Annotated in this window: 43 protein-coding genes; 24 read left to right on the top strand and 19 right to left on the bottom strand. The window is 61.9% G+C overall.

Annotation, left to right across the window (positions count from 1 at the left end; genetic code table 11):
* The 5 genes from APH35_RS20765 to APH35_RS20745 all read right to left on the bottom strand — a co-directional run.
* A partial coding sequence (locus APH35_RS20765; protein WP_060515370.1) for a M20/M25/M40 family metallo-hydrolase occupies positions 1-968 on the bottom strand: 968 nt, incomplete at its 3' end.
* Positions 965-1900: a dihydroorotate dehydrogenase gene (locus APH35_RS20760; RefSeq protein ID WP_012271431.1), complete on the bottom strand. Its 936-nt coding sequence runs from the start codon at positions 1898-1900 to the stop codon at positions 965-967. The genes APH35_RS20765 and APH35_RS20760, both read right to left, overlap by 4 nt.
* Positions 1900-2730 carry a dihydroorotate dehydrogenase electron transfer subunit gene (locus tag APH35_RS20755; protein ID WP_012271432.1) on the bottom strand — a complete coding sequence of 277 codons (831 nt, stop codon included), beginning with the start codon at positions 2728-2730 and terminating at the stop codon, positions 1900-1902. The genes APH35_RS20760 and APH35_RS20755 overlap by 1 nt, the downstream gene beginning before the upstream one ends.
* 187 nt (positions 2731-2917) lie before the next feature.
* Complete coding sequence (locus APH35_RS20750) at positions 2918-4156, bottom strand: MFS transporter (RefSeq protein ID WP_012271433.1); 1239 nt, start codon at positions 4154-4156, stop codon at positions 2918-2920.
* A 161-nt stretch (positions 4157-4317) separates the two neighbouring features.
* Entirely contained in the window at positions 4318-5172 is an 855-nt protein-coding gene (locus APH35_RS20745; RefSeq protein ID WP_060515369.1) for a hypothetical protein, read from the bottom strand.
* 305 nt (positions 5173-5477) lie between these two features.
* On the opposite strand from APH35_RS20745, the gene APH35_RS20740 reads away from it, so the two are divergent.
* Entirely contained in the window at positions 5478-6353 is an 876-nt protein-coding gene (locus tag APH35_RS20740; protein ID WP_012271435.1) for a helix-turn-helix domain-containing protein, read from the top strand.
* A 258-nt stretch (positions 6354-6611) separates the two neighbouring features.
* Here APH35_RS20740 and APH35_RS20735 read toward each other — a convergent pair whose 3' ends face one another.
* The 3 genes from APH35_RS20735 to APH35_RS28495 form a co-directional block, all read right to left on the bottom strand.
* Positions 6612-7481, bottom strand: a complete 870-nt coding sequence (locus tag APH35_RS20735) for an AraC family transcriptional regulator (RefSeq protein ID WP_012271436.1) — start codon at positions 7479-7481, stop codon at positions 6612-6614.
* A 199-nt stretch (positions 7482-7680) separates the two neighbouring features.
* Positions 7681-8010 (bottom strand): hypothetical protein, encoded by a 330-nt coding sequence (locus APH35_RS20730; RefSeq protein ID WP_012271437.1) that lies wholly within the window; start codon positions 8008-8010, stop codon positions 7681-7683.
* Between the two features lie 196 nt (positions 8011-8206).
* A complete protein-coding gene (locus APH35_RS28495) occupies positions 8207-8596 on the bottom strand; it encodes a GFA family protein (RefSeq protein WP_071984316.1) in 390 nt (129 codons plus the stop codon).
* 155 nt (positions 8597-8751) lie between these two features.
* Here APH35_RS28495 and APH35_RS20725 point away from each other — a divergent pair, with 155 nt between their 5' ends.
* Positions 8752-9207 carry a methyltransferase family protein gene (locus APH35_RS20725; protein ID WP_060515368.1) on the top strand — a complete coding sequence of 152 codons (456 nt, stop codon included), beginning with the start codon at positions 8752-8754 and terminating at the stop codon, positions 9205-9207.
* 64 nt (positions 9208-9271) lie between these two features.
* On the opposite strand, the gene APH35_RS20720 is transcribed toward APH35_RS20725, so the two are convergent.
* The gene (locus APH35_RS20720; RefSeq protein WP_060515367.1) at positions 9272-10792 is read right to left on the bottom strand and encodes an NCS1 family nucleobase:cation symporter-1; all 1521 of its coding nucleotides are present in this window, start codon (positions 10790-10792) and stop codon (positions 9272-9274) included.
* A gap of 294 nt (positions 10793-11086) precedes the next feature.
* Here APH35_RS20720 and APH35_RS20715 point away from each other — a divergent pair, with 294 nt between their 5' ends.
* Both APH35_RS20715 and APH35_RS20710 read left to right on the top strand, forming a co-directional pair.
* On the top strand, positions 11087-12121 hold the full coding sequence (locus tag APH35_RS20715; protein ID WP_012271441.1) for a L,D-transpeptidase: 1035 nt from the start codon (positions 11087-11089) through the stop codon (positions 12119-12121).
* A gap of 84 nt (positions 12122-12205) precedes the next feature.
* Positions 12206-12922, top strand: a complete 717-nt coding sequence (locus tag APH35_RS20710; RefSeq protein WP_060515366.1) for a murein L,D-transpeptidase catalytic domain family protein — start codon at positions 12206-12208, stop codon at positions 12920-12922.
* Positions 12923-12938: 16 nt separating this feature from the next.
* On the opposite strand, the gene APH35_RS20705 is transcribed toward APH35_RS20710, so the two are convergent.
* The 3 genes from APH35_RS20705 to APH35_RS20695 form a co-directional block, all read right to left on the bottom strand.
* Positions 12939-13646: a tellurite resistance TerB family protein gene (locus tag APH35_RS20705; protein WP_060515365.1), complete on the bottom strand. Its 708-nt coding sequence runs from the start codon at positions 13644-13646 to the stop codon at positions 12939-12941.
* 149 nt (positions 13647-13795) lie between these two features.
* The gene (locus tag APH35_RS20700) at positions 13796-14929 is read right to left on the bottom strand and encodes an aminotransferase class V-fold PLP-dependent enzyme (protein WP_060515364.1); all 1134 of its coding nucleotides are present in this window, start codon (positions 14927-14929) and stop codon (positions 13796-13798) included.
* A gap of 152 nt (positions 14930-15081) precedes the next feature.
* Positions 15082-15975: a LysR substrate-binding domain-containing protein gene (locus tag APH35_RS20695; RefSeq protein ID WP_049773292.1), complete on the bottom strand. Its 894-nt coding sequence runs from the start codon at positions 15973-15975 to the stop codon at positions 15082-15084.
* A 214-nt stretch (positions 15976-16189) separates the two neighbouring features.
* Here APH35_RS20695 and APH35_RS20690 point away from each other — a divergent pair, with 214 nt between their 5' ends.
* The 7 genes from APH35_RS20690 (at position 16190) to APH35_RS20660 (ending at position 23132) form a co-directional block, all read left to right on the top strand.
* Complete coding sequence (locus APH35_RS20690; RefSeq protein WP_012271446.1) at positions 16190-16744, top strand: helix-turn-helix domain-containing protein; 555 nt, start codon at positions 16190-16192, stop codon at positions 16742-16744.
* A gap of 27 nt (positions 16745-16771) precedes the next feature.
* On the top strand, positions 16772-18118 hold the full coding sequence (locus APH35_RS20685) for a glutamine synthetase family protein (protein ID WP_060493927.1): 1347 nt from the start codon (positions 16772-16774) through the stop codon (positions 18116-18118).
* A 72-nt stretch (positions 18119-18190) separates the two neighbouring features.
* Positions 18191-18964, top strand: a complete 774-nt coding sequence (locus APH35_RS20680; RefSeq protein ID WP_060515363.1) for a gamma-glutamyl-gamma-aminobutyrate hydrolase family protein — start codon at positions 18191-18193, stop codon at positions 18962-18964.
* 68 nt (positions 18965-19032) lie between these two features.
* Positions 19033-20391, top strand: coding sequence for an aspartate aminotransferase family protein (locus APH35_RS20675; protein ID WP_012271449.1), 1359 nt, complete (start codon positions 19033-19035; stop codon positions 20389-20391).
* 180 nt (positions 20392-20571) lie between these two features.
* Complete coding sequence (locus tag APH35_RS20670) at positions 20572-21126, top strand: helix-turn-helix domain-containing protein (RefSeq protein WP_012271450.1); 555 nt, start codon at positions 20572-20574, stop codon at positions 21124-21126.
* Positions 21127-21237: 111 nt separating this feature from the next.
* On the top strand, positions 21238-21753 hold the full coding sequence (locus tag APH35_RS20665; RefSeq protein WP_060515362.1) for a ProQ/FinO family protein: 516 nt from the start codon (positions 21238-21240) through the stop codon (positions 21751-21753).
* 167 nt (positions 21754-21920) lie between these two features.
* Positions 21921-23132, top strand: a complete 1212-nt coding sequence (locus tag APH35_RS20660) for an MFS transporter (RefSeq protein WP_060492991.1) — start codon at positions 21921-21923, stop codon at positions 23130-23132.
* Between the two features lie 3 nt (positions 23133-23135).
* On the opposite strand, the gene APH35_RS20655 is transcribed toward APH35_RS20660, so the two are convergent.
* The 3 genes from APH35_RS20655 to APH35_RS20645 all read right to left on the bottom strand — a co-directional run bounded on the left by APH35_RS20655 (position 23136) and on the right by APH35_RS20645 (position 26082).
* Entirely contained in the window at positions 23136-23696 is a 561-nt protein-coding gene (locus tag APH35_RS20655; RefSeq protein ID WP_060492990.1) for a nucleotidyltransferase family protein, read from the bottom strand.
* A 100-nt stretch (positions 23697-23796) separates the two neighbouring features.
* A complete protein-coding gene (qhpR, locus tag APH35_RS20650; protein WP_060515361.1) occupies positions 23797-24876 on the bottom strand; it encodes an AraC-like transcriptional regulator QhpR in 1080 nt (359 codons plus the stop codon).
* A 195-nt stretch (positions 24877-25071) separates the two neighbouring features.
* Complete coding sequence (locus tag APH35_RS20645) at positions 25072-26082, bottom strand: phosphotransferase enzyme family protein (RefSeq protein WP_060492989.1); 1011 nt, start codon at positions 26080-26082, stop codon at positions 25072-25074.
* A gap of 229 nt (positions 26083-26311) precedes the next feature.
* On the opposite strand from APH35_RS20645, the gene fabG reads away from it, so the two are divergent.
* From fabG to APH35_RS20630, 3 genes are read left to right on the top strand one after another with little or no spacing between them, the layout of a single operon-like run.
* Positions 26312-27085 carry a 3-oxoacyl-ACP reductase FabG gene (fabG, locus tag APH35_RS20640; protein WP_012271456.1) on the top strand — a complete coding sequence of 258 codons (774 nt, stop codon included), beginning with the start codon at positions 26312-26314 and terminating at the stop codon, positions 27083-27085.
* A 41-nt stretch (positions 27086-27126) separates the two neighbouring features.
* Positions 27127-28677 (top strand): APC family permease, encoded by a 1551-nt coding sequence (locus APH35_RS20635; protein ID WP_060492987.1) that lies wholly within the window; start codon positions 27127-27129, stop codon positions 28675-28677.
* An 11-nt stretch (positions 28678-28688) separates the two neighbouring features.
* Complete coding sequence (locus APH35_RS20630; protein ID WP_060492986.1) at positions 28689-29999, top strand: aspartate aminotransferase family protein; 1311 nt, start codon at positions 28689-28691, stop codon at positions 29997-29999.
* A 69-nt stretch (positions 30000-30068) separates the two neighbouring features.
* On the opposite strand, the gene APH35_RS20625 is transcribed toward APH35_RS20630, so the two are convergent.
* Complete coding sequence (locus APH35_RS20625; protein ID WP_060515360.1) at positions 30069-31994, bottom strand: AMP-binding protein; 1926 nt, start codon at positions 31992-31994, stop codon at positions 30069-30071.
* A 294-nt stretch (positions 31995-32288) separates the two neighbouring features.
* On the opposite strand from APH35_RS20625, the gene sfnG reads away from it, so the two are divergent.
* Together sfnG and APH35_RS20615 are read left to right on the top strand one after the other, a co-directional pair.
* A complete protein-coding gene (gene sfnG, locus APH35_RS20620) occupies positions 32289-33383 on the top strand; it encodes a dimethylsulfone monooxygenase SfnG (RefSeq protein WP_012271460.1) in 1095 nt (364 codons plus the stop codon).
* A gap of 93 nt (positions 33384-33476) precedes the next feature.
* Entirely contained in the window at positions 33477-34058 is a 582-nt protein-coding gene (locus tag APH35_RS20615; RefSeq protein WP_041166440.1) for a hypothetical protein, read from the top strand.
* A 57-nt stretch (positions 34059-34115) separates the two neighbouring features.
* Here APH35_RS20615 and APH35_RS20610 read toward each other — a convergent pair whose 3' ends face one another.
* Positions 34116-35423 carry an NtaA/DmoA family FMN-dependent monooxygenase gene (locus tag APH35_RS20610; protein ID WP_012271462.1) on the bottom strand — a complete coding sequence of 436 codons (1308 nt, stop codon included), beginning with the start codon at positions 35421-35423 and terminating at the stop codon, positions 34116-34118.
* 57 nt (positions 35424-35480) lie between these two features.
* On the bottom strand, positions 35481-37565 hold the full coding sequence (locus tag APH35_RS20605; RefSeq protein ID WP_060515359.1) for a TonB-dependent receptor: 2085 nt from the start codon (positions 37563-37565) through the stop codon (positions 35481-35483).
* 220 nt (positions 37566-37785) lie between these two features.
* On the opposite strand from APH35_RS20605, the gene APH35_RS20600 reads away from it, so the two are divergent.
* Positions 37786-38604 (top strand): IclR family transcriptional regulator, encoded by an 819-nt coding sequence (locus APH35_RS20600; protein ID WP_041166441.1) that lies wholly within the window; start codon positions 37786-37788, stop codon positions 38602-38604.
* 9 nt (positions 38605-38613) lie between these two features.
* Here APH35_RS20600 and APH35_RS20595 read toward each other — a convergent pair whose 3' ends face one another.
* Positions 38614-39417: an ABC transporter ATP-binding protein gene (locus APH35_RS20595; RefSeq protein ID WP_012271465.1), complete on the bottom strand. Its 804-nt coding sequence runs from the start codon at positions 39415-39417 to the stop codon at positions 38614-38616.
* 110 nt (positions 39418-39527) lie between these two features.
* Between APH35_RS20595 and fepB the strand changes: the two genes are divergently transcribed.
* The 7 genes from fepB to APH35_RS20560 all read left to right on the top strand — a co-directional run bounded on the left by fepB (position 39528) and on the right by APH35_RS20560 (position 47841).
* Positions 39528-40427: a Fe2+-enterobactin ABC transporter substrate-binding protein gene (gene fepB, locus APH35_RS20590; RefSeq protein ID WP_060515358.1), complete on the top strand. Its 900-nt coding sequence runs from the start codon at positions 39528-39530 to the stop codon at positions 40425-40427.
* A 2-nt stretch (positions 40428-40429) separates the two neighbouring features.
* Positions 40430-41434 carry a FecCD family ABC transporter permease gene (locus APH35_RS20585; RefSeq protein ID WP_012271467.1) on the top strand — a complete coding sequence of 335 codons (1005 nt, stop codon included), beginning with the start codon at positions 40430-40432 and terminating at the stop codon, positions 41432-41434.
* On the top strand, positions 41431-42474 hold the full coding sequence (locus APH35_RS20580) for a FecCD family ABC transporter permease (protein WP_123108947.1): 1044 nt from the start codon (positions 41431-41433) through the stop codon (positions 42472-42474). Before APH35_RS20585 ends, APH35_RS20580 begins: the two co-directional genes overlap by 4 nt.
* Positions 42475-42726: 252 nt before the next feature.
* Complete coding sequence (locus APH35_RS20575; protein WP_012271469.1) at positions 42727-43209, top strand: formate dehydrogenase subunit gamma; 483 nt, start codon at positions 42727-42729, stop codon at positions 43207-43209.
* A complete protein-coding gene (locus APH35_RS20570; RefSeq protein ID WP_060515357.1) occupies positions 43203-44762 on the top strand; it encodes a formate dehydrogenase beta subunit in 1560 nt (519 codons plus the stop codon). The genes APH35_RS20575 and APH35_RS20570 overlap by 7 nt, the downstream gene beginning before the upstream one ends.
* Complete coding sequence (gene fdhF, locus APH35_RS20565) at positions 44759-47641, top strand: formate dehydrogenase subunit alpha (protein ID WP_012271471.1); 2883 nt, start codon at positions 44759-44761, stop codon at positions 47639-47641. The genes APH35_RS20570 and fdhF overlap by 4 nt, the downstream gene beginning before the upstream one ends.
* Positions 47638-47841 carry a formate dehydrogenase subunit delta gene (locus APH35_RS20560; protein WP_060515356.1) on the top strand — a complete coding sequence of 68 codons (204 nt, stop codon included), beginning with the start codon at positions 47638-47640 and terminating at the stop codon, positions 47839-47841. Before fdhF ends, APH35_RS20560 begins: the two co-directional genes overlap by 4 nt.
* The last annotated feature ends 1 nt before the right edge of the window (position 47842 follow it).

Here is a 47842-nt window from a genome sequence, read left to right as displayed (position 1 = left end):
TGGCGAGACGTCTCGATTGATTTGGCCTCGGCCAGCGCAGCCGAGTAAAACGCCTTGAGCGTGTCATGATGCAGGCTGCGCATTTCGAGGCTGAAGCTGACTTCGCCCGGGATACGCGAGACAGCGTGGTGGGCAGCATTTGTACCCAAGGTACCAACGGTAACCACCAGGTCGCGCTCCGCCGCGACGTATTCACTCCACAGCTCGTCAATTCGAGCAACGAGCTCACTCACGGCAAATACGGCGTCGTGGCGGTCTTCGCGCGCGACGGCCCCCGAGTGGCCGTCTTCACCTAGGCAACGGACTTGGTTATGACGGAAATTTCCGCGAATGCCGGGAACGATGCCCAGAGCTTGCCCCATACGTTCCAACGACTCGGCTTGCTCAATGTGGATTTCAAGGTAGCCGGCAAATTGCGAGCGATCGATAAGCCACTCTTGGCGACGAATTGCCTCAAGGTCTGCGCCCACCGCCTCCATGGCTTCAGCAAGCGTGCGCTTGCTAAAGCGGTTGGTAAGGCAAAGGTCCTGATCAGTCAGCCCACCAAACAGCGCTCGTGATCCGATGTACGACTTGCCGTACCAGGCGCTTTCCTCGCCTCGCAAGCCGATTACACGAATGGGTCGCGCCGTCTCTACTTTTTCCTGGTCCATTCGGCACAGGCAAAGCAGACCCGCCACAACGCCGGCCAGCCCATCGTAATTACCACCTTGCGGGACGGAATCAAGGTGCGAGCCATACCACAAAGCAGGCTCACCATTGTCGCTCTTGCGTTTGAAGATCACGTTGCCAGCGCGGTCAGGCACCACATCAAGACCATGCGTCAAAGCGAAATCGCTCAGGTAAGCGATGGTGTCGTTTTCGCCCGGGCCGTAGCTTTCACGAGTGATGCCTTCGTGGGGATCACGAGACAGTGATGCGACATCGTTGAACAGCTTTTCGGCCTGCTCACGCCATTGGGCAGTCATGGCAGGGCTCCGAAGGGTTCTGCAGGCGAGTCATCCAGAGCCCCGATCAGCGAACTAATAGAAGAAACACCTTTACGCTCACAGAAGGCCGCCAACTCACCCACCATCGTGTTCATGGTCTTGGGGTGAAGGAAGGTGGCCGTACCCACCTGAACAGCCGATGCACCGGCATAGATGAACTCCAGGGCATCATCGGCCGTGGAAATACCACCGCAACCAATGATTGGGATTTCCAGAGCCTGGGCGCACTGATAGGTCAGACGCACCATCAGCGGTCGAATAGCGGCACCTGAGATACCACCCATGAAATTCCCGAGCCTTGCACGACCACGCTCGATGTCGATGGAGAGCCCGAGCAGCGTGTTACCGACCACTACGGCATCAGCACCGGAGTCTTGCGCAGCCAGGGCAACCGGTACGACTTCACCAGCATTAGGGGTCAGTTTGACCCACAGGGGGAGGGAGGTGGCCTGCCGCATCAGTGCGACAACATTACGTGTACTTTCGGCCTGCATGCCAAACGACTGGCCGTGGGCTTCCAGGTTGGGGCAGGAAATGTTGGCTTCGATACCCGCCACACCCGGCACGTCACTCAGCCGGGCAGCCAGCTCGGCGAAGCCTTGAGCCGTTGGCGCCGAGATGCTCACGATCAGCGGTGAATCGAAATTCCGGTAGAAGGGAACGACCTTGTCGATGAACAGATCTGCACCCTTACTTGGGATACCGATCGCGTTCATCATCCCGTCCGCCAGCTCACAAACGCGTGGCATCGGGTTTCCGGTTCGCTTATCCGAAGTGATGGTCTTGGTGACCAAGGCGCCAAGCTGGTTGAAATCCAGCAGGTGGATCAGCTCCTCTGCGAAGGTACCCGAGGCTGGCATTACCGGGTTTTTCAGGCGCAGTCCGCCCACTTGTACGCTGAGATCGATCATCACACCACCTCCGCCAGGTCAAATACAGGGCCTTCAAGGCATACCCGCTTACCCACCCTGAGCCCGTCGACTTCGAATACTTCGACGCAGCACTGGCACATCCCTAGGCCACACACCATTTGCTGCTCAAGTGCCACTTGGCCTACCAGGCCAAGCTCTGCGCTGAGCTTTTTCAGCAGACGGGTCAGCCGCTTCGAGCCGCAGGTAAAGAGCGCGCTGGTCTTTTCACGAGCGATGATTTGTCTGAGCAGGTGCTCCAGTTGGTCTGGTGCACTGCTGCCGTCTTCGTCCAGGACTACCTGTACGTCGGCGCCGAGCGAGGCGAATCGCTCACGCGAAAGCAGGCTTTTTTCGCTGCGGGCACTCAGCACGGCGGTCAGTCGGATACCCAGCTGATGCGCAGCTTCCGCCAGTGGTGCGAGCGTTGCCAAGCCGACACCGCGAGCCACGATGATCATGTGATCCCAGGAAGAGTCCAGGTCAAATCCCTTACCCAGTGGGCCCAGAATCTCCAACGTTTGCGCTTCGCGGAGTGTTTCCAGGCCGTAGGTGCCTTTGCCGGTCACCTTGTACAAGAATTCGACCTGACCCTTGCTGGGGTCGGCCTTGTAGGTGCTCATTGGCCGGCGGAAGTACGGTTTGTTGTCGCCTTCGTTTGGGCACAGCAGGTTGAAGAACTGCCCCGGCAGCGACTGGCATGCAGCACCGTCGGCTTGAAGCACTAGGCGCTTGTACTCATCGTTGACCCATTCGTTGGAGATGACGACCGCCAACGTGTCGTTAGGGGGGGTGATGGCAGTGGCCTGGCAGCAACCGGAAATCACGTTCATTGTGGGTGGCCTCGCATTTGTCTAATTTTTTATACAGCATGGTCAAAAGAAATTGCCGCCTCAGTGTTGAGGCGGCGGGTAACTCGGTGTTTCAAGGATTGCGTGAGTTTAATCTACCGCAGTCGATTTATTCTGTCTAATTTTTGATACGAATCAGGCGAGGCAGGCTGATAGCCGGCTTCGATGATTAAGCCGGCTGAGCCTTTTTCAGCTGTTCGCTCTGACAGGCAGGAAGCAGAAAGACCGTAGCGGCCATCGCCACGACGTAAAGCGACGAGAGCAACATGATCGCGGCAGTGAAGGAGTAATGAAGTGCTACCGCCCCCACAACTAATGGACCGAACCCGCCCGCAGCACGGCCAATGTTGAACAGCACGTTCTGGGCCGTGGCGCGTATCTGCGCCGGGTAGAGATCAGAGATCAACGCCCCATAACCGCCGATCATACCGTTCACAAAAATCCCCATGATCGCGCCGGCGAACAGCATGACGGTCGGGTTATCAAGGTTGGCATAAGCAATGACCATGATCGCTGCGCCTGCTTGGTAGAGCAGGAACATCTTCTTGCGGCCAAAGCGATCCGCCAGTTGGCCGAACAGCCAAATCCCGAATGCCATGCCCAGCACAGTGACTGCAGTCCAAGTACCAGATGCCATGAGCGAAAAGCCGAATTTCTTGGACAAGTAGCTGGGCATCCAGATCATCAGGCCGTAGTACCCAAAGTTCTGCACAGAAGTCAGGACCATCACCCCAACACTGGCCTTGGTGGTCTGCCGGTCTTTGAAAAGGTCAGTGAATCGCCGAGCAAACGGAACAGGATCAGCTGCAGCCTTCACGAACTCAGCCGGCTCACTCATCGTGTGACGGACAATCAAAGAAACGAAAGCAGGCAGCAAGCCGACCAGGAACATGCCACGCCAGCCGATGTAAGGCAGAAGCAATGGTGTGAGAAGAGCCGCCGCAAGAACACCGGCTTGCCATCCCATACCCACATAAGAGGAGGCTCGGTTGCGCCGGTGTGCCGGCCAGGTCTCGGCGATCAGCGCCATGCCGATACCGAACTCACCACCCAAACCGAAACCGGCGAGGGTCCTGTAGATCAACAGATCCCAATAGCCCTGAGCGATTGCGCAGAGACCCGTGAAGATGGAGAAGGTCAGGATGCACAGGGTCAGCATTCGAACCCGGCCATAGCGATCGCTCAATTGGCCAAATATCAGCCCGCCTGCCACAGCTCCCAATAACGTCCAAGTCACCAGCGAGCCGGCCTCCGATGATGTCAGCGCAAGGCCGATCGTAATCGCAGGCAGCATAAACCCGAGAATCAGTAAGTCGAAGCCGTCCATTGCATAACCCGTCACACTGGCTATCAAAGCCTTGCGCGGTGACGCATCCTTTTTTTGAACCATGTCGGACGAAGCCATCATGCTTTACCTCTTGTTTTTGTATAGTTTTTTAGACGACCTGACAGAGGGACTCGCCAGACCCGCCACCTGCTGGCACCTCAAGGGCTGACCACAGGTTACTGCTAGCGCCGGCTTTTGTCTAAATATTTAGATTTCACGAAAAGCCCGAAACAGCGAATGCACTAAAGGTGCCATTCGAGGTTGATGGAAAGTGCATCGACATCAATCCCATCGCCCGTGCGGTTGCCGAATTTGTTCCGCCAATACTCGTATCCGGGCCCAACCCAGAACACGTTCTTCTTGGCCCCGACGAGCTGACCTGCGTCGACCATCAAAGAGGTACGCATCAGTTGCTCATCTGCGGTGGGGTTGTTGCGGTAGTCATCACCCTTTTCAGTGTTGTAGCTGTAGAAGCCCTGGAATTTCATCGGCACACTGCCAACCGTGAACGGGACACCCCATGTCAGGTTCAGTTGGTAGAAGGGGTCGAACAGCATCGATGAGTGGTTCCCGGGTAGGTCACAGCTGTCTAGGCCGCAGTGGTTCCATTCCCGTGCGTAATACAGGCTCAGGTCGAGAAAACCCGCCGGCAGCGCAAATTTGAGGGTTGGACCGATCACCACCATTCGCTTGCGTGACTGGAATGCGTTGTTCTTTGTATTCGAGTCAAAACCCAGGGTCAGCGCGACATCCTTGACCGGGCCGAAGGCCAGGGGCTTATCGAAAATCCGGCGGTACTGCAGTTGATTGCGATAAGTCAGGTAGATTTCGGTGGCGCCACTGTCGCTGTCCTTTTTGGGGTCATTGTGATCTGACTTGAACACATCAAGGTTCGCAAATTGCTGGCCTAGCGCGTAGGTGCTGACATGGGTGAGCTGGACGATGTGCTTAGCCACGTCTTTCTTTTTGCCTGGGTCGGAGAAATGACTGCTGTAGCGATATCCAATGAAGGTATCGCTGAACGCTGGGGGTTGAGCTGCCATGACAGCTGGGGTCAAAAAAAGGGCGAGTACGGGCGCGCCGATTCTGGTCTTCATTACCGAAGCTCCAATCAGAGTGTTGTTATTACGCGTTGGGCAGGAAAAAACTGCCTAGCTGTCAGGTCCTAGGACCAAAGCCAAGCAAGCAGGCAAGGAAGTGCTACAAAACGGTGCGGAGTGTGTGCTGAGATACCCAGCCGCGGGTCGGCGCGAGGGGAGTTGAGTAGACATGAGCCGGCCTTTTTTTGTATTTTTTAGACGAACAACTTCACCTGTCTAAATATTGATACACTTGCAGCATGACTTCGTCAAGCCGATCTGGTCGGACACGCGCACTCATCCAATAATGATAAGGATTCTCATTGAACCAGATTGATTACCAAGCAATCGGCGAACGTCTCAGGGCTTTTCGAATTGGCCGTCAGCTGAATGCCGATCAGGTTGCAGAAAAGCTCGGCATCTCGCGTGCTGCGGTTTATCGCCTCGAACTCGGCAAAATCGTAAAGCTCGAAACGCTGGAGCGGTTGGCGGAGCTGTTGAAGGTCTCGCTGACCAGCCTGCTGGGTTCAGACACGGAGTACTTCGACAATGCGCTGGGTTACTTCGAGCGCATGAGGCAGCTGGAAGCGAGGTCCAGCAGCATCATCTCCTACTTCGATCCGTTCTCTTATCTCCTGACAACGCCTGAGTACTCTGAGCTGTTCAAAACGATGCTCTACGAGGCCAGGCCTCGGGTTTTCAGCGGTGCTCAAGAAGCGATGGAAGACCAGATACTGAGTATCCTGGACGAGCGGAAATCCACCTTCTTCCGCCAAAAATTCGAGGTCAAGTCCATCGTCGGTCTGCGCCAGATCGAGCGCTATTTGCACATTGGCCTGGTAGGTCGTTTGGACTTACCGCCCAGTGTTCGTATGGAGCGGGCTTTGCTCGCCCGCCGAGAGATCGAAAACCTGATCAGCATCGTGGAATCGAACAGCGATCATCCGAACATCTATCTGATCGACGAAGCGCTCCCAAGCGCCACCTTCCAGATCTTCGAACAGAAAAACACAAGCTACGTAGCAGTCAGCCCCTACCGACTGGGCGAATTGCCCAATCTGCATGTAGGCATTGCTAGCGTGACGTCATCGGCCCAGGCGGTGGACATGTACAAAGCCATGTCTACCGACTTGTTGAGCCGAGCATATTCAGGCCGAGACGCTATGAGGAAGCTCCAGCAGCTGCTGGCAAAGTTGTAACTAGACGTGCGTCGCCCTGGCTTTCCTGGACACTTTTAAGCGACTGATTTTGGTCGTTAGCCAAGCTCGGCAAACGGCCACCTCAACGCCCAGAGGAAGTCAGTCGAGCTAAATCGAGGCTTCTGGGGCACGTATCTGATACCCGGCTCGGTTGCCCGGCGCCGGGTGGATTTGGGGAACGGGCATAGCCCACCAACTTGGCCCAAACATACGTCCGGGCCGGTGATGATTGGTGTTGACCGCTGCCCAAGGCCCCACTTACTTCAGCGGCACGTAGATATCCGTTTGCCACTGCTCCAGCGGCGTTTCCGGGTACACGCTCAGGTACTGGAAGAACAACGGATGGTCGCGCAATTCTTCATTGCTCGATGGCAGCCAGTCACGATAAAGCGGGTAGATGGTTTCGCCGATGTAGTCAGGCGAGCCGATATGCCGGATCACGGCGCAACGCCCGGCCGGGATGACCCGCTCATGCACGGCGAAATCGTTGGGCTGCACAGCCTCATCAATCTCACCGCAAACGGCAAAGCGAAAAGCGTCGGGCGGGGTGGTGTCGGGGTTGTCGTAGGGAATGCCGAACGTGCGGCTGCTGGCCACCGGCGACTGGCCGCTGTGCATGCGCCATTGGCGAAAACGCGCGACGCTTTCGCCGACCAGGCCGGGTGGTCCTCGGTGTTCGAGCGCGGCTACGCGGGTTTCGGCGAAATCCACGATACGGATCTGCATGGTGATACTCCTGGAAAGGTGTGGAACAACGAATACCGCACTCCAGGCCTGCCAGTTCGGCGCCTTGGCGAACACGCTGGGCGCCATGCCAAAGGCACGCTTGAACGCTCTGGAAAAGGCTTCGGGGCTTTCGAAACCGGCGCCGAATGCGGCTTCCAGGACGGGCATTGCGGGTGAGGCGACCAGCTGGTGCGCCGCGCGTCGAAGCCTCATCAGTTGCACATACCGCGAAACCGGAATGCCCATGTATGCCGTGAACTGCCGATGGAAGTGAAACGCCGAGAAGTTGGCGATGCGGCTCAGGGCATTCACCGACAGGTCGCCTTCAAGGTGGCTGTCGATGTAGGCAAGCACGGCTTCGAACCGCTTTGCGTAGGTAGGGTTGTGCTGTGAGTCAGTCAACGAACGGAATCTCCGGAAGGTGCGGTGAGCGCTAGCATCCGTTGTTCAGGCATCGAGGTGCCTAGCCGTGATTGCTCAATCGGGGATTGTCTTGACCATGCCGTGGATGACGCCAGTGTTGACGGGTGTACCGCGCTACCGGCCAGTTAAGCAAGTTGGGCCGCAAAAGCGGCCCCTGTAACGCTAGCTGACAGGTGGGTCAATCCACCCGCACGAACTCGTTCTTGGCCATTTCACTGCCGCCGACGGCTTCCAGGCGCTTGCCACCCTCCAGTACGCGCACATTGATCAGTGCAAGCCCGTCCTTGTTGCGCGCCGTGACCACATCATCCTTGCGCTCCCACTCTTCGACCTTGACCTTGCTGCCATTGGCGATGATGTAGTCCTTGGAGAACTCCCACTTTTGCTTGGGGCTTTTGAAACCCATCACCGTGGTGGTGGCTTCGTAAGTCCCTTCCAGGGCGTCGTTGCCGCAGCCGGCCAGTACAAAGAATGGCAGCGCTGCGAGTACCAGTTTGAATGTACGCATGTGATTTCCTTATCGGTTGGTTTTGATGGTGACGCATCATGAAGGCGGAGTGCCCGTAGCAGGTCCATGGACATCCGCATGGGCGCTACGCCGCGGGATTATACAGACCGGGCCTGATCAGCAAAGTTGCATGCACCAGGGTGCTTGAAACCTTGACGAAGTTGTCTGGGCTGGTGGGGTAGAGCAGCCGTGTTTTTCAGGCAAGGCTGCAGGGTGAGTACCAGGGGGCCGCGGAATCGATGTGAACGTGTTTCTGCTTCTTGGGCAGGAACGGGGTATCAAGTGTGCCCAGGGCTATCGAAACCCAGTCGGCAAAATCACCTTGGGACCGTGACCAGAACAAGCTTGAGCCGCACGCGACGCAAAACTCGCGCACTACCGTCGGTGAAGAGGCGAAGGTCTTGATGTAGGTAGCACCGCGTAGTATTCGCAGCATATTGCGCGGCACGCTGCCGTACGAAGCGAATGCGGCGCCATGACCTTTACGGCATTGGCTGCAATGGCAATGGCTCACTGCCTTGGGTGGGGTGAGTAGCAGGTAACTGACCGCTGTGCATAGGCAGCTTCCTTGGTATACCTCTGTCATTGGTGCTTCCGTGCAGGATGAAAACGCCAGCCTAAACGCCCAGGCCTGATCAGTCGACTGGCCGTAACTGACGTCCATCGTGCACAGGGTGCTTGACCCTGAAGTGGCTATAACCCTCAGTCTGGTCGTTAGTTTGCCTCTACTAGGAATTCATCATGGACAACCGTATTCCTCCGCCCCTGGTTGCAACCCTGTTCGGTCTATTGGCCTGGTTCGCGGCTCGACACTTACCGGGAACCTTGGCGGTGACTGCCGAATGGCGCATTGGCCTGGCGCTCGTGGTATTGCTAGTAGGCGTAGCTGTTTGCCTGGCCGGCGTGCTTTCCTTCCGTCACGCACGCACCACGGTGAACCCGCTGAAGCCTGAAACAGCTTCGGCATTGGTCACCGGGGGCATCTACACATATACACGCAACCCCATGTACCTGGGCTTCGCCACAGCCCTGATAGCTTGGTCAATCTTTCTCGCCTGGCCGCCAGCACTGCTAAGCGTGCTGGGCTTCGTAATCTATATGAACCTCTTCCAGATCGGCCCGGAGGAACGGGCCCTTGCCAGTCGTTTCGGCAGAGCGTTCACGCAATACTGCAAACAGGTAAGGCGTTGGCTTTAGAAAACGAAACATCTGTCAGCCGAGGCGAGTCCTTGATGAGGTTGAGCCTTTTTCGTGCATCCGGTCAGTGCTGCGCGCTATCCACTGCGATGCCTTCGCCGGATACTTCGGTGTAGCGGGCACTGCGATCGGCAATGGCGTAATGAATCAACCCGCCCAAACCTGCCCCAAAGAACCACGAAAACTGCGACAGCGTATCGAACGCCGGCACCAGCGCCAGCACGATGGCGATCAGCGCAGCCGGGATGAACGCCGCTACAGCGCGCAGGTTGACCCCACGGTTGTAGTGATAGGCAGCCTCTGTACTTTCGCTGTACAGCTGCGGCAGGTTTACCCGGCTGCGGCGAACCAGGTAGTAGTCGGTGACGATGATTCCGTACAGTGGGCCGAGCAGGGCACCCAGGCCGCCGAGGAAATACACGATCACCGACGGGCTGTTATACAGGTGCCAAGGCAGGATCAGCACCGCGATGGCGGCGCTGAGCAAGCCGGCGCGGCGGAAGTTCAGCAGGTTCGGCGCGAGGTTGGCGAGCACGTAGGCCGGGGCGACGAAGTTGGCCATGATGTTCACCGCGACGGTGACGATCAGGAAGGCCAGGCAGGCCAGCACCAGGCCGGCGGTGTTGGGGATGGCGGCGACGATTTCGGTCGGTCCCTGCACCAGCTTGCCGTCGATGCTGAACTGCGCGCCGGCCAGTACCACGGCGATCAGCGCGAAGCCGAGCATGTTCACCGGCAGGCCCCAGAAGTTGCCCACGCTGATGGTGCGACGGTCTGGGCAGTTACGGGTAAAATCGCAGAAGTTGAGAATCATGGTGCCGTACAGCGAGACCCACAGCGCGGCGGCACCGAGCACTTTCAGCCACATAGTCCAACCGGTTGGCGCGTTGCCGCTGGACCATGAAATCGACAGGCCACTGCGCCAGTACATCCAGCCCGCCAGGCAGGCAAAGGCGACCAGAATGATCGGCCCGGTGATGGACTCGAAGCGGCGCACCATCTCCATGCCGTAGGCAAAAATCGCCACCTGCACGCACCATATGCCTAAGAAGGTGATCCAGCCCAGCGTCGACAGACCGAGGATCGAATTCTGGTCGTAGGCTTTGAGGTCTGGAGCGATGGCGGTCAGCAGCACGCGCAGCACGACCGAGGCGAGGTAGGTTTGTATGCCGAACCAGGCGATAGCGATCACCGCGCGGATCAGTGCCGGGATCTGCGCACCATGAATGCCGAAGCTGATACGGCACATGACGGGGTAGGGCAGGCCGGTCTTCTGGCCCATGTAGCCCGACAGGTTCATCAGGCCGTAGATCACCAGCGCACCAAGCGCGAAGGCGGCGAGGATCTGCGCACCGCTCATGCCCAGGGCGAACAGGCCGATGGCGAAGGAATAGTTGGCGATGTTATGCACATCGTTGGTCCACAGCGCGAACAGGCTGTAACGCCCCCAGGTGCGATTGGCCGCGCGGGTCGGGGCAAGGTCGGCACTGTACAGACGCGGGCTCAACGCCAGCTGATTGGGCTCGGCCGTATCGGCGGGGAGAACATCAAGCTGACCAACATCGGAACTTGAAATCGACGCCATCGGGACTCCATGATGGTTGTGTACTTTTATTATTGAATTTGTATACACACAAGATTCATACCAACCCACGCGTTCGGTTGAGGCCAGCCTTCTATAGCCTTCATTCGGCATTTTTGCGTGATACGCCTCGCCGAGAAGTGGGTATTTTGTGCACATTTTTTGTGCAAAGTTGTTACCGCACGCGCCAGGCGGGGATGCTTACCTGTTCACCAGGTTGAGCTGACGCGCTGAACGGGTGGCTTTCAAGGGAATGTTCGGACTAATCTGCCAACAGGATTCTATGGGGGCTTTTCGATGTCGAATGTATCGCTCGGACTGGGTCTGTTACTTGCCGCTGCCTTGGTCGAAGCAGCCCCATTGCAGGTGCCCACCCCGGCCGCACTGAGGAGCCAGCTCGAAAGCCTCAAGCCTGGCCAGTTTCTCTGGTACCCGCAGGTTTCGCCGGTAGGGCCGGTGACCGTGGTGGTGAGCCTTACCGAGCAACGTGCCTACGTCTATCGCAATGGCATTGCCATTGGCGTCAGTACCGTGAGCAGCGGCAAGCCAGGCCGGGAAACCCCCACCGGGGTATTCAGCATTCTGCAGAAGAAGGTCGAGCACAAATCCAGCCTCTACAACAGCGCGCCGATGCCCTATATGGAGCGCCTGACGTGGGACGGCATTGCCTTGCACGCTGGCCATCTGCCGGGCTACCCCGCTTCGCATGGTTGTGTCCGGTTGCCGATGGACTTTGCCAAGAAGCTGTACGAAGTCACCGGTTTCAGTTCGACGACTGTCATCGTTTCCGATACCAACAGTGCGCCGGTGGAGGTCTACCACCCCGGCGTGCTGGCGCCTACGGTCAGCGATGGCAAGGCCCAAGGCCCGCTGGTATTGAACAACCAACAGTTCTGGAACGACCCAGACCCGACGGCTGGGCCACTGTCGATCCTGATCAGCCGCGCCGACTTGCGGGCCTACGTGTTCCGCGGTGGCCAGTTGATCGGTTCGGCGCCGGCACTTTCGGCTGAAAGCGGCCAGCATCGCAGTGGCATGGCGGTGTATTCCCTGTTGCAAAAGCCATCCAGCTTGGCACTCGATGGCGGGCTACCCTTACGCTGGTCAGTGGTGGGCTTGAGCAACCCGGAGTATGGAAATACGCCTTATGAACAATTGGGGCAATTGAACATCAACCCGGAATTTCGCCGTCATCTACGAGCGGCAATGGACGTTGGCACGATGCTGGTGATCACCGACTGGGCGTCTACTCGGGATACCCGCAGCAATGGACAATTCACGGTGATCAGCACCGAGGGCAGTGAAGAATCTAAACCATTGGTCAAGAAATGATCGGCAATCTTCAGTAAATCAAGCAAAGTAGCGGTTTTTGGCTGCAAACAAGGCAGATAAGACACGTTTTCAACAGGGTACCCTATGTCGATGTTTGAACCTTTGCGCGGAGCCGTCCGGCTCTCGGTGGCCAGTATTGGCCTGTTTTTCTTGAGCGCCTGGCCTGCTGCCTACGCGCAATCTCTGCCTAGTGCTGCCGAGCTGCAGCAGTTGGCGCCGAACGCCAACCTGTCCACCTTGGCCCTGGCCCTTACTGCCTATTCATGCGCCAGTCACAACGACGCGAACAAGTTGCTGACGGTGATCGATTACTCCAAGGCCTCGCGTGACAAACGCCTGTGGGTGTTCGACCTGCGGGCCCGGAAACTGCTGTTCGAAGAGTGGGTCGCCCATGGCAAGAACAGCGGCGCCGATGTGCCGACCACGTTCTCCAACGCGCCGAACAGTTACCAGTCCTCCATCGGCCTGTATGAAACCGGCCAGACCTACAGCGGCAAGCATGGCCGCTCGCTGCGCCTGCAAGGGTTGGAGCCGGGGTTCAACGACAACAGCATGTCGCGGGCAATCGTGATGCATGCCGCCGCGTATGCCGACCCCAAGGTTGTGCCCGGCCTCGGGCGCCTGGGGCGCAGCCAGGGCTGCCCTGCCGTTCGGCCGGCCATTGCCGGCAAGCTGATCGAGACGTTGCAACGCGGTAGCTATGTGTTTGCCTATTACCCGCAGCAGAACTGGCTGAAAACATCACGTTTTCTCAACGCACAGAGCTGCCCGCTGGCAAATCAGTCTCTCGCCAGCAAATAGAGGCAACGGTGGGTAGTTACTGACTACCCTTGGCCTGTTGCTCCAGGTGCACCTGCAACGTCGGATCGATTTGCAGTGCGCTGGCCAGTTCGTCCAGGTAGGCCCGCTCTGCGGGCTGCTGGTCATCCACCAGCATCACGCTAGCCAGGTACATTTCGGCAGCCATGGCGGGGTCCTGGGCAGACTGTGCCACCTCGGCTGCATCGAGTGGTTTGCTGACCTCCTCATCCAGCCATTGCTGCAGTTGCGGGTCGCTGGTGTGGCGTTTGATTTCGGCGTAGATCAACTGTTCTTCTTGCTCGTCGATGCGACCGTCAGCCTTGGCTGCCGCGATCAATGCGCGCAGTACCGCATGGCTATGGCCTTCGGCTTCGGCGCCCGACAGTTGATCGACCGTACGCATGGCCTGTTGCGGGGCGGCTGCCTGGCTGCGTTGCCAGCTTTGATAGGCCTGGAACGCCATCATGCCCAACGACGCCAGCGCGGCATAATTGGTGCCACCCGCAGAGCGGCCCTGGGTAGAGCCAAGCGCGCTGCCGCCACCCAAAAGCCCGCCCAGTAAACCACCAAGACCGCCAGCGCCACCCGTTGCACTGCCGCCGCCAAGCAGCCCTCCCAGCAAGCCGCCCAGGCCGTCTTGCGATGCCAGGCCGCCGTTCCCTTGTTGCGCTCGCGAGCCTTGTCCGGCGCGCAGCAGCTGTTCGAGTAGATCAGTCGTGTTCATGGCACCGCCCTCGGTCGGTAGTCGTTGCCCAGACAAGCAACGATAGCCCCCTCGAGGCGAACTGCCATGACCGTTTGGCAGACTTGGCCCAGAAGGGCCAAGGTCGGGTCAGGCACCCATATGGCAGGTGCTGCAGCCAGGGTACTGGCTCAGCCTCTCATCACTTCGTCCAATGCCTGCTCAAGGGTGCTGACCGTGCGCTCGATATTGTGCAGCTTTTCGAGCCCGAACAGGCCGATGCGGAAGGTCTGGAAGTCGGCTGGCTCGTCACATTGCAACGGCACGCCGGCGGCTATCTGCAGGCCGTGATCGGCAAATTTCTTGCCGCTCTTGATATCGGCATCATCGGTGTAGCTCACCACGACGCCCGGTGCCTGAAAGCCCGATGCAGCCACGCTCTTGATGCCTTTGCCAGTCAACAGGGCGCGCACCCGATCACCTAGCGCCTGTTGTTCCGCGCGGACCTTGTCGAAGCCGTAGGCTTGCATCTCGTTCACCACGTCGTTGAACCGTGCGAGCGAATCGCTGGGCATGGTCGCATGGTACGCATGCCCACCTTGCTCGTAGGCCTGCATGATCTGAAGCCACTTTTTCAGGTCGCAGGCAAAGCTGCTGCTCTGTGTGTGCTCGATGCGTTCGAGGGCCAGCGCGCTGAACATCACCAAGGCGCAGCAAGGTGAGGCGCTCCAGCCTTTTTGCGGTGCGCTGATCAGCAGGTCGACCGCGCACTTGTGCATATCGACCCAAATCGTGCCGGAGGCGATGCAGTCCAGTACGAACAGGCCACCTACTGCATGCACGGCATCGCCGACGGCCCGCAGGTAATCGTCGGGCAGGATAATCCCTGATGAGGTTTCAACGTGGGGCGCGAAGACAATCTGAGGCTTGTGCGCCTCAATTGCCGCCAGCACTTGCTCCAGAGGCGGTGGCGCGTAGGCCGCCTGGCGCCCCGTGTCGACCGGTCGGGCTTTCAGCACCGTGGTGGCCGCCGGGATGTTGCCCGTATCGAGGATTTGGCTCCAGCGATAACTGAACCAGCCGTTGCGTATCACCAGGCATTGCTGGCCAGTGGCAAACTGGCGCGCAACTGCTTCCATGCCGAATGTACCGCTGCCCGGCACTACCGCAACAGCCTGGGCGCCATAGACCTGTTTCAGGGTCTTGGAAATGTTCTTCATCACGCCTTGAAATGCCTGAGACATGTGATTGAGCGAGCGGTCGGTGTACACCACCGAGTACTCGACCAGCCCCTCAGGATCAATACTGGAGTAGAGCGTTGACATGGGGTGACTCCTTGGCAGAGATGTCCGTGGTATCGACCCTGCCCTAAGCCCTGGCAAATGACAAGACGGGGCAGGGCGGTGTGCGGCTTCGGTCGACCTTATCAACAGCCTCACCGGTACCGGTGACCGCTAAACTTTGCTCTAACCGTAGATTAACTATTGCCTGTCTGTTGCTTCAGCCAGTGTTGCACGACGCCAAGCGACTCAGGCTGCTGCAGCTTGCGTGGCCACACCAGATAGAACGACTTGTCGAGCCTGAGCTGCTGAGCGAAGACTTGAATCAGCCTGCCGGCGACGATGTCATCACTGACGAACGCCAGGCTGGCCAACGCAATGCCCTGGCCACTGATGGCCGCATCAATGGCCAATGAGGTCTGATTGAACCGCAGGTTCTTGGCGGTCGGTTGCACGTGTTGCGGAAACACTGCAGCAAGGAACTGAGGCCAGAAGTTATGGGCATCGTGGAGCATGATGAAATCTTGCAGTTGCTCGAAGCTGGCGGGGACTTGGCTGCCCTCGAACAACGCAGGGCTGGCCACTGCGACGATGCGATCCTCCATCAACAGTTCGCTGTTCAGGCCTGCGCCGATTTCGGGCTTGCCATAGCGGACGGCGATATCCACGCCATCGGTGTTGAAGTGGGACAGTCGATCTGTAGCCAGCACACGTAAATCGATGTCCGGGTGGCTTTGCGCAAAACTGCCCAGCCTGGGAATAAGCCATTTGGAGGCAAAGGTCGGGGTAACGCTGACCGTAAGGTGCGCTGATTGTGGCCGCAGCAGGCGTGTCGCCTCATCGATCATGGCCAGGGCACTGCGGATGCTGCCGCTGTAACCCAGCCCTGCATCGGTCAGTGCCAGGCCCCGGGGCAGGCGCTCGAACAGGCGAAGGTTCAGGCTTGCCTCCAGCCCGCGTATCTGTTGTGCAACTGCCGCCTGGGTCACGCCCAATTCTTCGGCGGCCAGGCGGAAGTTAAGGTGGCGGGCGACCACTTCAAACACGCGTAGCGCATTAAGCGAGGGCAATTCAGGGAAACCGTTTGGCATGACGTTGGCAATGGCCGGGCTGGAAAAATTCATTGCCGAGGCTACTCCCTGAGCACCTTTAAAGAAACCCGCGCCAGCGCCTTCAATTCAAGCGCCTGAACCTCAAGCGCTCTTTTCGCGGCAGCGGTTTTTCATCGTGCAGCTTGACTCGTGAAATTTTTAGTGTAATTTTTCATGAAAAATAAACATAAAAATTTCACGGCAGTCCGAAACGATGAAGATGCACGAAGAGGTTGAAGCCCTCGCGATCCTTATTCACGACCTGCGCAAATTCAAGAACCTGACCTTGGGTGAACTGGCCGAGCGCATCAACCGCTCTGTCGGTTTTCTCTCCCAGGTCGAACGCGGTGTTTCACGCCCGACCGTGGCGGACCTCACCGCTATCAGCGAAGCGCTCGGCGTATCCACCGCGTACTTCTACAACCTGAGCAAGCCCCGCAGCATCGGCTGGGTCACGCGCCCCCATGAGCGGCGCACGCTGTACCTGGAGTCGGGCATTACCGACGTGCTGGCCTCGCCGACCATCGCCGGCGCGTTCGCCATGCTCGACAGCCATCTCGAGCCCGGCGCCACCAGTGGCGAGGACTACCTGAGCGATCGTTCCGAGCAGGGCTGTTTCGTGCTCGAAGGCGAGCTCACGGTATGGCTGGACCAGGGTGACGCCGTGACCCTGCACGCCAACGACTGCTTCCAGCTGCAACCCCACGCGCAATTCCGTTACGCCAACCTGACGGAAAAGACCACCCGTGTGCTCTGGGTCTTCAATTGAATTCGTTCACCTCACAAGGATAAGAAGATGAGTGTCATCTTTCCGGATCTGCTGGCTGAAGTGCGCTCGTTCCGAGCAGAACACCCGGCAATACGCTATGTCGACCTGATTGCACTGGATATCCCCGGGCATTTCTATGGCAAGCGCTACCCCATCGACATGCTGGAGAAAGTCGCAGCCGGTGCGCCTTTGAAGCTGCCGCAGAACTGCGTGCTGCTGGGCACCCAGGGTGGGCTCTACCCGATTGGTGACTACTGCTTCGCCGACGGCGACCCGGATGCCGCGCGGCGCCTGGTACCGGGCACCCTCAAGCCGGTGCGCTGGGAAAAGGAAGTGATCGCCCAGATGCTCATCACCTCCGACGGCACTGCCAAGCCGATCGAGTTCGAACCCCGAGAAGTGCTGGCTCGCGTGCTTCAGCGCCTGGCCAAGCGTGGTATCCGCCCGGTGGTGGCGTTCGAACTGGAGTTCTACCTGTTCGACCGCAAGCTCGATAACGGCCTGCCGCAGTACCCGCGCGACACGGCGACCGGGGACGAAGACGACCAACCGAACATGCACATCGAGCGGCTGTCGCGCTTCTCGTCGGTGCTGCACGAGATGGTCGATGGCGCCAACGAGCAGGGCGTGCCGGCGAACGTGATCACCGCAGAGCTAGGCCCCGGCCAGTTCGAAATCAACTTCTCCCACAGCGACGATGCCCTGAGCGCGGCGGACTGGTCGGCGCTGTTCTGCCGCAGTACCCGGGGTATCGCGATGAAGCACGGCTACCGCGCCAGCTTCATGAGCAAGCCGTACCTGGACGCGCCAGGCAGCGGCATGCATGTGCATGTCAGCCTGTACGACGACGCCGGCAACAACATCCTGGCCGGTGCCGAGCAGCGCAAGCTGCGTCATGCGGTGGCAGGGTGCCTGGAGCTGCTGCCGCACTGCATGCCGATCTTTGCCCCCAACCACAATGCCTACCGCCGTTATGGCGCGATGGTCAACGCGGCGAGCAAGGCCAGCTGGGGCTTCGAGGACCGTGATGCGTGCATTCGCATCCCGGAATCCGACCCGCGCAACCTGCGCATCGAGCACCGCCTCGCGGGCGCCGATGCCAACCCGTATCTGGTGCTGGCGGCCATCCTGACCGGGATGGAGCATGGCCTGGACCGTGGCGTGGAACCCATTGCGCCGTTGAACGACAACCGCCAGAGCGGCATCGACTTCCCCAAGGATGCCCTCAGCGCTCTGGCCGCCATGCGTCACCACCCGGTGGTCAACGAAGGCCTGGGCAGTGAGTTCGTGATGGTTTATTGCGAAAACAAATACCAGGAGCAACTGGACTTCATGCGCCACATCGATGCCCGCGAATACCGCTGGTTCCTTTGACTGCTGCGGTCCGAACAGACGCTTTTTCAACGTTTGAATACCACGCGCAATACCGATTTGCCGGAGGAAGATATGCCACGTGTGCCCGTTATTGGCATTACCGCATGCACCAGCATGATTGAGCAGCATGCCACCCAGACCATCGCCGAGAAGTACGCACGCGCGGCCGCCAAAGCGGCGTGTGGGCTGCCCATCGTGATCCCCAGCCTCGGTGACCTGATGGACAGCGCCGATATTCTCGACGTGGTGGATGGGCTGATCTTCACCGGTTCGCCGTCCAACATCGAGCCGTTTCACTACAACGGCCCGGCCAGTGCGGTAGGCACCCATCATGACCCTTTGCGTGATGCCACCACGTTGCCGCTGATGCGTGCGGCCATCGCCGCCGGTGTGCCCGTACTTGGCATTTGCCGTGGCTTTCAGGAAATGAACGTGGCGTTGGGTGGCACCCTGTACCAGAAGGTCCACGAGGCTGGGGTGTACATGGATCACCGCGAAGGCAAGGGCGAGCCCATCGAAAAGCAGTATGGCCCGCGTCACACCATGCATGTGGAACCCGGTGGCCTGCTCGACCGCATGGGCTTGCCGGCGATCTTCGACGTCAATTCCATCCACGGCCAGGGCATTGATGTACTGGCCCCGGGGCTACGGGTGGAAGCATTGGCACCAGATGGCCTGGTGGAAGCGATTTCGGTCGAGAACAGCAAGGGGTTTGCCCTGGCCGTGCAATGGCACCCGGAGTTCCAGGTCATGGACAACCCGCAGTACCTGGCCATCTTCCAGTCATTCGGCAAGGCCTGCCGGCAGCGCTCGGTGCTGCGCCAGAGGCTGTTGCTGTCCGCCTGAACAGCCACCTTGCCCACCTACGAAAATACCCGCGCAGCACCGCTGCGCAACTTGATGGAGTGAAGTCAATGAGTGAACAGAATTCGCAGACCCAGGCCTGGCAAGCGCTGAGCCGCGACCACCACCTGGCCCCGTTCAGCGATGTCAAACAACTGGCCGAGAAAGGCCCGCGCATTATCACCTCGGCCAAGGGCGTGTACCTCTGGGACAGTGAAGGTAACAAGATTCTCGATGGCATGGCGGGCCTGTGGTGCGTGGCGGTCGGCTATGGTCGCGACGAGCTGGCCGAGGTCGCCAGCCAGCAGATGAAGCAGCTGCCTTACTACAACCTGTTCTTCCAGACTGCCCACCCGCCTGCGCTGGAGCTGGCCAAGGCAATCGCCGATGTGGCGCCGCAAGGCATGAACCACGTGTTCTTCACAGGCTCCGGCTCCGAAGGCAACGACACCGTACTGCGCATGGTTCGCCATTACTGGGCGTTGAAGGGCAAGAAAAACAAGAACGTCATCATCGGCCGCATCAACGGTTACCACGGCTCTACCGTGGCGGGCGCGGCCCTGGGCGGCATGAGCGGTATGCACCAGCAGGGCGGGGTGATCCCGGATATCGTGCACATCCCGCAGCCCTACTGGTTCGGTGAAGGCGGCGACATGACCGAGGCCGACTTCGGCGTGTGGGCGGCCGAGCAGTTGGAGAAGAAGATCCTCGAAGTTGGCGTGGACAACGTTGCCGCCTTCATCGCCGAGCCGATCCAGGGCGCCGGCGGTGTGATCATCCCGCCGCAGACCTACTGGCCGAAGGTCAAGGAAATCCTGGCCAGGTACGACATCCTCTTCGTCGCCGACGAAGTCATTTGCGGTTTCGGCCGTACCGGTGAGTGGTTCGGTACTGACTACTACGACCTCAAGCCCGACCTGATGACCATCGCCAAGGGCCTGACCTCCGGTTACATCCCCATGGGCGGAGTGATCGTGCGTGACGAAGTGGCCAAGGTCATCAGCGAAGGCGGCGACTTCAACCACGGCTTCACCTATTCCGGCCACCCGGTAGCGGCTGCGGTGGGCCTGGAGAACCTGCGCATTCTGCGCGACGAGCAGATCATCCAGCAGGTGCACGATAAAACCGCACCTTATCTGCAGCAACGCCTGCGCGAACTGGCCGACCACCCGCTGGTAGGCGAAGTCCGCGGCTTGGGCATGCTCGGTGCGATCGAGCTGGTGAAGGACAAGGCCACCCGCGCCCGTTATGAAGGCAAAGGTGTCGGCATGATCTGCCGCCAGCACTGCTTCGACAACGGCCTGATCATGCGCGCCGTGGGCGACACCATGATCATCGCGCCACCGCTGGTGATCAGTGTCGAAGAGATCGACGAGCTGGTGCAGAAGGCTCGCAAGTGCCTGGACCTGACGTACGAAGCTGTTCGGTAAGAAAGGGGCTGCTTCGCATCCCATCGCCGGCAAGCCAGCTCCCACAGGGTTGAGACATGCATTGCAACTGTGGGCGCTGGCTTGGCTGACAGCCAGCGAACCCTGAAGCATTTTGCTTTGTGAGATGAATCATGTACTTTTCAGGGCATTCATCACCCATCCGAAAGTCGCGATTCAACTATGAAAGTGCACGAAGAAATCGAAGGCCTGGCAGTACTGATTCGCGACCTGCGCAAATTCAAAGGCCTGACATTGGGCGAGCTGGCCCAGCGCATCGGCCGTTCGGTAGGCTTTCTGTCCCAGGTCGAACGCGGCGTATCGCGCCCGACCGTGGCCGACCTCACTGCCATCAGCGAAGAGCTCGGTGTCTCGACCGCCTACTTCTACAAGCTGGACAAACCCCGCGAACTCGACTGGGTCACCCGCCCTCACGAGCGCCGCACGCTGCATCTGGCCGGCGGCATCACCGATGTGCTGGCATCCCCCACGATAACGGGGGCGTTCTCCATGCTCGATAGCCATTTGCAGCCGGGGGCCAGCAGTGGCGAAGAGTACCTGGACGACAGCTCGGAGCAAGGCTGCTTCGTGCTCGAAGGCGAACTGACCGTCTGGCTGGACGGCGGTGAGCCGGTCACGCTGCGCGCCAGTGACAGTTTTCAGTTGCAACCCCATGCCAGTTTTCGTTACGCCAACCTCACCGACAAGCCCACGCGCGTGCTTTGGGTGTTCAGCTGAGGGGCTTGTGCGTCGCATCCGGCTGGCCGGGAAAGTTGGCCTGCAAGCAATATGCTGGCTGCATGGGGTATCCTTATGCCACGCAAACAACTTCGAAGCAGTGAATGAACGATGGGTTTTGAACAACTAGCTGAGCTACGTGACCGCCTGCGGGCGGAAAAAGGGCAGACCAAGGCCGATAGCCCGAAACCGCCCAAGCGCAAGTCGCCCGCGCAGGCGAAGCCGCGTGAGCAGGACCCGGCGGTGGCAGCGATTTGGCCTCTGCAGAAGCATTTTCCCTTGGCTTTCCCGGTCAATCCTGCCCCCAAGGTGCCGCTCAAGGAGGGCATTTTCAAGGATGCCGAGCAACACTTGGAGCTGCTTGGGTTAACCCGTGAGCAGCTGAAACTGGGCATTTCTACGTGGTGCCGGGGTGCTCGATACTGGGCAAGCATGGTGGAAGATGCACCGCGTCTGGACCTGAACGGGCAGGCAGCTGGCGTTGTGACCGCCGCCCAGGCACTGCATGCGAAGCAGCAAGCCTCGCGGCAACGTAGCCAGGACCGCCGCAACCGGGCGAAGTCCAAAGCGCAGTCGCAGTCGCAGACCTCTGCCGCCGACACCGCAGCAGTGCAGACTACCGACTGAATTAAGTCGCGCGTTGCCCTGTCGCCACGCTGGAGGGCAGCCCCTTGCGGGGGCTGCCGCCTGCGTTAGGTGTGTGGCAACTTACCTTCAGATCAAAAATCCTGGATTTACCCTGTTCCGGCCCGCCACGCACACTGCGTGTTCGGTCCAATCACTCAGGGTTTCTCATGGTTTTCGAGGGTGAACGCAATAGGGGCGTGTCAAAGCCCCTGTTCAGCGTGTTCTGTTTTGCCAGTTACTTGCTGTCGTTGTCTTATGGCTCGACCTTCCTGCTTGCATTGCTGGTGGCTACCCAAGGTGGCAACGAGCAGGATGCGGGCCATGTGATCTCAGCCGCCATGTTGAGTACGTTTGCTGCCGTGCTGGTTTCCGGGCACTTGTCAGATCGCCTCGGCGCTGCACGCTCGATTGCTTATTGCGGTCTGGCACTGGTGGCTGCGAACGTGGGGTTTGCCATGAGTGCCAGCCATACAAACCTGATGATGATGTTCGGCTTGCTGCTGGGCATAGGCTGGGGCGTTTTCTATACCCTGGGCCCGATCATCGTGGCAACGATCGTTCCCCCGGCACAGCGCTCGCGCTATTTTGCATTGCTCTCGGGCAGTATGATGAGCGGCATTGGCTCGGCGCCCTTGGTCGGGCGCCTGGCTAGCCAAATGGGTTTGCCGGTCACTGCCACCTTTTTTGTTGCAGCACTGGCTAGCCTGATCGGCGTAGTGCTGTTCTGGCGCATGGCCAATGCGTTCGTCCAATTACCCAATCGCTTTAGCGCATCAGTGTCCAGACTGTCCTGGCAGGCAACGCAAAAAGTCCTGGGCTCAAGGGCTGTATTCCCGATCCTGATGGTAGGCCTGGGCGGTGCGATCTTTGGCGGGCTTTCAAGTTTTCAAACCAGCTATGCCCATGAAAAAGCCCTCGACTACTCGGTTTTCTTCATAGGTTTCATGAGTGCTGCCATTGCCGGGCGCATGTTTGTAGCGGGGGTGGTGGTAAGGCGCGATCCCTATCGGATGTCGTGTCTGCTGTCCGGGCTGATCGTAGTGGCGTTATTGATGTTCAAATACGTTGTTGCCGGGAACCTTGGGTACATCCTGGCAGCGGTCATTCTGGGCGTTGGCTATGGCCTGACCTATTCGGTGATCAACGGCCTCGCGGCGAACGAGGCACCAGAGGGCACAACCACGCAGTCTCTGCTGCTGTTCAGCCTTTCTTATTTTGTTGGTGTGTTCGGGTTCCCGTTCCTTGCCGGCAAAATCATCATCGACAAAGGTTTGTCGATGATGCTGTTGATCCTGCTGGGGGTATCCGTGCTCAATTGGTCGATTACGCTCGGACGGCTGGTGTGGCGCAAGGGCAACTTGCACAACGCCATGGCGTAGACCTCACTCGATCAACTCAAGCCATGGCCAGCGCTCCCGGTAGCTGGCAGCTTTTGCCTTGAACAAGTCGGGGCGTGGATTCAGTTCGTTCATCCTCAAAAGGTTGTTCTGCAAGTCTTCCAGGCCATGGGTGCTGTACAACGAGCCCGTGAGCACATCAACGCCCAGGCAGGTCGAGCGGATCAGGTAGCGGTCAATGCCATCGGTAACCTTGTGCAATGCCGAGTAGGTGCCGCCGAATTTCGCTTGGTACCACAGGTGAACGCGGGCCTGATTGCGCACTTCGACGTTGACGCCCAGGTGCGCACACGCCTGCTGAACCTTGGCGATAACCCGGTCTTCTGCTTCCCAGGACAAGTCGGTGTCGAAATAGGCGATGTCGTAGTCCTTGATACCCCACGCGACAGGCCGCCCGGCGCGTTGGTTCCAGAAGGTCTGGAACAGCGCGCCGGCCGTTAGCATGCAGTGAGGCATATCCAGCGTTGGCAAGATGGCCAGCAGTGCCCGGTTTATCGGGTTTTCCTGGATGGTCGCCAGAACCTGTTCATCAGTCAGTGAATACATGGGTGTCGTCCTTGAAGGCTGCTTGCCAAGGAGCGAGTTTACCCTGTGATAGTGGGCACATCCGCGAAGCATGCGATGCACGCAAGCAGCAGCTCCAGTGCTAGGCATCCACCCTCTGCCCCTTGTGCGCCTGGCGCCATTGTTTGGGGCTGACATCGAACCAGCGGCGAAACGCCCGCGAGAACGCGCTGATTTCCGAGTACCCCAGCAGCAATGCCAACTCGGAAATCGGCAGCGCCGACTGTTGCAGGTAATAGGTCGCCAGCTCCTGGCGCACGGTGTCGAACAGGGTCGAAAAACTCAGCCCCTGCTCCTGCAGGCGGCGTTGCACGGTCCAGCTGGGCAGGCGCAATTGCTCGGCTACCTGCTCCAGGCTCGGGTAGCCGTCGCCCAACAGGGCGCGAACCTGGGTTTTCACATCATCGACAATGCCTGGGCGGTTGAGCGTGCCGGCCTGGCCGCGGAGCAGGTGCATGCTTTCGATGACGATGGCCAGCAAGCGTGGGTCGCGGCCGGGCATTGGCCGGTCGAGCACGCTGCGGCGAAACACCAGCGCATTGCGCTGCTGACCAAACAGCACCGGGGCGTCGAACACTTTGCAGTGCTCATGCCAGGCCTCGGGTTGCGGGTGCTCGAACAACACCTTTTCGGGTGCCCAGTTTTGCCCCAGCGCATGGCGCATCAGGTTGAAGAACATGCCCAGCGACAGTTCGGCGTCCTGCCGCTTGCGCAGGATGGCGCCGTATTGCACCTGGTAGTCCAGGCGGTAGAACTCGCCCATTTCCTCCAGCCGCAACAGGCTGCTCTGCTGGTGCACCGGGAAGGTGTTGACCACGTTGCGCAGGGCATCGCCCAAGGTGGCAGAGCACATGCCCACGTAGCCGAGCAGCCCGAGCGCGTCGGGCTTGAACTGCTGGCCGAAGCGCAGGCCGAAGTTGTCATTGCCGGTTTGCCGAGCCGCCTCCTCGAATACCTGGCAGTACTGGTTCAGGTCCAGGGTGAGGGTAGGGTGCTCCAGGCGCTCGCTGTCGATGCCGGCGCGCCCCAGGATGCGTTCGGCATCGCCACCTTGCTGGCCGATGAAGCCGACCAGGCCGGTCGCCGCCGAGGCCAGAATGCCTATCGAGTTGCCAGGCGGGGCACTCGCTGGTTGGCGCGAGCCTGTATGGATAACGTGCACGAAGCTTCCTCCTCGGTCGTTTACCGGCTGTTGCTGGGTAAATGAAGGAGCAATTTTCATTCCACGCCGGGCCAACGGCCGTACGCCAGCCTGTCGACCGCTCAAGGGCAACTCATTGCGGCGCTGCCGGGGGCCCTCATGGCGCAGGCTGCGCACCAGCACGGTGCGTAGCCTTTGGTTACAAAACTGTTTCGATCATGCCCGTGCGAGTGCGCCCACCGGCCGCTCCTGCAAGTAACGCTGGCACAGGCCCACGGTCTGCTCGACCCATTGCGGGCCCAGGCACTCCACTTGTGGCGTGCCGCGGTGGGTGCCGGTCCAGGCCAGCAGTTGCAGACGCCGCTGCATGATCAGCGTCGGCAGCATGGCTATGTCGCTGGCATCCAGGCTGGCCACGCTGCTGTAACCCGCCAGCCAGTTGTCGATCCACTGCGGCAGGTCGGGGTGGTGTTCGAAGAAGCTCAGGGCCGCTGCCAGGTCGTGCAGGTACCAGCCCATGCCGCAGTCGTCGAAGTCGATGATGCGGGTGCGATCACCTTGCACCAGCAGGTTGGTCAGGCGTAGGTCAGCGTGGATAAGGCCAAAGCGTGATGGGTCTTCGCCATAGCCGGCCAGGCGCGCGCCGATCACCTGTACCGCTTCGCTGATCAAGGCGCTGCCCCGGGCATCCAGGTAGGGCGCTTCGCGCCAGCTGCCCCAGTGGCCGTGCTCACCCAGCATGCTTTGGTGGTTCCAGGTCAGCCGTTGAAAATTGTCGGGGCGTTGCCAACTGCGGGCGTGGCGATGCAGGTGGGCATTGATGGCGCCAAGCCGGCGGAACGAAGCATTCAACTGTTGCTGGTCGGGCTCGCCGCCCTCTATCCAATGAAACAGCACCACGTAACGATGGCCAAGGCCGGGCAGCTCGACCCTTTGAATCGCTTCGCCGTCCACCCCGGCGATGGGCACTGGTACCTCCAGGCCGGCCTGCTCCAGCGCGGCCAGCCAGGCCAGTTCACTGGCGATGTCGGCGTGTTGGTGATAGCCGGCGCGGTGCACACGCATCACATACCGTTGCCGCAAGCCCCGTACCCGATACGTGGCGTTCTCGGAGTGCACCAGCAACTCGATCTGGCCCTGGTAGGTATCGGCATAGCCAGCCAGCGCGTGCTGGGCGAAACGTTCAAGCACGGCAGGGCTGGTGTGAGATGGGTGATCGTTGGTCATCAGGCACGCTCCGTTGGCAGGGGTCTGGCTGCCAGCATGAGTCGAGCCCCGCGCCACTGGCTTGACCGCAAACCGCGAAATCTTGACCACACGCCACAAGCCGCCTGGGCCGCTTCGAGAATTTGATCCTGCAGCCCTCAACTTGTGCCCTGCGGTCAAGTCGCCACCTGCCGGCCGGCCCACCATCGGCCCCCATCACTGGCGTAAACAGCGGATCGAGGGCTAGAGCATGCTGACTTCACTACAAGGCAAAAGCGTATTGGTCACCGGCGGTACCAGCGGTATCGGCCTGGGCATCGCCGTCGGCTTCGCCCGCCAGGGCGCCAAGGTGGCGATCAGTGGCCGGCACCGGGACAAGGTTGAGGCTGTCGCCAGCCGCTTGCGTGATCAAGGCCTGGCCGTCATCGGCCTGGTGGCCGATGTGGGTGACCGCGCGCAGGTGCTGCGGATGATCGAAGAGGTGGCGCAGGCCCAGGGCGGGCTCGATGTACTGTGCGCCAATGCCGGGGTCTTCCCCTCTGCCGCACTGGCCGAGATGAGCGATACCGACTGGGACAAGGTGCTCGGCACCAATGCCAAAGGCACCTTCCTCTGCGTGCAGGCGGCGCTGCCGTATTTGCGCAGGGCCGAGTACGGCCGGGTGATCCTGACCTCGTCCATCACCGGGCCAGTCACCGGCTTTCCAGGCTGGGCGCACTACGGCGCGAGCAAGGCAGCGCAGCTGGGTTTCATGCGTACCGCAGCGATCGAGCTGGCCCGCGATGGCATCACCATCAATGCCCTGCTGCCAGGCAACATCGTTACCGAAGGCTTGCAGGGCATGGGCGAGGACTACCAGGCCAGCATGGCCGCGTCCATTCCGCTCAAGCGCCTCGGCCAGGTCGAGGACATTGCCAATGCCGCGTTGTTCTTTGCTTCCAGAGAGGCCGGCTACATCACTGGGCAAAGCCTGATCATCGATGGTGGGCAGATCCTGCCCGAGTCCCTGCAAGCACTGGCCTGACCCTTTTCCACCAAAACCATAAAAGCACGGAGTGGATCCTGATGAGCGAGACCTACAGCGGTGAACTGGAGCGCCGGCTTGACAGCCAGGCACAGCCCCATGAGGTGCAGCGCCTGCGCAAGAATGCAGTGGGCTTGATGGGTGTGCTGTTCATGACGGTTGCCACTGCGGCGCCGATCACCGCCATGCTTGGCAACGTGCCGATCGCCATCGGCAGCGGCAATGGTCAGTACGCGCCGGCGGGCTACCTGGTGGCCACGATCATCCTGGCGCTGTTCGCCATTGGCTATGCACAGATGGCCAAGTACATCACCGCCACAGGGGCGTTCTACGGCTTCATTTCCCATGGCTTGGGCCGGGTGGTGGGCATGGCCTCGGGGCTTGCCGTAACGCTGACCTACATCGTTTTCGAAGCGGCGTTGGTGGGCATTTTCGCCTTCTTCTGTGAAGACCTGCTGGCCAGTGTCGTCGGCCTGCATGTGCCATGGATCGTGTTTGCCCTGGCCATGCTATTGGCCAACGGCGTGCTCAGCTACTTCGACATCTCCCTCACTGCCAAGGTGCTGGGGCTGTGCCTGGTGCTGGAGATCCTGATGCTGGGGCTGATGGCCTTTGCCGTGCTGTTCCACGGCGGTGGGCCGCAGGGCATGGCGGTGGAGTCAATCAACCCGCTCAACGCCTTCCGGCCAGCCGAGGGGGTGATAGGTGCGAACGCTGGCATCGGCCTGTTCTTCGCCTTCTGGTCCTGGGTGGGTTTCGAGTCCTCGGCCATGTACGGCGAGGAATCACGCAACCCGAAAAAGATCATCCCCTTGGCGACGCTGCTCGCGGTGATCGGCATCGGCGTGTTCTATGTGTTCGTCTCGTGGATGGCCATCGCCGGTTCCGGCCCTGCCGAAGCCATTCGCCTGGCGCAGGACCCGGCCAGTGCCGCCGAGGTGTTCTACGGGCCGACCCGCTTGTACCTGGGCGAGTGGGCCGTGAGCCTGTTCAAGCTGTTGGTGGTGACCGGCTCGTTTGCCTGCGGCATGGCCTTCCATAACTGTGCCGCGCGCTACCTCTATGCCCTGGGCCGGGAGAACCTGTTCGTGTTCCTAGGCCGCACCGTTGGCCGTACTCATGCCCGCCATGGCTCGCCGCATGTAGCCTCGACCGTGCAAAGCGTGATCGCCACGCTGATCGTGCTGGCGTTCCTGCTCACCGGTAAAGACCCGTATGCCGACTTGTATGCCTTGCTGGCAATCCTCGGCACCATGGGCATTCTGATCGTCCAGGCGCTGTGCGCCTTCGCCGTGATCTGCTACTTCCATGTCGGCACCCAACGCCGTGCCCAGGCCCATTGGTTCAAGACCTTCCTCGCGCCCCTGCTGGGCGGCATCGGCATGCTGTACGTGGTTTACCTGCTGTTCGCCAACCTCAGCTTCGCCGCTGGCAGCGCGGCCGAATCGCTGTTGTTCCGGCTGATCCCGTGGATCGTCGCCGCCAGCTTCGCGTTGGGTGGCTCGATCGCCTTGTACTTCCGTTACTTCGACCGCCGCAAGTACCACATCATCGGCAGCATCGTCATGGACGACGCCCGCCAGGACACCTGAGGAGACCGACCATGTTGAAAGTAAATGCCTTCCAGCCCGAGCAGGCTGCTGCCCTGGATGCCGCCGAGCGCCGCCTGATCGAGCGCCGCCAACGCCTGCTGGGGCCGGCCTACCAGCTGTTCTACGACAACCCGCTGCACCTGGTGCGCGGCGCGGGTACGTGGCTGTACGACACGGCAGGGCGGGCCTACCTCGACCTGTACAACAACGTCGCCTCGGTGGGCCATAGCCACCCTCGTGTGGTCGAAGCCCTGGCCGGGCAGGCGGCTGCGCTCAATACCCATACCCGCTACCTGCATGAAGGCGTACTCGATTATGCCGAGAAGCTGCTGGCGACCATGCCGGCGCAGTTGGGCAACGTGATGTTCACCTGCACCGGCAGTGAGGCCAATGACCTGGCCCTGCGCATTGCCCGGGACTACACCGGGGGCACAGGCGTGATCGTTACCCGCTATGCCTACCACGGTATGACGGCGGCCATCGCCGAGCTGTCGCCGTCGGTGGGCGACTACGTGCCGCTGGGCCGTGACATCCGCGTGGTCGACGCCCCGTTGCACCTGCCGCACGCTCCGCACCAGGTTGGCCAGCAGTTCGCCGCCCAGGTGCGTGCTGCGCTGGCCGACATGCAGCGTCATGGCATCCGCCCGGCTGCGTTGTTGGTCGACACGTTGTTCACCAGCGATGGCGTGTTCGCCGACCCTGCCGGCTTTCTTGTCGAAGCGGTGGAGGCGGTGCGCGCTGCGGGTGGCCTGTTCATCGCCGACGAGGTGCAGCCAGGTTTTGGCCGCACCGGCACGCACATGTGGGGCTTCCAGCGCCATGGCCTGGTGCCCGACCTGGTGACCATGGGCAAACCGATGGGCAATGGTCACCCGCTGGCAGGTTTGACGGTGCGCCCTGAAATCCTGGAGCGCTTCGGCCGCAACGCCAGTTACTTCAACACGTTTGGCGGCAACCCGGTGTCTGCGGCCGTGGGCCTGGCAGTGCTGCAAGTGATCGAGGACGAAGGCCTGCAGGAGAATGCCCGGCAGGTGGGGGGCCAACTGAAGGAGGGCCTGGAGGGCCTTGCACGCGAGCATGCCTGCCTTGGCCAGGTACGTGGCGCGGGGTTGTTCATTGGGGTGGATGTGGTAGCGCCGTCGGGGGCTGCCGATGGCGCCACGGCGCGGCGTATCGTCAACCTGCTACGGGAAGAAGGCATGCTGATCGGCGTGTCGGGGGCCGACAACAATGCCCTGAAGATCCGCCCGCAGTTGTGCTTCTCGGCGCAGAACGTCGAGCAGTTCCTCAGCGCCTTGCAGCGTGTGCTGCACCAGCTGTGACGGTGTGACCCCGGTTGTACGCGCGCCCCGCCAAGGTTTGCCTTGGCGGGGTTTGTTTTTTCAGCCTGGTCAGTGCCCGGTGGCAGCCTTGCGTCCCTGGGCGGCGTCATAGCAACCTGCCTGTTCGAACACCGCGCGCACTTCATCCAGCACGGCCGGGTCTTCGATGGTCGCAGGCATGGCCACTTCGGGGTTGGCGGCCAGGCTGCGCAGGGTCTTGCGCAGAATCTTGCCAGAGCGGGTCTTGGGCAGGCGCTTGAGGATGAACACCCGCCGTAGCGAAGCGACAGCGCCGACCGCATCGCGCACCCTGGCGACCAGTTCGCGTTCCAGCAGCGCCGGGTCGGGCTGCTGGCCGTGCTTGAGCACCACGAACCCCACCGGCACCTCGCCCTTGAGCTCCTCGGCCAGTGCCACCACCGCGCACTCGGCAACGGCCGGGTGCTCGCCCAGGGCTTCTTCCAGGCTACCGCTGGACAGCCGGTGCCCGGCCACGTTGATCACATCGTCCACCCGGCCCATGACGAACAGGTAGCCGTCTTCGTCCAGGTAGCCGCCGTCGCCGCTGCAATAGTAGCCGGGGAAGCTGCTCAGGTAGCTGTCGGCAAAGCGCTGCGGGTCGCCCCACAGGGTGGTCAGGGTGCCGGGCGGCAATGGCAGGCGCAGGGCGATGTTGCCCGGCTGGTTGCAGGGGACAGGCTGGCCTTCGTCGTCCAGAATGTCCAGCCGGTAGCCCGGCATCGGTACGCTGGCCGAGCCGGTCTTCATCGGCAAGTCATCCAGCCCGCGCGGGTTGCCGGCAATCGCCCAGCCGGTCTCGGTCTGCCACCAGTGGTCGACAACCGGGCAGGGCAGAAACCCCTGCAGCCATTGGCTGGTTGGCGGGTCCAGGCGCTCGCCGGCCACGTACACGGCCTTCAGGCAGGACAAGTCGCGACCGGCGGCCAGCTGTACCTGCGGGTCTTCGCGCTTGATGGCGCGGAAGGCAGTGGGGGCAGTGAAGAACACATTCACCTGGTGTTCGGCGATCACCCGCCAGAACGCCCCGGCGTCGGGCGTGCGCACCGGCTTGCCCTCGTACAGCAAGGTGGTGCAGCCACGGATCAGCGGGGCATAGACGATGTACGAATGGCCCACGACCCAGCCGATGTCCGAGGCAGCCCAGAACACCTCGCCGGGGTGTGCGTCGTACAGGGCCTGCATGCTGAAGTTGAGCGCCACGGCATGCCCGCCGTGGTCACGCACTACACCTTTGGGTTTACCCGTGGTGCCCGAGGTATAGAGGATGTACAGCGGGTCCGTGGCATTCACTGGCACCGCAGGTACGGCTTCGGCTTGGGCCTGCAGTTGTTGCCAGTCGTGCTCGCGGGGGCCGTGCAACGGGGCCAGGGCCTGTTCGCGTTGCTCGATCACCAGGTGCGGGCTATGCCCGTTGGCCAGTTGCAGGGCCTGGTCGAGCAGCGGCTTGTAGGGCACCACCCGGTCGTACTCGATGCCGCAGCTGGCGCTGAGCAGCACCTTGGGCTGGGCATCGCGGATTCGCACCGCCAGCTCGGCGGCGGAGAAACCGCCAAACACCACCGAGTGCACGGCACCCAACCGCGCACATGCCAGCATGCCGACGAGCGCCTGGGGGATCATCGGCATGTAGATGATCACTCGGTCACCACGCCCCACCCCAAGGGCGCGCAGCATACCGGCGCACCGGGCCACGCGCGCTTGCAGCTGCTGGTAGCTGATGCGCTCCTGCACGCCTGTGGCGGGTGAGTCGTAAAGGATGGCGCAGCGCTCGCCTGCGCCATCCGCGACGTGGCGGTCCACGGCCAAGTGGCAGGTGTTCAGTTGGCCATCGGCGAACCAGCGGCCGCTGCCATCAGCCTGGGCAGTGAAGATCTGTTGCGGAAAGCGATGCCAGTCCAGTGCGGCGGCCTGTTCGCGCCAGAAACCTTCGGGGTCGTCGGCAGCGCGGGCATAGGCCTGCAGGTAGCTAGTCATGGGGTTCTCCTGGTTGCTGTTATTGTTTTACCGGCCTTGCGGCCTGCTGTAATCCTCCCAGTCAGCGCGGAGAGTCGCTTGACCATCGGGCACAATTACTTGACCGCCGAGCGCTTGGCTGGCGCCTTCTGGCGTGCTGTTGCAGGGGCAACAGTGGTTTTACAGTCTGCTGTCTGCCATGCACTCGGACAGCAGGCGAACTTCGTGCAACTTGTTGATATTTTTGGGTTTGTCGATTGGCACGGTTGCTGCTCCTGTCTCCTCGAACCCCAAGGACTCTCAAGGAGCCTCCCCATGAGCCACGCCCCAATCAAGTTCGCCTACTGGGTCCCCAACGTCAGCGGTGGCCTGGTGGTCAGCACCATCGAGCAGCGCACCAGCTGGGACATCGACTACAACCGCAAGCTTGCGCAAATTGCTGAAAAGGCCGGCTTCGACTACGCCCTGTCGCAAATCCGTTTCACAGCCGGTTACGGCGCCGACAACCAGCATGAGTCGGTCACCATCAGCCACGCGCTGCTGGCTGCCACAGAAAAACTCAAGGTTATCGCCGCCATCCTTCCGGGCCCCTGGAACCCGGCTCTGGCGGCCAAGCAGCTGGCCAGCATCGACCACTTCACCCATGGCCGTATCGCCATCAACGTGGTCTCGGGCTGGTTCAAGGGCGAGTTCCATGCCATCGGTGAGCCTTGGCTGGACCACGACGAGCGCTATCGCCGTTCCGAAGAGTTCATCCGCGCGCTGAAGGGCATCTGGACCCAGGACAACTTCACCTTCAACGGCGACTTCTATCGCTTTCGCAACTACAACCTCAAACCCAAGCCGCTGCAGCAGCCACACCCGGAGATTTTCCAGGGTGGTAGCTCGCGTGCTGCGCGGGACATGGCGGCGCGCGTGTCGGACTGGTACTTCACCAACGGCAACAGCGTCGAGGGGATCAAGGCCCAGGTCGACGATATCCGCGCCAAGGCGGCGGCCAACGGCCACTCGGTAAAGATCGGGGTCAATGCCTTCATCATCGCCCGCGACACCGAGGAACAGGCGCGCGCAGTGCTGCAGGAAATCATCGACAAGGCCAACCCCGAAGCGGTGCGGGCGTTCGGTCAGGAAGTGAAGCATGCGGGGTCGGCCAGCCCGGAGGGCGAGGGTAACTGGGCCAAGTCCAGCTTCGAGGACCTGGTGCAGTACAACGATGGTTTCAAGACCAACCTGATCGGCACGCCTCGGCAGATTGCCGAGCGAATCGTTGCTCTGAAGGCGGTGGGCGTCGACCTGATCCTTTCCGGGTTCCTGCATTTTCAGGAAGAAGTGGCGTATTTCGGTGAGCACGTGCTGCCATTGGTGCGCGAGCTGGAAGCCACGCACGGCGCGGAAAAAGCGGTGGCCTGAAGCCGGGGCAGGGCGGCCTTGGCACCCTGCCAGTATTGTCGGATTGTCGTGCAGGGGTTAGGTTTGCCGGCTCACTTCAAGGAAGACAACCCCATGAAACGGACCTTACCGCTGCTGTTCGCCTGCGCGATTTTCCCCCTGCAAGCCTGGTCGGCGCTTGAAGTCGGCCAGTTCACCCTGGGCATGCCCAAGCCCCAGGTCCTCGCCATTCTGCAGCAGCAGTTCGGTGAGGTAGAGCAATTCACCGGCTATCACTATCAGGTGCCTACCGAGTTTTTTCAGGGGGCCGGCCCGAAGGGAAATTACAACCTCGGCGGTATACCCGTCTCGAAAGTGAAGGCGTCCTTCAACGAGGCCGACCAGCTTCGCCAGGTGCAGGTGCAGTTGGACACCACCGACGAGGCGCGGGTCCAGCAGTTGCTGCCGATGACCAAGGACGCCAAGCGGGTGCCGCGTTCCGGTGGCCGGCTAGAAGCGTTTTCCGCAGACGGTGAGTTGGTTTATTGGGTGTCCAAAGACTGGGGCTGGACAGTGGTGACCATCGCCGACAAGGCCAGCTCGGCGAACAACATCAAGGCGCGGGCCAAGAGCGATGAGACCTTTGCCCAGCTCAATCGCAAGTTCGACAAGCTGATTGAAACGGCCAAGGCGGTGGAGGGGAAGGGCACGCCTTGAACTTTTGTGGGCATTGCTTTGTGTCGCGATGGGCTGCGTAGCAGCCCTCGTTGACCGTCAATACCGCTGCAGGTGCTCGGCGAACGTAGCCCCCTGATAGCGCTCACGGAACAACCCACGCTCCACCAGTCGCGGCACCACCTCATCCAGAAAACTGTACACCGAGCCAAACGAGCCTCCTGGCGCGGCGATAAAGCCATCCATTACCCCTGCCTCAGCCCAGTCGGCAATCTCGGCCACGGCATCATCGACCGTGCCGATCACCTGCCAGTGCGCCGCCGACAGCACTTCCGGGCGCATCAGCAGCTCTTCTGGCAATAGCGACTCGCGCTCGATCAGCCGGCGCAGCAGGCTTACATGGGTGCGGCTGGCACCGGGCAGCAACTGTAGCGGCGGCAGGTCGGTCGCTTGAATGCGCCGGTCGCTCGGCCAGTTGGTCAGGTCGATGCCGATCATCTTCTCGATAGCAGCAAACTTGCGCGGCTTGTCCACCTGGGCGTGGGTGTCCATGAACAGCTCGCGGGCCTGCTGACGGGTGGGCGCCAGGTACAGACTCAGGCCTGGCAGCAGGCGAATGTCATCGGCCTGGCGACCATGCTTTTGCGCACGGCGCGACAGATCGCGGCGCAGGTCGGCGGCGGCGGCCTGGTCGGGGGTAGGGGCAAACACGATGTCCGCGACACGGGCGGCAAAGTCGCGGCCGCTGTCGGATGCACCCGCCTGGATCAGTGGAATGCGCGCCCCCTGTTCGGGCAAGTTCAGTGGGCCCTGCACCTGCAGGAAGTCACCTTGGTGGTTGATCGGCAGGACCTGCGCCGGGTCGGCATACATTCCGTTCTCGCGGTCGATGCGCAGGGCCTGCTGCGGGAAGCTGCGCCATAGCCGCTGGACCACTTCGGTGAACTCGGCGGCGCGGGCGTAGCGTTGTTCTGCGCAGGGCATGGCCGCCAGGCCGAAGTTTTCGTGGCCCTGCAAGGCTGTGACGATGTTCCAGCCAACCCGGCCCTGGCTCAGCCAGTTCAGCGACTGTAGCTGACGCGCGACCAGGTAGGGCGGGAAGAAAGTGGTCGAGACCGTGGACACCAGGCCAATATGGTGGGTCTCGCGGGTAAGCGCGGCCAGTAGCACGGTGGGGTCGAGGCTGGTAAAGCCCGAGCCACTTGCCAGGGCATCGGCGACTACGCAACTGACATCAGGGCGGAACACGAAGTCCAGGTGCGCGGCTTCCGAGCGGCGCGCGATGTCCATGGCGAAATCGCTGCCGAACAGGGTTTCGACGCGGCTGTCGACGCGCCGCCAGCCCTCGCCGCTGAGCCAGGTGGGGGCGAGCGACATGCCGATGTGCAGGCCTTTTTTCAATTTCATCAGGGTCTCCGGTTGCTGGCTGTTGCGGGTTGGGGCCGCGAAGCGGCCCGGTTGACATCAGAAGGCGCCTTTGACACCCACTCCCACGGTACGCGGCTCGGTCATGCTCGCTTCGATACCGCCTATCCCCCGGTTGGTTTGCATATAGGTAGGGGTGCGTTCGTCGAACACGTTTTTCACGTAGGTGTACACCTGCACCTGGTCGCTGAAGCGGTAGCTCATGCGCGCGTCGGCCACGGTGTAGCCGTCGATGGCATAGCTTTTGGTGTTGGCAACGTCCGAGTAGTAACCGTCGATGTGCCGCACCTGGGCATTGAGGTTGACGCGGTCAGTGATGTCCCAGCTCGGGCCGAAGCTGACGGTGTAACCGGGCGAACGGGCAAATTCGTTGCCGGCATAGCGGTTGTTGGCGTCGATTTCGTCGATGCGGGTTTGCAGGGCACCCGCGCTGGCCTTGAGGGTCAGGTTATCCAGCACGCGGTAGTCCGCCGACAGCTCGAAGCCATAGGCATGGGCCTTCTCGGCGTTGATGGTGTAGGACTGGGTCAGGCCCGAGGCCAGCACCACCGGGATGTTGTACTGGGCATCTTGCATGTCCATGTAGAACAGGTTGGCGTTCAGGTGCAGGCGGTCGTCCAGCAGGCTGGCGCGGGCGAACAGCTCGTAGTTCCACATGCGCTCATCGTCGAACGCCTCGAAGCGCTTGCTGCTTAGGTTGAGCGACACACCACCCGGGTTGTAGCCGCGGCTGACCATGCCGCCGACGGTCCATTGCGGGGTCAGGGCGTAGGCCAAAGACACCTTGGGCAGGAGCGCGGTGAAGGTCTTGTCGTAGTCCAGCCCATTGGCGGCGAACGGCGAAGTGCCGCTGCGCTGGATCTGGTCCTGCTGCAGGCGCAGGGCAGTGGTGAGCGTCCAGCGGTCATTGAGGCGGTAGCTGACCTCACCGAATACGCCCAGGTTGCGCTTGGTGTCGTCGAAGTCCGAGATGCCGCCGTAATACAGGATTTCGTCCGAGTCGGTGCGCGCCAGGTACAGGCCAGCCATACCGCTGAGGGTGTCCTGTTGCTCGCCGAAGGTGATGCGGCTTTCGTTGGAGAAGTTTTTCTGGCGAATGTCGGCATCTCCGCCGTTCGCCACGCCAATCACCCGATGCACGTTGGACAGCGAATACTGGGTCTGGTTGAACAGCTTCATGCCGTTGTCCAGTTCGTAATCCACGTCGACGATGTGCGTGTTGCTCTGTTGGTGCCAGCTGGGCATGGTGGCGCCGGTGTGGTCCAGCTTGTGGAACGGCCGCGAGGCTGCTTCCTGGGTGGGGCGATTGGAGTCGCCGTGGGCGAAGGTGTACTTCAGACCCAGGCCGGGCACCGCATCAGGCAGCCACAGCAGCTTGCCACGCAGGTTCAGGGCGCGGAAATCCTGGTCGGTGTTGTGGCTGGCAAACGAGGGGTTGGTGTAGTCGATGAAGGTGTCGCGCGCTGCATAGTCCAGTGCCAGGCGCCCGGCCAGGTTGTCGCTGAGTGGGCCGGAGACTGCCAGCGAAGAGCGCCGTGAGTGGTAGCTGCCGATCTCGGCCTGGTAGGCCGCCTCCGGGGTGAAGGTCGGGTCCTTGGTCTTGACCACGATGGCGCCGGCAATGGCGTTGGCACCCTGGCTGGTGGTCTGCGGGCCGCGGTACACCTCGATGCTGTCCACGTCCCACACCGATGGCGCGCCAAAGTACATCTCGTTGTAGTTCAGGTAGTGCCCGTCAAGGTTGATGGTGGCGCGCGGCACAGTACCGCCCCAGAACACGTTGGCGCCGTTGTTCGGCCCCTGGGTGTCCTGGCCGCGAATGATCGGCGCGCCCACCGTGTCGGTGTAGATCACATTGGGGACGTCGTTGAGCACTTCGTGTACCGAGGCATTGCCGGTCTTGAGGCTGTCGATTTCGCTGGCGCTTTTCACCGACACCGACGAAGCGGTGTTGCGCAGGTCACGTTCGACCTTTTCGCCGCTGACCAGCACGGGGGTGAGCACCAGCTGCGAGCTGCCGGCAGTAGTGGGCTGGTCGGCCAGGGCGTGGGGGGCTGCGAGCAGGGTAGACAGGGTCAGCACACCGAATCCATGGCTGAACGAGCGTTGCGCAGGGTACTTCAAGACAACCTCCAAATGAGAACGATCCTCGTTTGCGCTGAAAGGTATCACGGTGCCATTGCGTTCCGCAATAAAGAATCTATTCCTCAGAGTGGTATGCTGATGCTTGGCCTAGCCGGCGTGCGCGCCAGGCCGGGGCCGCTGGCGGTATGATGGGCAGCCGCGCTTGCCGGCCACCCTAGTGATGCCTGGCGGAAAAACCAGAAATGAGGAGATAGCCCCGTTGAACACTTTGCAGTCCCCCGCCGACACGGAGCCGGAGAGCCCGGGCGAGAAGCGTTCCGGCACCATTCAGTCGGTGTCTATCGCTGCGCGGTTCCTGAATGTACTGGCCAATGCGGAGAATGAACTGAGCCTGGGTGAGGTGGCCCGGCGCACAGGCACCGGCGGTTCCACGGCGCACCGCTACCTGCAGAGCCTGGTCAAGGAGGGGCTGGCCAAGCAGGACCCGGCCAGTGCGCTGTATGACCTGGGCCCGGCCGCGCTCAGCATCGGTATCGGCGCCCTCAAGCGTGTGGATGCCGTGGAAATTGCCGCCCAGCACATGAAGGGGCTGGCCCAGCGGCATGCCGCCAGCGGCGGGGTGGCGATCTGGACCGACCGGGGCCCGACACTGGTGCGTTGGTACCGCAGCGCTTACTTCTCGATCAACCCCCTGGCTCTGGGCGATATCCTGCCGATCGACAACACGGCCTGCGGGCTGATTTTCCAGGCGTTCCTGCCCAAAGCTACCATCGAGGCGGCGCGCAAGCTGCAGCCGGCGCATTTTCGTGGCACCCCGCCCAGTGCCAAAGTGCTGGAGCAGATCCGCCAGCATTGCTGGGCCGAATTGACCAGCCACTTGCTGTCCAGCGTGACCGGGCAAGCGGCGCCGGTGTTCGATGCGCAGCAGGAGATTGTTTGTGTGATGACTACGGTGACCGACCTGGGGCAGTTGCGTACACCGGAGGATCGCCAGGCGTTGTTCCATGAGGCAGGGTTGGTCAACCAGGCGACCGGTGGGCGCATGCTGGGTGCGCCGGCGCCGGTGCTGCCGGCATGAGCGCAGGTCTTACTGTTCGTCGGGTTGAGGCTCGCGTCGCCCTCGTGGCACCAGCATAGGCGTCCCGCTCACCGGGTCGTCAATCACCAGCCCGGATAACCCAAAGACCTGCTGCACCAGCGCCTCGGTGAAGATCTGCGCCGGCGCCCCCTGGGCGACGATGGCGCCTTCACGCATGGCCACCAAGTGGCTGGCATAACGGCAGGCCTGGTTCAGGTCGTGTAGCACCGCCACGATGGTGCGCCCCTGTCGGTTCAGGTCGCGCAGCAACTCCAGCAATTCATACTGGTGGGCGATATCCAGGTAAGTGGTGGGCTCATCCAGCAGCAACAGTGGGGTGTCCTGCGCCAGCACCATGGCAATCCACACGCGCTGGCGCTGGCCGCCAGACAATGCCTGCACCGGGCGCTCGGCCAGCGCCTCGATGCCGGTCGCATGCATCGCGCGCTGTACCGCCTGTTCATCCTCGGGTGACCACTGTTGCCACAGACGCTGGTGCGGATAGCGGCCGCGCGCGACCAGTTCGGCTACGCGAATGCCGTCCGGTGCGCTGGCACTTTGCGGCAGCAGGGCCAGGCGCCGGGCCACGTCCTTGGCCGGGCGCTGCTGAATGTCCTGGCCATCGAGCAGCACCTGGCCGCAGCTGGGCACCAACAGCCGCGACAGTGCTGCCAGCAGGGTCGATTTACCGCAGGCGTTGGGGCCGATTATCACAGTGAAGGCACCGTCCTGGATGTCCAGCGACAGATCGTGCGACAGGGTTCTTTGGTCGCGGCGCAGGGTCAGCGCGCGGGCTTGCAGGCGAGGGCTCATGGCGGGTCCTTGGCAATCCGGTATTTTGCGGAACGTATTCTACATGATGGAATTATCTGTATGAGAAGTATTATCATGCGCAGCTGATTCCCTCTGAGCGAAGCCGAGCAATGAAGCGTTTTCGAGTTTGTGCAGCACTGGCCGCCGTCGCCCTGGCGCTGGCTGGGGTGATCCCGAGTGCAATAGCCGCGCCCGCGCGAATCGTCTCTACCACACCGAGCGTGACCGGCATCCTGCTGGCCATGCAGGCCCCCTTGGTGGCCAGCGCCGCCGCCACGCCTAGCCGCCTGACCGATGACAAGGGCTTCTTCTCGCAATGGGCAGCTGTGGCCGACCAGCGTGATGTGCAGGTGCTGTACCGTAACCTGCAGTTCGACATCGAGGCCGTGGTGGCCAGCGCCCCCGACTTGCTGGTGGTGTCTGCCACCGGTGCCGACAGCGCCGCGCCGCACCTGGCCGAGCTGAAAGCCCAGGGCGTGCCGACGCTGGTGGTCAACTACTCCAACCAGTCCTGGCAGGACCTGGCTACCGAGCTTGGAGAAAAGACCGAACTGCAACAGCAGGCCAAGGCGGTGATCCAGCGGTTCGACGACTACACCCGCGAAACGGCAGCCCGCCTGACCCCCTCGCCAAGGCCGGTCGTCCTGATCGGCTACAACATCGGTGGCAGTTATTCCATCGGCCGCACATTCAGCCCGCAGGCAAGGCTGCTGAGCGCACTCGGCTTTCAAGTGCGTGAACTGCCCGAGGCGATGGCGGGGCAGGTGATTCGCGCCACCGAATTCCAGTTCATTTCCCGCGAAAACCTGGTCGCCGCCATCGGTGATGCGGATGTGTTCCTGCTCAGCGCCGACGACAAAGATGGCCAAGCCTTCCTCCACGACCCAGTGCTGGCCAACCTGCGCGCGGTGCAGCACAAGCGCGTGTACCCGTTGGGGCCCAGTTCGTTCCGCATCGACTACTATTCCGGGCGGCAGATGCTCGACACCGTCGCCGGCTACTTCCACTGACCATGGCTGGCCCGACTTTGCGCCCTGCGCTGCTGGCAGGGCTATTGCTGCTGTTCATGGCGGCGCTGGCGAGCCTGCTGATTGGCTCGCATCCGATTACCGTCGGCGTGGTATTCGACGCCCTCTACCAGCCCGACCTGCTGAACGATGAGCACCTCATCGTGCGTGAGTTACGCGTGCCACGCACGTTGGTGGCGCTGCTGGCTGGCCTCGCGCTGGGGGCAGCGGGTACTTTGATGCAGGCACTGACACGCAACCCGCTGGCCGAACCGGGGCTGCTGGGCGTGAATGCCGGCGCCGCGCTCGCGGTCATCCTAGGCGTAGCATTGTTTGGTCTGACCCAGGTCAGCCAGTACATCCCGCTGGCCTTTTTCGGCGCTGGCATCGCCGGAGTTGTCGTGTTTCTGCTTGGCCAGGCCGGCGCTGCCGACAGCAGCCCGGTGCGCCTGGTACTGGCCGGGGCAGGGCTGAGCATGCTGCTGGCCTCGCTCACGGCCATCCTCGTGCTCAACACCCCACCTCAGGTCTATGACCATTTCCGCAATTGGGCGGCCGGCTCGTTGGCCGGCAGCAGTACGGCTGCGCTGCCATTGCCGACCTTGGCGATCGCCTTGGGCCTGGCCCTGGCCGCCGCCTTGATGCCACAACTCAATGCCTTGGCGCTGGGCCGAGATCTGGGCCGGGCGTTGGGCGTGAATGTGCGCCTGACCTGGGCGCTGGCCTGCGTGGCGCTGATGTTGCTGGCCGGCAGTGCTACCGCCATTGCCGGGCCGATCGGTTTCGTCGGGTTGGTGGCGCCGCACCTGGCACGATCGCTGGTGGGGCCGGACTACCGGCGCATGCTGCCCTATGCCGCGCTGATCGCTGCGCTGTTGCTGCTGGGCGCCGACCTGCTGGGCCGCGTGCTGGCGGCACCCGCGGAGCTGGCCGCCGGGACCCTGGCGCTGTTGCTTGGTGGGCCGGCCTTTATCGTATTGATTGGCAGGTTTCGCCTATGTCAGCTGTGAATGGGTTGCGTGTGCTTCGATGCGGGCCCCTGAGCCTGCGTTTCAGTTTGCGGGCCGTGCTGGTCGGCAGTGCACTGTCGCTGTTGGTGATGGGCCTGGCGGTGTTGCTGCTGGGTACGGGTAGCCTGCCGATCCATGCAGGCCAGGTGTTGACCAGCCTGTTTGGGCAGGGTGACAACGAGATGGCCAGCCGCATTGTCATCCGCGTGCGTTTGCCGCGGGTACTCACGGCAATGCTGGTGGGCGCGGCGCTGGGCATGGCTGGGGCAATCTTCCAGTCGATCGCGCGCAATGCTCTGGGTTCGCCCGATGTCATTGGCTTTACCACAGGCGCTGCGAGTGGTGCCATCGTGCAAATCATCCTGTTCGATGCCGGCCCGTTGGCCACGGCGTTGGCCGCTGTTGCAGGCGGCATGCTTACCGCGTTGCTGGTGTTGCTGTTGGCGCGTCGCGGGCAGGGCGGCCAGGGTTACCGGCTGGTGCTGGTGGGTATAGGCATGGGCGCCACGCTGTCGGGCCTCAACCAGCTGCTGCTGGTCACCGGCGACCTCGACCAGGCACTGTTCGCCCAGCTGTGGCTGGCCGGTTCGCTCAACACTCGTACCTGGGCCCATGTGTTGCCTGCCACGCTGGGGTTGGCACTGATGGTACCGGTGGCCCTGCTGTACAAGCGTGAACTGGCACTGATGGAAATGGGCGATGGCATGGCTGGCCAGTTGGGCGTGGCGGTGGAGCGTTCGCGGTTGCGCCTGGTGCTTGCAGCGGTAGGGCTTACTGCCATTGCCACTGCCGCAGCCGGGCCGATTGCTTTCATCGCCCTGGCTGGCCCGCAATTGGCGCGGCGGCTTACGCGTACTGCGGGGGTGCCATTGCTGTGTGCCGCCTTGATGGGCGCGGCGCTGCTGCTGGTGGCCGATTGGCTGAGCCAACGCCTGGCGGCCACGGCGCAGTTGCCGGTGGGGTTGGTGACCGGAGTATTGGGTGGTTGCTACCTGCTGTGGCTGATTACGGCTCAGCGTCAAGGGTCTGGAGCAGGGTGAAGCCTGGCTGGCCGGCCTCCTGACCACAGGTCGGTTTCAGGATGCGCCTGGTCGCTCGCACGCAACCCCTCGACGCCACAAGTGCCATGCTTGCAGGATGCCCAGGGACCAGCGCGCGCAGATGTGCGGCCGTGGGCAAGGAGGCCGCCAGTACCACGCAACCGTGACGTGGCCGGCGCGCCGCAGCAGAACACGCCGGACACCTGCCCTCACAATCATTCAGGCAGGGTCCGTGATGCCGAGGTCCGCTGTATGCCTGATGAATTGCTCCACCTGCCCGATATCCAGCGCATTCTGGCCCGCGACAAGGCCACCCCTGGGGCCCTGTTGCCGATCCTGCATGCCATCCAGCACGACATCGGTTACATCCCCGATGCGGCTGTCCCCGAAATCGCTCATGCCCTGAACCTTAGCCTGGCCGAGGTGCGCGGGGTGATCAGCTTCTACCACGATTTCCGCACCGCGCCGCCTGCCCGTCATACTCTGCGCCTGTGCCGCGCCGAGTCGTGCCAGAGCCGTGGCGCCGAGGCCCTGGCCGCGCAGCTGCGTGAACAGCTGGCACTGGACGATCATGGCACCAGCGCCGACGGCGCCATCAGCCTTCGGCCGGTGTATTGCCTGGGCGCCTGTGCCTGCTCGCCGGCGCTGGAGCTGGACGGCCAAGTGCACGCGCGCCTCACCCCCGAGCGCCTGCGCGCCCTGGTCAATGGTTGCCGGGAGGACGCTGCATGCTGACCCTGTACATTTCCTGCGATTCGGTCGCCCGCGCCGTGGGTGCCGATCAGGTCGTCGAGGCCTTGCAGCGCGAGGCCGAGCGCCGCCAGTTGCTTCTGGACATCCAACGCACCAGCTCACGCGGGTTGTACTGGCTGGAGCCGCTGATCGAGTGCGACAGTGCGCAAGGGCGCCAGGGCTTCGGCCCAGTTACCCCGCAGGACGTGCCGTCCCTGCTCGATGCCCTGGCCGGTGATCCTGGTGGCCACTCACTGGCACTGGGCGCGGTCGAAGAAATACCTTACCTCAAGACCCAGCAGCGCCTGTTGTTCGCCCGCGCCGGCATCACCCGCCCGTTGTCGCTGGATGACTACCGCGCCCACGGCGGTTTCGCAGGGCTGGAGGCAGCCGTGGCCCTGGACGGTGCCGACGTGGTCGCTGCGGTACTCGATTCCGGTCTGCGTGGCCGTGGTGGCGCGGCGTTCCCGGCCGGCATCAAGTGGCGCACCGTGCGTGACGCCGATGCCGGGCAAAAATACGTGGTGTGCAACGCCGACGAGGGTGACTCCGGCACCTTTGCCGACCGCATGCTGATGGAGGGCGACCCCTTCCTGCTGATCGAGGGCATGATCATTGCCGGCCTCGCCGTCGGGGCCGACAAGGGATACATCTATGTACGCTCGGAATATCCCGACGCTATCCGCTCGCTTGACCAGGCCTTCACCATTGCCCGTGATGCGGGGTACCTCGGCACTGACGTAGCCGGCAGTGGCCAGGCGTTCGACCTGGAAGTGCGAGTGGGCGCCGGCGCCTATATCTGCGGCGAAGAAACCGCGTTGCTCGAATCCATCGAAGGCAAGCGCGGCATCGTCCGCGCCAAGCCCCCACTGCCCGCGCTGCAAGGCCTGTTCGGCTTGCCGACGCTGGTGCACAACGTGCTTACCCTGGCTTCGGTGCCCATCATTCTGGCCAAGGGCGCGGCGTTCTATCGCGATTTCGGCATGGGCCGCTCGCTGGGCACCATGCCGTTCCAGCTGGCCGGTAACATCCGCCAGGGTGGCTTGGTGGAGCGTGCGTTCGGCCTGACCCTGCGCGAACTGGTGGACGGTTACGGCGGTGGCACGGCCAGTGGCCGGCCGCTGAAGGCCGCGCAGGTCGGGGGGCCGCTTGGTGCCTGGGTACCCCCCAGCCACTTCGACACGCCGCTGGACTATGAAGCCTTCGCCGCCATGGGCGCGATGCTCGGCCACGGCGGTGTAGTGGTGGCCGACGACACCCTGAACATGGCCAGCATGGCGCGTTTCGCCCTGCAGTTCTGCGCCGAGGAGTCCTGTGGCAAGTGCACCCCATGCCGCATCGGCTCGACGCGGGGCATGGAAGTGGTCGACCGGCTGATCGCCAGCAGCGACCTCGCTGAACGCCACGACCAGGCGCTGTTGCTGCGCGACCTGTGCGACACGATGCAGTACGGCTCGCTGTGCGCCATGGGTGGCATGACCGCCTACCCGGTGGCCAGTGCGCTCAAGTACTTCCCTGCCGATTTTGGGCTGACCACCACGGAGGCCGCGCAGTGATCAATTTCTTCGACCCCGCTTCTGATAAAAACAGCGACCTCGGCACCCCGGCCCGTGACAGCGACGTGCAGGTCAGCCTGAGCATCGACGGCCGCGCCATCAGTGTGCCCGCCGGCACCTCGGTGATGCGCGCCGCCGCGATGCTCGGCACCAGCATCCCCAAACTGTGCGCCACCGACAGCCTTGAAGCCTTCGGCTCGTGCCGCATGTGCATGGTGGAAATCGAAGGCATGCGCGGCTACCCGGCGTCCTGCACCACGCCGGTCAGCGAAGGCATGGTGGTACGTACCGAAACCCCGCGCCTGGCCGGCCTGCGCCGCAACGTGATGGAGCTGTACATTTCCGACCACCCGCTGGACTGTCTGACCTGCTCGGCCAACGGTAACTGCGAGCTGCAGACCGTGGCTGGCCAGGTGGGCCTGCGCGAGGTGCGCTATGGCTATGACGGCGCCAACCACCTGGCCGAGAAAAAGGACGTTTCCAACCCGTATTTCGACTACGAGCCGAGCAAGTGCATCGTTTGCAGCCGCTGCGTGCGCGCCTGCGAGGATATCCAGGGCACCTTTGCCCTGACCATTACCGGGCGTGGTTTTGAATCGCGGGTAGCGGCAGCGGGTGGTGATGACTTCCTCACTTCCGAGTGCGTGTCGTGCGGCGCCTGCGTGCAGGCCTGCCCGACTGCGACCCTGACGGAAAAGAGCCTGGTGCAACTTGGCCAGCCTGAGCGTTCGGTCATTACCACGTGCGCCTACTGCGGCGTTGGCTGTTCGTTCCGCGCCGAAATGAAGGGCGACCAGCTGGTGCGCATGGTCCCGGACAAGAACGGCGGCGCCAACCATGGCCACGCCTGCGTCAAAGGCCGCTTCGCCTGGGGTTATGCCACCCACCCGGACCGCATTACCAAGCCGATGATTCGCAAGCGCCTGGAAGACCCGTGGCAGGAAGTGAGCTGGGACGAGGCGGTGACCTATGCCGCCAGCGAGTTCCGCCGCATCCAGCTCAAGTACGGGCGCGACGCCATTGGCGGCATCACCTCCAGCCGCTGCACCAACGAAGAAGCCTACCTGGTGCAGAAATTGGTGCGCACGGCATTCGGCAACAACAACGTCGATACCTGCGCGCGGGTGTGCCATTCGCCCACTGGCTATGGCCTGAAGCAGACCCTGGGTGAATCGGCGGGCACGCAAAGCTTCGATTCGGTGATGCAGGCCGACGTGGTGCTGGTGATCGGCGCCAACCCCACCGATGCTCACCCGGTGTTTGGTTCGCAACTCAAGCGTCGCTTGCGCCAGGGGGCTCGGCTGATCGTGATCGACCCACGGCGTATCGACCTGGTCGACTCGCCGCACGCCCGTGCCGAGCTGCATCTGCAACTGCGCCCAGGCACCAACGTGGCCATGCTCAACGCCCTGGCCCACGTGATAGTCACCGAGGGCCTGCTGGCTCAACGCTTCATCGATGCCCGCTGCGAAACCGAAGACTTCGCCCGCTGGCGCGACTTCGTCAGCCTGGCAGACAACGCCCCCGAGGTGCTCGGCCCGGTCTGTGGTGTGCCTGCCGAGCAGATCCGCGCCGCTGCGCGGTTGTATGCCACCGGCGGCAACGCAGCCATCTATTACGGCTTGGGCGTGACCGAGCACAGCCAGGGTAGTACTGCGGTGATGGGCATCGCCAACCTGGCCATGGCCACCGGCAATATCGGCCGCGAGGGGGTAGGGGTGAACCCGTTGCGCGGGCAGAACAACGTGCAGGGTTCGTGCGACATGGGTTCGTTCCCCCACGAGCTGCCCGGCTACCGGCATATCTCCAACGAGGGCGTGCGCGCCGAGTTCGAACGAGCCTGGGGCGTGACCCTGCAGCCCGACCCTGGTCTGCGCATTCCCAACATGTTCGAGGCTGCGTTGGACGGCAGCTTCAAAGCGTTGTACTGCCAGGGTGAGGACATCGCCCAGAGCGACCCCAACACCCAGCACGTCACGGCAGCCTTGCACGCCATGGAGTGCGTGGTGGTGCAGGATATTTTCCTCAACGAAACCGCCAAGTTCGCCCATGTTTTCCTGCCGGGCAGTTCATTCCTTGAAAAGGACGGCACTTTCACCAATGCCGAACGACGCATTTCGCGGGTGCGCAAGGTCATGGAGCCGCTGGCCGGCAAGGCCGACTGGGAAGCCACCGTGGCCCTGGCCAACGCCCTGGGCTACCCGATGAACTACCGCCACCCGTCCGAGATCATGGACGAGATCGCTCGCCTGACGCCGACCTTCCGCCGGGTAAGCTACGCCGAGATCGACCGCCATGGCAGCCTGCAATGGCCATGCAACGATGCCGCACCCGATGGCACACCGACCATGCACATCGACCAGTTCGTGCGTGGCAAGGGCCGCTTCATGCTTACCGGCTACGTGCCCACCGACGAAAAGGTCAACAACCGCTATCCGCTGCTGCTGACCACCGGGCGCATCCTCAGCCAGTACAACGTCGGGGCTCAGACCCGGCGTACCGGCAACGTCGCCTGGCATGACGCCGACCGTTTGGAGATCCACCCGACCGACGCCGAAAGCCGTGGCATTCAGGACGGTGACTGGGTGGGAATCGGCAGCCGCGCCGGGCAGACCGTGCTGCGTGCCAAGGTCAGCGCACGGGTGGCGCCGGGCGTGGTGTACACCACGTTCCACTTCCCTGAATCGGGGGCGAACGTGATCACCACCGACAACTCCGACTGGGCCACCAACTGCCCCGAGTACAAGGTGACGGCTGTGGAAGTGGTGAAAGTGTTCCAGCCATCACAATGGCAAAAGCGCTACCAGGACTTCAGTGATGAACAGCGGCGGCTGCTGATAGAGCGCCGCACAGCGGAAAAAGCCGAGGTGCGCCGATGAGCAGTGACAACCTGGTCAAGATGGCCAACCAGATTGCCCATTACTTCGACAGTGAGCCAAACCGGGCGCTGGCGGTGCAGGGGGTGCGGCAGCATTTGCAAAGCTTCTGGACGCCGGCCATGCGCCGGCAATTGGTGGAATGGATAGAGGCCAATGCAGGGGAGGGCCTGGACCCGAAGGTGCGCGAGGCGATGGCCTAGC

The organism is Pseudomonas sp. NBRC 111132 (assembly GCF_001320565.1).
GTDB lineage: Bacteria > Pseudomonadota > Gammaproteobacteria > Pseudomonadales > Pseudomonadaceae > Aquipseudomonas > Aquipseudomonas putida_P.
Note: the sequence above shows the minus strand (reverse complement) of the source record. Positions and strands in the feature narration are given on the sequence as shown.

Coding starts and splice junctions, on each gene's coding strand:
- APH35_RS20760 (WP_012271431.1), bottom strand. CDS start 1,900: ATGATCGATCTCAGCGTACAAGTGGGCGGACTGCGCCTGAAAAACCCG.
- APH35_RS20755 (WP_012271432.1), bottom strand. CDS start 2,730: ATGAACGTGATTTCCGGTTGCTGCCAGGCCACTGCCATCACCCCCCCT.
- APH35_RS20750 (WP_012271433.1), bottom strand. CDS start 4,156: ATGATGGCTTCGTCCGACATGGTTCAAAAAAAGGATGCGTCACCGCGC.
- APH35_RS20745 (WP_060515369.1), bottom strand. CDS start 5,172: ATGAAGACCAGAATCGGCGCGCCCGTACTCGCCCTTTTTTTGACCCCA.
- APH35_RS20730 (WP_012271437.1), bottom strand. CDS start 8,010: ATGCGTACATTCAAACTGGTACTCGCAGCGCTGCCATTCTTTGTACTG.
- APH35_RS28495 (WP_071984316.1), bottom strand. CDS start 8,596: ATGACAGAGGTATACCAAGGAAGCTGCCTATGCACAGCGGTCAGTTAC.
- APH35_RS20725 (WP_060515368.1), top strand. CDS start 8,752: ATGGACAACCGTATTCCTCCGCCCCTGGTTGCAACCCTGTTCGGTCTA.
- APH35_RS20720 (WP_060515367.1), bottom strand. CDS start 10,792: ATGGCGTCGATTTCAAGTTCCGATGTTGGTCAGCTTGATGTTCTCCCC.
- APH35_RS20715 (WP_012271441.1), top strand. CDS start 11,087: ATGTCGAATGTATCGCTCGGACTGGGTCTGTTACTTGCCGCTGCCTTG.
- APH35_RS20710 (WP_060515366.1), top strand. CDS start 12,206: ATGTCGATGTTTGAACCTTTGCGCGGAGCCGTCCGGCTCTCGGTGGCC.
- APH35_RS20705 (WP_060515365.1), bottom strand. CDS start 13,646: ATGAACACGACTGATCTACTCGAACAGCTGCTGCGCGCCGGACAAGGC.
- APH35_RS20700 (WP_060515364.1), bottom strand. CDS start 14,929: ATGTCAACGCTCTACTCCAGTATTGATCCTGAGGGGCTGGTCGAGTAC.
- APH35_RS20695 (WP_049773292.1), bottom strand. CDS start 15,975: ATGCCAAACGGTTTCCCTGAATTGCCCTCGCTTAATGCGCTACGCGTG.
- APH35_RS20690 (WP_012271446.1), top strand. CDS start 16,190: ATGAAGATGCACGAAGAGGTTGAAGCCCTCGCGATCCTTATTCACGAC.
- APH35_RS20685 (WP_060493927.1), top strand. CDS start 16,772: ATGAGTGTCATCTTTCCGGATCTGCTGGCTGAAGTGCGCTCGTTCCGA.
- APH35_RS20680 (WP_060515363.1), top strand. CDS start 18,191: ATGCCACGTGTGCCCGTTATTGGCATTACCGCATGCACCAGCATGATT.
- APH35_RS20675 (WP_012271449.1), top strand. CDS start 19,033: ATGAGTGAACAGAATTCGCAGACCCAGGCCTGGCAAGCGCTGAGCCGC.
- APH35_RS20670 (WP_012271450.1), top strand. CDS start 20,572: ATGAAAGTGCACGAAGAAATCGAAGGCCTGGCAGTACTGATTCGCGAC.
- APH35_RS20665 (WP_060515362.1), top strand. CDS start 21,238: ATGGGTTTTGAACAACTAGCTGAGCTACGTGACCGCCTGCGGGCGGAA.
- APH35_RS20660 (WP_060492991.1), top strand. CDS start 21,921: ATGGTTTTCGAGGGTGAACGCAATAGGGGCGTGTCAAAGCCCCTGTTC.
- APH35_RS20655 (WP_060492990.1), bottom strand. CDS start 23,696: ATGTATTCACTGACTGATGAACAGGTTCTGGCGACCATCCAGGAAAAC.
- APH35_RS20645 (WP_060492989.1), bottom strand. CDS start 26,082: ATGACCAACGATCACCCATCTCACACCAGCCCTGCCGTGCTTGAACGT.
- fabG (WP_012271456.1), top strand. CDS start 26,312: ATGCTGACTTCACTACAAGGCAAAAGCGTATTGGTCACCGGCGGTACC.
- APH35_RS20635 (WP_060492987.1), top strand. CDS start 27,127: ATGAGCGAGACCTACAGCGGTGAACTGGAGCGCCGGCTTGACAGCCAG.
- APH35_RS20630 (WP_060492986.1), top strand. CDS start 28,689: ATGTTGAAAGTAAATGCCTTCCAGCCCGAGCAGGCTGCTGCCCTGGAT.
- APH35_RS20625 (WP_060515360.1), bottom strand. CDS start 31,994: ATGACTAGCTACCTGCAGGCCTATGCCCGCGCTGCCGACGACCCCGAA.
- sfnG (WP_012271460.1), top strand. CDS start 32,289: ATGAGCCACGCCCCAATCAAGTTCGCCTACTGGGTCCCCAACGTCAGC.
- APH35_RS20615 (WP_041166440.1), top strand. CDS start 33,477: ATGAAACGGACCTTACCGCTGCTGTTCGCCTGCGCGATTTTCCCCCTG.
- APH35_RS20610 (WP_012271462.1), bottom strand. CDS start 35,423: ATGAAATTGAAAAAAGGCCTGCACATCGGCATGTCGCTCGCCCCCACC.
- APH35_RS20595 (WP_012271465.1), bottom strand. CDS start 39,417: ATGAGCCCTCGCCTGCAAGCCCGCGCGCTGACCCTGCGCCGCGACCAA.
- fepB (WP_060515358.1), top strand. CDS start 39,528: ATGAAGCGTTTTCGAGTTTGTGCAGCACTGGCCGCCGTCGCCCTGGCG.
- APH35_RS20585 (WP_012271467.1), top strand. CDS start 40,430: ATGGCTGGCCCGACTTTGCGCCCTGCGCTGCTGGCAGGGCTATTGCTG.
- APH35_RS20575 (WP_012271469.1), top strand. CDS start 42,727: ATGCCTGATGAATTGCTCCACCTGCCCGATATCCAGCGCATTCTGGCC.
- APH35_RS20570 (WP_060515357.1), top strand. CDS start 43,203: ATGCTGACCCTGTACATTTCCTGCGATTCGGTCGCCCGCGCCGTGGGT.
- APH35_RS20560 (WP_060515356.1), top strand. CDS start 47,638: ATGAGCAGTGACAACCTGGTCAAGATGGCCAACCAGATTGCCCATTAC.